Origin of the sequence: Legionella sp. (assembly GCF_047605385.1) — a bacterium.
Classification (GTDB): Bacteria; Pseudomonadota; Gammaproteobacteria; order Legionellales; family Legionellaceae; genus Legionella.
The window spans coordinates 1-41,382 of sequence record NZ_JASGFU010000023.1 but is presented as its reverse complement, the minus strand read 5'-3'; the positions used below and the strand labels follow the sequence as shown (position 1 = coordinate 41,382).

Genomic DNA, 41,382 nt, shown 5'->3' with positions numbered 1-41,382 from the left:
TTCCTTAACTTAATGACAGAGAGAAAGAGGAAATAGCCTTAAGTTGACGCCATTGCGTGAACGGTTACTATAAATTTTGCCCCATATAAAATAATTTTATTTTGTATTATTAATGCAAGTCACAATTTGCTCTAGATCTTCCTCCAAAGCTAATATATGAGCGGAATTGGGCAGCCAGTGAATGGTAACATTCGGTAGATTCAAAAACATATGTTCAACATCGGGTGAGGAAACTACTTTATCTTGCGTTCCCAAAAAGAGATCCACTGGAGTTTGTGGGGCTACCCATCGATGTTCCAATATGAAGCTAAGCATTTCAGTTATGCTGATTAGCGGGATCCTGCGATAAGAGATTTCTGCATGTTCATTGGTGACTAAATTACCTGCTGTACCACGTACTTCTTTAAAGCCTAAACGTATTGCTGTTTTGGCAAATGCGAGGTTCTTACGCTCATCCATGACTAATTTTAATGCAGGTGCTAAAAGAAAAATATGGTTGAATGAAAAATGCTCACTCAGTTTGCAGGTAAGTAATCCTCCTAGAGATAAACCAATAATATCTACCTTATGGTATTTTTTAAATAAATCCTCACAAATTTGCGTTGCATAAAGAAGCCAATCTGTGGCTGTTGTGCGCGAAAAATCCTCTATACTGCTGGCATGTCCCGGTAAATTAGGGCAGATAATGGCATCATAATGCTGCAATTGCGGAATTAAATCGCGATAAACTGCTGCAGAAGATGAAAATCCATGTAAGAGAATGACTGCATGATCAGTTTTTTTTCCATATTTATTTACTGGTTTTAAAAGGGAAAAATCACTGTTATTTAAATCGCGTACATGTTTTCCCCGTAACATGTAGCGAAAGTCGTTTTTATTCATAAGTCATTTTTTGCAAAATTAGTGTAAATTATGTTCATTACCAATGTTCCTAAAGGATAATCTTGATATGCTATTTTAATATATAATATCAGTTGCAATTATATATTTATACAGTAGGTTTTACTGGCTATGATGAGCAGCCATACCACGTACATTATTGGTAATAATGTGCTATCTTTAAAGTAGTAATAGTCGATTATTGAGGTTTGAGTTATGAGTACAACAGAACAAGACGCATCTCCAGAAAAAGGCTCTGATGAAGCTCCTGCCGAGAAAAAAAACACCACTGAGGCGCCAACTCCTAAACCTCAAGAATCAGCTCCTAAAGAGGCAGCACCAAAACCACAAGCCGTAGGTAACTCTGCTGAAAATCCTAAACAAGTGGATAAGAAAGAAGAGAAGAAAGAAGAACCCAAAGCTAATAATGCTCCTATGCCTTCCGGCCCCGGTGATGAGAAAGATGATAAAAAGGGTAAAAAGAAAGCCAGTTATGAGGAGTCAATGCAGGAATTACTTTCTGATCTTGAAGACTTTGTGTATGGGGTTAATAAACAAATCACTGATTTCCTTAAACAGAAAGGAAATGCTGTTTTGGATGCAATTAAAGACACTGGCCCGATGAAAACCTTAAATAAGGAATGGGATAGGGCGAAAAACGATATGGATAAAATGAAAGCTGAGTTTGTTAATGACGTAAAAAACACTGTGAGTGACGCAGCAGGAAAGGTCATGCAAGCCGTCGCTGATAAAGTAGATAAAGTGGAAAAATTTTCGCAAGGCGTACTTGGAGCCGCTTTTGAAAAAGCGGCTAAAGCAGTTGATGAGCTAAAAGCTCCCACCACACCTCAACAATTTCAATCCAAAGAAAGTAATACTGCGGCTCCTGTTGCTGCTTCTGATAACGCTTCCTCTGCAAATAAAGACCAGGCCGCGGAGCTTTCTGCTGCTTCTACTAACGATTCCTCGGAAAAGAAAAACTACGACAAGGACGGGAAGGAGATTGAACCTGTACCATCAACCAGGGAACCGGAACCGATAAAACAATCTGACTCTCCCTCCACATCGGCTACCCCTCCACCTACAGGTTATCCAGATAAAAATGCTACAGATCAAACTTCAGATGCAACTAATGCTGCTTCCTCCCAGCCCACAGCCGATTCTAAGCCAGATGCTCAAGCGCCAATTAATGCTTCTTCATCTCAGTCCACGGCCGATCTTCAGCAAGCTGCTCAAACTCCAAGTCAGGATGCAACTAATGCTTCTGCAACCAAGACCGCAGCCGATAATGCAGGGAATACGCCTTCATCTTCTCCTCAACCTACACCAAGTAATACCAACGTGGGTTTGAATAATGATGGGAGCAAAGGTTACAACGGTGATGCTGAAGCACAAACTGCGAAAATCGCTGGAAATGATGAAGAAGGTCAGAATGCAACCGAAGACACAACCGTTTTAGGTGAAAATATGAATACTGCAGGCAATCAAAATGAAAATTTTTTCGAAAATCCGGCGGCTTCTCAATTAACAGAGCTACAAAAATCGGAGGAACCTGCAGCTGCTCCGACTCAAGATAATGATGTATCTTCTACCGCTGACGTAGCTCCACAGTAAAATATATAATTACCGCTCTAATAATTTATGCGGCAAACTTTCAATCCGTCCTGCTTGAGTCACTACAACGTAATTTAACTTGCGTTGTAGTTCACTTATCGTATCCGCGCCTGCATACGTAAGACCAGAACGTAAACCACCCACGATATCCGCAATAATAGCATCAGGATTGTCTTTGAATGGTACTTCTGTAGCGACGCCTTCCGCAGTTTTCCATTCGTGCATTTCTCCGAGGAAATCTTCTTGTGCTTCTTTGGATGCCATACCCCGGTAGCGTTTTACTTTTACGCCGTCTTCCTTCGTAATCGCTTCCCCTGGAGTGGGAGCTGTACCCGCCAACATGCCGCCAATCATGACAAAATCTGCACCAAAAGCTAACGCTTTAACAATATCCCCAGAGGTTTTAATACCTCCATCAGCAACAATAGAGCGATCTGAGCGCGAGCAATCTTGAATACAAGTCAGCATAGGGACGCCAAAACCGGTTTTAATGCGGGTACTGCATACAGAGCCACCGCCAATACCTGCTTTGATAATGTCTGCACCACAAGAGGCCAGGTAATCAGCACCGGCATAGGTTGCCACATTGCCTGCCATAATGCAGCGGTCTTGTAAGAGTTGACGTAAGTTTTTTAAGGTCTTACCCACGTATTTGGCATGGGCATGAGCCACATCCACACAGAAATAATCCGCGCCTGCATCACGTAAGGCTTCGGCACGCTCTAATTCTGCGGCGGTACAACCAATCGACACAAAGACAATGCCATTGCACTTTTTAAATTCTTTGATATTGTCTTCCACACTCATAAAGCGATGTAAGGCCCCCATAGCGCCCTTGCTGGACATGAAATTCGCCATAGTACTTTCAGTAATGGTATCCATGTTCGAACTGATTACTGGCAGGCTTAAGGTTAATTTGCCGAGTCTATCGGTGCTGGTTGTATCGACGACGCGTCGTGACTCATGATGATTGTATGAAGGGACAAGTAGAACGTCATCAAAAGTGATGGCTTGGAAAGTCATGGTGTATCCTCGTAAAACGCATACTATAAATGTTCTGCGGCATAAAATGCAAGCCTTGAGCGTTCTCCACGAGTTAGACTCATGTGAGCACTGTGTTCCCAATGCTTAAAACGGTCCACAGCAAAGGTTAATCCAGAAGTAGTTTCACTAAGATAAGGAGTATCTATTTGTTTAATATCACCTAGACAAATAATTTTAGTTCCAGGACCAGCGCGGGTTACTAGTGTTTTGATTTGCTTGGGTGTTAGGTTTTGTGCTTCATCAATGATGATGTAGCGGTTTAAAAAGGTACGGCCGCGCATGAAATTTAATGAGCGTATTTTAATTTTGTTTTGCAATAAATCTTGTGTTGCTCCTCGTCCGAAACTGCCGCCAACCTGGGAACTGTGTAACACTTCCAAATTATCCATTAAGGCACCCATCCACGGGGTCATTTTCTCTTCTTCAGTGCCAGGTAAAAAACCGATGTCTTCACCGACGGGAATGGTGACACGGGTCATTAAAATCTCATTATAGCGATTTTGATCCAAAACCTGAGTGAGTCCTGCTGCAATAGTCAATAATGTTTTTCCGGTACCTGCCGGGCCTTGTAAGGTGACAAAATCGATGTCAGGATCTAATAACAGGTTTAAGGAGAAATTTTGTTCGCGGTTTTTGGCATTAATCCCCCAGACAGAGTGTTTTGATTGAGTATAATCACGCACTAATTGAATCACCGCATGATCGTTTTGTAATTTTTTGACAATGGCTTGGAATTGGTTGTCTTCGGTGCTAATGCAGTCATTGGGATTCCATTGGCTTATTAGGGGGCCAGTGACCTTATAGAAGGTTTTACCGCTGTCTTGCCATGATTCCATATCTTTTGCATGGGTATCCCAAAAATTATTGTCTAATATATGCAAACCACGATGTAAAAGATTAACGTCATGGAGCACTTGGTCGTTGTAATAATCTTCTGCCAAAATGCCTAAAATTCCCGCTTTAATACGCAGATTAATGTCTTTAGAGACGATAATTACCTGTTTTTGACCATGATATTTTTTTTGTAATCCTAAAGCAGTGGCAAGAATGGTGTTATCCACTTTATGCCCGGGTAGGGTGGTGGGTACGACCTGGTCAAATTCATCGGTCTGAAAAAAGAGGCGGCCGCTGCTGTTTTTCTTATCGGAATTGAGATAACTAGGAATAGGCAAACCCGAAACAATTTGCTCGTGTGACATGTTCGTCATGAATTCAACCAACATACGATTGGTTTGCCGTACGTTACGCGCCACTTCAGAAGTTCCTGTTTTATGGCTGTCTAATTCTTCAAGCACGACCATTGGAAAATAGATATCATGCTCTTCAAAATGATAAATTGCGGTTGGATCGCTCATTAAAATGTTAGTATCAAGTACGAACAGTTTCTTAGTTGTAGTGCTGGTATCCATGATCCACCTCAATCGTATATCCTAACCGCTAAAAACAGGAAGAAATATCCTGTTGCTTAACTCTCATTGTGCAAAGGCTAAGTACTTGAGTCAAGAGCAATGTCAGGACAAACACATGAATGTTTAAAAAATGCTATCCTTCATCATCAAGCTCCTGTTTTTCAATTCTTAGAAAAATTCGTTCCGCAACAAATAGGAATTTGATTTTATTGGCCCGACCTACTTCTTTATTATTTGATTTATTTGTTTCAAGATTATACTTTGGGGAACTCGCCCCGCGTTGTTGTTAGCTCAATATAAAATATAATGTCAATTTAATGTGTTTATTGTACAATAAACCACTACATATATTTTAAGTAAGATATTTCTTAATGAGGAATAGATAAAGTGCCTAAACAATATAAATCAGAGCATGAGATAGAGTTTGATAATGCAATAGGTCATTATACACACAAACCATTTAATCATCCAAACAATCGATGGATTTGTCACTGTTGCAATATGACGTATAGAGTAACTTATAGAAATAGGCATGTAGAGAGTCAACATTCTGAAGAAAAAAAAATATATCTAAGTGAACGTTTAAGCGGAAAAAATGTTGAGATATGCCGTAAAAATCTATTGAATAAAAAAAATCCTTTAGATAATTCAATCGAAACACAAGAAAAAAACCTAAAAAATTCATCAATAAAAAAGCACGATTTACAAAAAAATGATGATTCTTCAATCACATATAAAAAAAGAACGGTTTCTTCAAATAACAATGATTTAAATAAAAAAAATAGTACTACTGCCTCAGATATAGCAACGCAAAAAATATTTTCACATCATTCATCAATAGTTTTTTCATATAGTTCATCTGATAGTTCATCTGATAGTTCAGATTATTCAGATAGTTCGTCTGATAGTTCAGATAGTTCGTCAGAATATTCAAGGAGCTCCTCGGCAAGATCTCGACCAATTAAATCGAAATATCGATATAGCTCAGCAGCAAGGTGTCGATCAACTTTGTTTATAAAAGAAAAAAATACCACAGTTTCAAGTACCTTAAACAATCCTTGTGTTAAACAAGAAGAGCAATTTGGTTTATAGAGCTAATTTTGCTAATAAATAACAAATGGAATATTATTTGGTCATATGATTTATTGGTAGTTCTCTTGGATAATAAAGATGGATGTTAATTTACAGGGGGCAACATTAGGTCGAAAACCCACTGATGAATTTAAGCACGCTTTTGCAACCATTTCTTGTTGTGCTACCAAAGTTAATTTAGGTTACAATGAGCTTTATCGAAAAACCGGTATTGAGTTAGCGCAAGCTTTTGCGGCATTTCCTCTCTCTGTAACCACAGTAGGGTTAGGAGGTAATCAGTTTTATATAAAAAAAGCTGCTGAGTTAGTACAGGCTTTTGCCGGGCTTCCTGTTTCTGTTACCACAGTTGATTTAAGTGGGAATGAGTTTCATATAAAATCTGGTGTTGAATTAGCGCAAGTTTTTGCGGGATTTCCTGCCTTTGTCACCACAGTTAATTTAAGTCGAAATGGATTTCATGAGAAATCTGGTGCCGAGTTAGCATGCGCTTTTGCCGGACTTCCTGTCTCAGTAACTACAGTTGATTTAAGTGAGAATGGTCTTCATGTGAAATCTGGTGCTGAGTTAGCACTCGCTTTTTCGGGGCTTCCTGCTTCTGTAACTACAGTCAATTTAAGTAATAATTTTTTTGATTTAAAAACTAGTGCTGAGTTAGCACAAGCTTTTGCTGGGCTTCCTGCTTCGATAACTAAAGTGGATTTAAGTTGGAATTACCTTAGTGGGAAAACCGGTGTTGAGTTAGCGCAAATCTTGGCAGCACTTCCTCTCTCTGTAACCACAGTTGATTTAAGGGGAAATGGACTTTATGCGAAGTCTGATATTGAATTAGTAGAAGCCTTTAAAGGACTGCCTGCCTCTGTCATCACAATTGATTTAAGCGAGAATGAGCTTTATCGAAAATCTGCCGCTGAGTTAGCACACGTGTTTGCGGCACTTCCGACTTCTGTCACTACGGTTAATCTAGGGTGCAATAAGCTTTATGAGAAATCTGCTGCTGATTTGGCACAAGCTTTTGCGGCATTTCCATCTTCAGTGACCTCAGTAAATTTGGCGCACAATGAGCTTTTTCGAAAAACTGGCGCCGAATTAGCACGAATTTTTGCAGCACTTCCTCCTTCAGTAACCACAGTTGATTTAAGTGGAAATGGATTTCATGCGAAATCTGGTGCTGAATTAGCAGAAGCGTTTAAAGGGTTTCCTGCTTCAGTAACTACCGTTAATTTAGGCGAGAATAGACTTCATGAGAAATCTGGTACTGAATTAGCACAAGCGTTTAACGGATTTCCTGTCTTAGTAACTACAGTTGATTTAAGTGGGAATGGGCTTCATGAGAAATCTGGTACTGAATTAGCACAAGCGTTTAACGGATTTCCTGCCTCAGTAACTACAGTTGATTTAAGTAAGAATGGACTTTATGAGAAATCTGGTACTGAATTAGCGCAAGCTTTTGCCGGGCTTCCTGCCTCAGTAACTACTGTTAAGTTAAATAGGAATAATCTTCATAAAAAAACTGATACTGAGTTAGAACAAGCTTTTTATAAGTTTCCCTCACATGTGACTACATTAGATTTTAGCAACGATGCATCACTTCAGTGCCTTAGTGCCCATCAGTTAAAAGCGTTTTTATCTGCTATTTCTGATTCAGTGAAACAGATTGATTTAAGAAATAATAATTTTTTTAAAGGCAAATCACCTAAAGAGCGAGATGAGTTTCTGCATACGTTAGGGGAGTTACGTGCCCATGGCCGACTTAATTTAGATGACAATGGTGAGGATGATATGACGCGAATTATGGCTTCATCACTTACTGCTTGCTTGCCACAACATCTTCCCACACAGGTGTCCTCAAAAATTATTTTTCATCTCTTTCCCGGAATTCAGGACCAAATCGAAAGTAAAATTCAACAAGCGCATTCAAAATTGGATTTATTAAAAAGTCGAGAGGAATTAATGAAGTTTATTAAAACCTTATGTAATGATGCTACTTTTTGGCAGTCCAAAATTCGTTTTTCTGCCAGTTCAATGAATAGACAATTCCCTAAGGGTATAAAACTTGTTCAAGATATTATTAAATCATATCCTAAAAACCATACGCAGTGTCTTTGGGAAATACAGAAAAGCATTGTTAAGCATCATGATGAGAAATTTCAGTGGGCTCATCATTTTTTTCGCGGACGTGATCAGCAAACAAATCGGATCTATGACACTTTAAAAAAGATCGATATTCAGGATAAGCTTAGTGTTGACAACGCCCTATTCGCGCTTACAAAAATAAGGCAGGAGGCAGCTACTCTCGTTAGCGAAGGGCACAGGCCACTGTTGTCCCCGCGTGAAGGCATCCATTTCTATGCAGCCAGAGCTAATATTGGAAATGATTTCTCACCTACTAAGATGTTTCTCTTAACGTAAACCCCTTAGACTGATCTTAATGCATTTAATACCGCTTCAACATGGCCTTTGACACTGACTTTACGCCATTCTTTTGCCAACGTTCCTTCTGGATCAATGATAAAAGTACTACGCTCTATACCACGGACTTGTTTGCCATACATGGATTTCATCTTAATCACATCAAATAATTGACATAATTGTTCTTCAGCATCACAAATTAATTCAAAAGGAAAATTTTGTTTGGCTTTAAATTGTTCATGAGATTTTAAACTGTCGCGAGATATGCCAAAGATTTCAGTATTTAATGCCTGAAATTGAGCATAAGCGTCACGAAAATCTTGGCCTTCAGTAGTACAGCCTGGTGTCGCATCCTTTGGGTAAAAGTAAAAGACAAGATATTTTCCTTTATAATCATGCAAATGCTCTTGCACACCACTGGTGGCGCTAAAGAAAAAATCGGGTACTAAATCACCAATATCCATTAATCTCTCCCTGTTTTTTTCATAATCCGTGAGCGATCTCGCTGCCATTCACGATCTTTGATGGTATCGCGTTTATCATGCTCTTTTTTACCTTTGGCAAGAGCAATTTTCAATTTAATCTTATTTTTTTTCCAATACATGGAAAGGGGTACTATGGTATAACCTTGGCGTTCCACACTACCAATTAAGTGATTTAGTTCCTTTCGATTTAATAATAACTTACGAGTACGAATTGGATCTGGAATGGTGTGCGTTGATGCGGTAATTAATGGCTGGATTTGCGCTCCAAGCAAAAAGGCTTCGCCATATTTAATAATGATATGCGCATCGGCAATATTAATTTTTCCTGCACGTAAACTTTTGACTTCCCAACCTTCAAGCGCAAGACCTGCTTCATATTGTTCCTCTATGAAAAAATTAAATCCTGCTTTGCGATTCAGAACGATGGTTGAATCAACTTGTTTTTTGCTCGTCATAAATGCCTGCGCTTATTCCTTGCCATGATCGTGTTTGTAATCTAATGGTAGTTGAGGATAGACGCGCTCAAGATTGCCGTCAACTGCAACACGATTATCGAATACAAAACACTGGCCTTCCCAGAGTGATTTTTCTTTGGGCGTATGCTCAATGTAGTTAAGAATGCCATCATGTAAATGGTACACTTGGGAAAAACCTAAATCCTTTAAATAAGCTGTTGATTTTTCACAGCGGATGCCACCAGTACAAAACATGGCGATTTTTTTATCCTTTTTATCGAGCAATTGCTCTTGCACATATTCAGGAAAGTTTCTAAAGTTTTCCGTATTAGGATTAATGGCGCCTTTAAATGTGCCTAATGAATACTCATAATCATTACGGGTATCAATAATGACTACATCGGGATCTTGAAGCAATTTGTTCCATTCTTCTGGGTTGAGATATGTTCCCGCATTATTTAATGGATCAACATCTTTAATTCCCATGGTAACAATTTCTTTACGTAGTTTCACCTTGGATTTTTCAAAAGGATTTTCTTTATCAAAAGTTTCCTTGAAATTTAAATCTGCTAAACGGGCATCTGCACGAATAATTTGATAAAAATTATTCATATGTTCTCGTGTACCACCAAAACTGCCATTGATGCCTTCGGCAGCAAGTATGATTGTTCCTTTAATCTGATGGGTGATCATTTGTTTTAATAAAGGCTCGCGCATTGCCTCATAGTTGTTCAAGGGAACAAACTTATAGAATGCTGCGATTACAATTTCTTGCGTTGAACTACTCATTTACTACCTAAAATGTAACCAAAATATTCGATAAAACTTACCATTTACTCACAATTTAATCAATAGGAATTAATAAAATGCACATGGTTGTCCTATTTTAATTTAAGCTGATGTTATTCAGTGCTCTCTTCTCCCTTGAAGGCGATGTGTTGCCACGGACAGATATAATACGCCTCTTATTTGCTTAATAAAAGAACGTGTAGTAAAATTTGTCATTTCGAAAAAAATGAGATAAATATGTTTACTTCCTTAAAAATAGCTTTTCTGCAGGAAAAATTTATAGAGTGTTCTAAAAAAAATTACAGATTAGAAAGTAAGAATTTTTTTCATGCAGGTGCACAACTGCTCGAATTGTTAATGTCTACAAATCTTTCTGATAATAAAAAAAATGAAGAAAGAGACATAATTTGTATTGGAACTTTGGCGATTGTTCATATTTGTGATGGTAATGAGGAATTTATTTCAGAATGGAACAATCCATTTCAGCAGGACTGTCTTAAATGCTGGAATGATTTTAAATGCTATATCGAACAGGCGTATCCTGATGTTTCCTCTTTTAAATTACCATTAGATAATAATATTGGGATTGCTACAAAACATGCGATGATTCTCAATATGGGTGCTCAGATTTTGAATGAACAACGTAGATGTTTCGATAAACTAATAGAAAGCACACGTCCCTTTAGCGATGAATTATTAGAAGCTCATAAGCGAAAGAATAATCAACCTAAGAATTATAAATACAAAAGTGTTTATATCGAGCGACAGCAAGATTATGCTGCAATCGAAAGTATTTTTGAAAATGTTTTGAAATTGTTTAAATTAAATACTGGAGGTAAAAAGAAAGAGTTTTGTAAGCTGATCGAAGAGTTAAAAGATAATACACTTAGAGATTTTATTTATCATGAAAAAATGTTTCACTTAGAAAACTGTAAACTTATAGCTAACGAAACACTCTTATTGGCAACAGCAGTTGCATCAGGGACAGTTGAGCAACGCCATTTATCGCAATTTTCACAAAAATTAAATAAGTTTTCCTCCTGTAAATGGTTTGAAGTAATAGCTTATACGATAATAACTTTAGCGATGGCAACTATGGCAGCGGCTGTTGGTGGTGTAACTGGGGGAATACCAGGCTCTGTTATTGGTGCATCGGCTGGAGCACTTGCGGGATATCGTCTCACAATGTGGGCTCATTTGAGTATGCATCCAATTACTAAAATAGCTCAAAGCGCTTATGATGCACAGGTCGACTGTGTTGGTGATTGGTCACCGAGCTAACGTTGCATGGCACCCTCATCTCTAACCCTTCTCTCGCAAAGGAGAAGAGAGTGGCTCCGTAAGCGTTCACGTAATGGCGTCAACTTAAGGATTTTTAAATAGAGTTGTAGGTTGGATCTTGGCCCAACATTGAAGCTGGTATCATCATAACCTATTGTTGGGCCAAGGCCCAACCTACGATTTTCCTTAACTTAATGACAGAGAGAAAGAGGAAATAGCCTTAAGTTGACGCCATTAAGCGTTCACGGGGTATGTAAATTTCCTCATTGGGAAGCTTGTTATATACCTGTCATTCCCGCGAAGGCGGGAATCAATTCAAAAAACTAGCACAGTGATCAATTCCTGAATGGCTCCCCGCCTTCGCGGGGACGACAAAGCTGTAAAATGTTCCTTAATTACATACTCCGTGAACGTTTACGTGGCTCCATACCAACTGAATAACATCAGATTAAATTTAAGATGGGTGATCAGTCACATTGACAAAAACTAATCAGTGCTCATACTGTTAAGTATGGCAGGGTAATTTATAAAAAATGATGACTTTGCTGCAAGGAATTATTTATTAAAATAAATTAATTAGTGCTTTTCTTAGTGATTTAAAGCAGTTTATGGCATAATTCTTGTCTTTTGTCTATTCATCCATAGCACGATTGTGTGAATGAGGAGCAGATTATGTGTGGGATTATTGGAGCCGTTTCTGAAAGGGACATCAGTAAAATTTTATTGGAAGGCTTACGCCGTTTAGAATATCGTGGTTATGATTCAGCAGGTATTGCGGTAATAGATACACAGTCACATTTAAAGCGCGTGCGTATTCAGGGCAAGGTGCAAAATTTGGCAGATGCCATGCAAGAAACCGCCGTGATGGGTAACACGGGTATCGCACATACCCGTTGGGCAACTCATGGTAAGCCTTCAGAACAAAATGCACATCCTCATTTATCACATGATGAAATTGCATTAGTACATAATGGCATTATTGAAAATCATGATCATTTACGCCAGGATTTAATTGCTAAGGGGTATGTGTTTACTTCCGAGACGGATACAGAAGTTGCTGCTCATTTAGTTCATTATTATTACTTACAGTCAGAAAATTTATTAAAAGCAGTGCAAAGCGCAGCTGCGGATATGGAAGGAGCATTTGCTTTTGGGGTGCTGCACCAACAGCGCCCTAAAGAATTAGTTGCTGTACGCAAAGGCAGCCCTTTGGTACTTGGCTTGGGTATTGGTGAACATTTCATTGCTTCTGATGGTTTGGCATTAAAATCATTTGCGCAATCGGTGATGTATCTGGAAGAAGGTGACAGTGCTTATGTCACTGCTAAAGACATTGTGGTTTATAACGCTTCCGGTGTACAGGTACAACGCCCTACTCACTTGCTAAATAATGAATCAGAACCGGTGAGTAAAGATGGATATCGTCACTTTATGCTGAAGGAAATTTTTGAACAATCAAAAGTATTAACCGATACCATTGAAGGACGTGTCAGTAGTGTTGAAGTGTTACGTGCCAGTTTTGGTGAGCGCGCCTCTCATGTATTTCCTTTAGTGAAGCAAGTGCATATTGTTGCTTGTGGAACAAGTTATCATGCAGGGATGATTGCCAAATATTGGTTAGAGTCTTTAGCGGGTTTACCCACACAGGTAGAAATTGCCAGTGAATATCGTTATCGCGATGTGGTTGTACCTAGAGATACTTTATTCATTACTGTGTCTCAATCAGGGGAAACAGCAGATACGCTTGCTGCTTTAAACAAAGCAAAAGTGATGGGTTATTTAGCCAGCTTAGCCATTTGTAATGTGGCAACCAGTACTTTAGTTCGTGAAGCCGATTGTGTGTTTTTAACCCGTGCAGGTACAGAGATTGGTGTCGCATCGACTAAAGCGTTTACCACACAATTAGCTGCCTTTTTAATGTTGGCTACAGCTTTATGTCCTGATGAGCGTGGACAAGAAGTATTACACCAATTACAAGAGTTACCAGCCGGCTGTGAACGTACCTTAAAAATGAATGAAGAAATTGAAGAGTTGGCGGCTTTATTTGTGAATAAGGCGCATGCTTTATTTTTAGGCAGAGGTGTACAATATCCTGTGGCTTTAGAAGGTGCTTTAAAGCTTAAAGAAATTTCGTATATCCATGCGGAGGCTTATCCTTCTGGTGAATTAAAGCATGGCCCTTTGGCTCTGGTTGATGAAAATATGCCAGTAATTGCCGTTGCTCCTAATGATGAATTATTAGATAAATTAAAATCCAATCTTCATGAAGTAAGCGCACGTGGCGGTCAGCTTTTTGTTTTTGTTGATGATGCCCATATGTGGAAGACAAATGGTGCGCGTTTAATTAAAGTTCCATCATGTGGTTCTTGGATTGCGCCTATAGTTTATACTATTCCTTTGCAGTTATTGGCATATCATGTTGCAGTAGCCAAAGGTACTGATGTGGATCAACCACGTAACCTTGCCAAATCGGTAACTGTTGAGTGATAATGTGGCGATTTTTTATTAAGTAATTTCGGGGATGTAAATGACTCAAGAAATGTTGACGTTAGCAGCAATTATTGCGCAAGAGCTTAATGTCAAAGTAGCGCGTGTTGAAACAGCGATTCATTTGCTGGATGAGGGAGCAACAGTACCTTTTATTGCACGTTACCGTAAAGAAGCTACTGAAGGATTAGACGATGAACAATTACGTTTTCTCGCAGAGCGATTGATTTATTTGCGTGAACTGGATGAACGACGAGAAGTGGTGTTGCAATCCATACGCGAACAAGAAAAATTAACTCCAGAATTAGAACAAAGCATACGTGCTGCGGATACTAAAACACGTCTTGAAGATTTATATCTTCCGTTTAGACCCAAGCGCCGCACTAAAGCGCAACTTGCTATTGAAGCGGGTTTAGAGCCTTTAGCACAAGCATTATGGAAGAATCCAACTTTGGATCCAGAAGCGCAAGCTGTAGAATTTATTAATACGGAAGCAGGTGTTGACGACGTTAAAGCCGCTTTAGAAGGGGCACGCCATATATTAATGGAACATTTTGCCGAAGACGCGGACTTAATCAGCGAGTTACGTGAATATTTATGGCAAAATGCTGTTGTGAAATCCGTAGGCAGCTCTAAGAAAAAAGAAGCCGTAAGTAAGTTTTCAGATTATTTTGCTTATTCTGAAGCCATCAAGAAGATTCCTTCTCACCGTGCATTAGCGCTATTTCGTGGGCGCCGTGAAGGAGTATTACAAGTTAATTTAACTTTACAAGAACAAGATCAAGCGTACGGTGAAGGTAAGTTAGCTTCTTATTTCAATATTGCAGATGAGCAACGCGCTGCAGATGCATGGTTAATGGAAACCGTCCGTTTAACATGGAAGGTCAAGTTATTTACCAAGTTAGAATTGGAATTGCTCACACGCTTACGTGAAATGGCGGATGAAGAAGCAATCAAAGTATTTTCCAGAAACTTACGTGACTTATTACTTGCAGCTCCTGCTGGCCTAAAAGTAACTATAGGTTTGGATCCAGGAATTAGGACGGGAGTAAAAGTTGTTGTTGTCGATGCCACTGGCAAGCTTTTAGATACTACAGTGATTTATCCTTTTGCGCCTAATAACGAATGGCATCAGGCCATTACTGATCTGGCAAAATTAGCCGTTAAATATTCTGTGAATTTAATCAGTATTGGGAATGGAACCGGCTCTCGTGAAACCGAGCGTCTTGTAGCGGATTTAATCAAAATGTATCCTGATTTAAAACTCACGAAAGTGGTCGTCAGCGAAGCAGGGGCTTCTGTATATTCAGCATCAGAAATTGCTGCAAAAGAATTTCCTGATCTGGATGTTACTTTGCGCGGTGCGATTTCTATTGCGCGTCGCTTACAAGATCCACTTGCTGAATTAGTGAAAATTGAAGCCAAATCCATTGGAGTTGGCCAATATCAGCATGATGTGAACCAGACTCGTCTTGCGCGTTCTTTAGATGGTGTGGTTGAGGATTGCGTGAACAGGGTAGGCGTTAATGTAAATACGGCATCTTCTGCATTGTTGACGCATATTTCTGGTTTGAACGATACATTGGCAAAAAATATTGTTCTTTATCGCGATGAGCATGGAGCTTTTACTAACCGTATGCAATTGCTGAGTGTAAATCGTATGGGTGAAAAATCATTCCAACAAGCTGCAGGTTTTTTGCGGATTATGAATGGCGAGAATCCTTTAGATGCGTCAGCAGTTCATCCCGAAACTTATTCTTTAGTGGAAAAAATTGTTGCCGATAAAAAGATTGGCATACACGAGCTGATTGGTAATAAAGAAGTATTACATAGTATAAATGCCAGCCAATATGTTGATGATCAATTTGGTTTGCCAACGATTCAAGATGTGTTACGTGAATTAGAGAAGCCAGGTCGCGATCCACGCCCTGAGTTTAAAACAGCACAATTTAAAGAGGGTGTTGAAGACATTGAGCATCTGCATGAAGGGATGATTCTTGAAGGAGTAGTTAGCAACGTCACTAATTTTGGCGCGTTTGTTGATATTGGTGTACATCAAGATGGTTTAGTTCATATTTCTGCGATGACTAATAAATTTATTACTGATCCTCGTACGGTCGTTAAAGCAGGTGATATTGTTACAGTAAAAGTTATTGAGGTGGATAAGGAGCGTAAGCGTATTGGTTTGAGCATGAAGCTTACTGAAGAATCTACTGCACCGGTTGTTCAGAAAAAAGGGAAAGCTCAAGAAATGAAAAGACAACCTGAATTGCAAAAAGTAGAGCGTAAGAAAAAACCTGAGTTTGTTAAAAAAGCAGAACCTGCGAAAAAAACCGTATTTAATACAGCAATGGCAGATGCTTTAGCCAAGTTAAAGCGTAATTAATCTTAGGCGATGAACACTGCTATTAAATTAAGCGCTTCATTGTCCTCTACGCAGGGGGAACTTATTCTTATGTAGGCACAAAGCCACATTGGGAATGGATTCCCGCTTTCGCGAGAAAAACACAATTGTATTGACTGTGGCTTTTTTCTCGCAACAAAAATAAAAACAGGATATAAAATTATGAAAAACTCTCCCAAAGGTGAGTTGAGCATACAAACTTTGGCAATGCCAGCGAATACAAATGCTAACGGTGATATCTTTGGCGGCTGGATTGTTTCACAGATGGACTTGGCTGCCGGAGTTTTAGCAAAAAAAATCGCTGCTGGACGTGCTGCTACGGTGGCAATTCATTCCATGAGTTTTTTAAAACCAGTGCACGTAGGGGATCTTATTAGTTGTTACGTTTCCTTAATTAAAAAGGGTAATACTTCTATGACCATGAATGTGGAAGTGTGGGCTCTTCCTGCAACTCAAGATGAACCCTATCAGGTTACCAATGGAGTTTTTATTTTTGTCGCAATTGATGAGAAAGGGCGACCACGGCAGATACCTAAATAATTATGACCAATGACTCAATAGAATTACAGCATTTGCTCACTGAAATGGCCGCTTTGATTGACCAAAAAGCTGAGCCTGATCCGCAATTGTATGCTTTATTTTTTCAACAACCACAACTGGCCTTTAAGTTAATTGATATTATCAATAATTTGGAAGAGCAGTTGGGTGAAGGGTTACCAGTTTATTCTGCGTGTATTTTTGCTTTAGATATTTGTGTGGCACAGTTGCAAGGTGCGGCAGAAGCGAACAATAAATTAAGTGCTAAGACTTTAAACCAATTGATGGATCATTTGGCAAAACTGATTAACTTTCAGAAACATTCTCTAAGTTTTTGGTTACCGATACTTAATTCTTTCTATGAAGCACATGTGGAGCTTATCGAAGATTTAAAAACTGCATACTTTGATTTAGCCAGCCATGAAGAAGAACTGCTTCCACACAGCAGTGAAAAGTCTCATCTGGATGCAATTCGTGATTTAATTCATGAACTTTCTGATCTTTCAGTGTTTGAGATTGCGGAGAATTTTTTCGCCCAAAGCTATGCTATGCCCGCAGATTTTTTTGCTGATCTGGTAGTGGATTTGTACAATATCGATGAGGGTGCGGATATTGCTTTATTTACCTTATTGCATCCAAAAGCAGAGGTCCGTGAAGTAGTGATCGAAACCTTAAGTTTAGTCATAGACAAAATTACTTTATCGTCTATTTCTTTATCGCGTTTGCAAACCATCATGTATTGGTATCCAGAGCGTGATCATCACATTTTTAAAAGTTGGATTAAAATTCAGCGTAAAAAAGGGGTTGTTTTTGTCCCTGAGGATGAAGGCGCTAAAGCTAAAATTCAAGCCACTGAAGTTGACGGTACTGGTTCACAAGGGTTATTCATTCATGCAAATAAAAAGCGCAAACATCGTTTGTGTGGTTTGTTATTGAAATATGATCAAGGGATTAAAGATGCGTGGATTACTCCTACTATTTCTACAAAAGAAGTAACGGAATATTATCACCAAGCTTTTGATGAAAATGTGACGTTACGTGAAGTGGATTTATCTTATTTTATTTTAATGGTAGAACACTTTTTAGCCATCACTATTGAACACAATGAAATTCCTAATATGCATTTTCTCGAAACTCAAGAATTATTAGGCTTACGCTTACGTCCGCGTAAATTAGATACGGAATATCTTTTTGAACTTTTGAGTGTACAAATTACCCCCTTTACTCAAGAGATTATTACTGAGTCATTACAACGTTCTAAATCGTGGCTAAAGAATAAAGCATTTACCGAGTCTTGGTATTTAGAAAATCCTTTAGTGGATAAATTAGTCAATCATAACAGTAGTTATGTGGATGGGGTCAGAGTGTGTCGTTTAGAGGATGCTATGACCGCAGTGTTTACTGAAGAAATGGAATTACATCGTAATAAATGGCAATTTCATTTTTTATGGGTTGCGCTGTGGATGAAAGCCAAGGCGCGCCCTAATGAGAAAGTATGGCGTGATAGCTTTCTGATCGCTTATATTATTCATGAAGGTATACCTCTAAAAGACATCCCGGTGATGCAAGAAATTTGTCGACAAACAGTGCTCAACAGCATTGAAACCATGCAAGAACGAAGAACGCATTTAAGCCAGGAATAATATGTTCAATGTGAGTGATGGATGCAAGGATATGTCGCACGCAAAACCTAAAGCATATATTGATTATATCAATGGCTTGAGAGCTTTTGCCGTCATCGCTGTTTTATTATTTCACTTGAATAATTCGCTCATTCCTGGTGGTTATGTTGGGGTGGATGTATTTTTTGTCATTAGTGGTTTTTTAATCACTCGCCTCATTATTAAAGAAATTACCCAAACAGGGTATTTTAATTTTATAAATTTTTATTGTCGTCGTGTTAAACGATTATTCCCTGCACTGTTTTTTGTTTTGTTATGTACTTTAATTGCAGGAGTGGTTTTACTTGCGCCTAGTAACCTGCGCTTTTTAGGCCGCTCTTTAGCTGCTGCCGCTTTATCTTTGTCCAATTGCTTATTTTGGCTAGAGAGCGGGTATTTTAACACTACTACAACATCGAAGCCTTTATTGCATACCTGGTCTTTAAGCGTTGAAGAACAATTTTATTTGCTTTGGCCATTCATTTTATTTTTAGTCGCAGTTAAATGGCAGAAGCGATTTTGGCCATGGGCAATTGTTTTTTTGGGAATAGTGAGTTTCAGTTTAAACCTTGCTTTGCAAAAAAGTCATTTAACTGCTTTATATTTTCTCATGCCATTTCGTGTTTTTGAGTTTTGTATTGGCGCGTTAATGGTATGGCTTATTAATCTTCGTCCAAAATCTGATTTTCCTAATGAATGTTTATGCCTGCTTGGCTTAGGCATGATGCTTTATGCGGTATTTTATTTTACTAAAGATACCGTATTTCCTTCTTATAATGCATTGCTGCCAACTATTGGTGCTGCTTTAGTGATTTATGCCGGTGGTGCCCGATATTCAGGAAAACTTTTTTCTAATAAACTGGCTGTTGGCTTAGGACTAATTAGTTACTCTTTGTATTTAGTGCATTGGCCAATTATTGTTTTCTATTCTTATTTTACCGCAGCAGAAATTACTTCTTTTTATATACAGATAATGGTTTGTGTAAGTGCAATTTTAGTTGCATTATTTACCTATCAATTTATTGAAAAGCCATTTAGGTATGCGGACACTTTAGATAAGAGAGCACAAAGAAAATTAATAGTACAATGGGTACCAAGTATTACGGTAACTGTCTGTTGTGGTTTTGCCTTATATATGAGTCATGGTCTTTTGTGGCGTATTCCTGCTCTTGACGGTGCGCAATTTAGCCCAGAACAAATTGCTCTGGATTACCATAAAGCTCATTTTGGCGGCCAAGGTTTTGCTTATCCTTTTGGTTGGACTTATAAAACATCCAGTAAGCGCCCTGACATTGTTTTATTGGGAGACAGCCACGCGCAAATGCTGCAGTATGGTTTAGCGCAAGAGATTGCAAAACCTTATCGTAAATCAATTTATATGGCAGGTTCCAGTTGCCTGGTACTACCAGGACTTTCACGTACAACACCGGGTGATGATTGGGATACTATTTGTCCTCATGTATTGCAGCAAGCATTGGCGCAGCTCAATAAAAAACCTGACTCCGTATTAATTTTATCTGAGTATTGGATTTTTCAAATTTTGATGGTGCATGAGCTAGGAAATCATGAAGCGTGGAATATTGATTTAACCAGTGTTAAGAAAAGCGATTATCAGCCATTATTTACAAAGCTGGCTAAACTACGCCAATTAATTGGGGATCATACTTTAATCATTATCGGTGATGTGCCCGGAGCGGGTATTAAAGACCCCTTTGCCTGTTTAACACGCCCTGTGATTTCGAAAACGCAGTGTATTGATAAGATTAATACTTTGGCACAGGCAAATACTAAAGCAATTAATGTGAATAGAGTACTTAAATCGTTTGCTAAAAATAACAGAAATACTTATTTCTTTGATCCCTATCGAGTATTTTGTACGGATACAATTTGCCATTCATTGAGTACACAAGGAGAGCCATATTACAGTGATGATAATCATTTATCGGAAGCGGGTTCGGCGTATTTTATCAGCCAAGTAAAAACAGAACTGTTACCGTTTTTTTATCATCAAAAATCGTAAGCGAGCACAAGTAGTTCCCTTGCGGTTTGTAGCACAAGGGACTACTTTAATCGATACACTTATGAGTATGGTTTAAGAAATAACGCAGGTACTTTGATTTGGCATCGACTCTTCTTTCTTTTGAGGTGCGGCAAGAAATCCATGGTTGTTTAATGCCTCTGCAATAGATTGTTGTTGAACCGCAACCGGCATATCCAGGGTTAAATTGCCTTCCAGAATTTTTTTACCATCTCCATCTTCAACAAAAATTTCAAGAGTTTCGCCCGGTTTGCATCTCTGGGCGTTAAGTTTGGCTAATTGTCCGCAATGATCAATAGTTATGTCGTAGGTATCTTGATTAGTTTGGTTATCTGTGCTGATTATCGTAAATGTCGATTTGAAAAGACTTCTCGCTGCAGCCCAATTTTTCATTACTTGGGGATCTTTCAATGCATTCATAAAATCAGCATTATTTGTTTCAATAATTTCACTGTTGAACGTTGTTGCCACCCTACGCATTAAATTATCTGTTCGAATATTGTAGCTAAATACAGTGAATTTATTTTTTGCTTTTAGATTTGGTTCTTGATCCATAGACGTCAATTGATTGATTAAACAAGAGGTAAACGTTTCTTGGTTGTTGTCATCACCGTCCGTAAATAATAAAATATTATTATGTGCTTTTGATTTTTGCACCAGTTCAATTAAATCACAGGTTGTTTCGTAGAGAGGAGTACCACCAGCAGCCTGGATGCCATTAACATGAGAGACTAATCTTTCTAAATCTGATTGGTTAAAAATGTCTAACTTATTTATGTTACTAGGAAAAGTAAGGATTCTAATGCGGGCATTGGGCTGAAAATCAAATAATTGTGTCGCCAGTGCAATGACACTGTTTTGCAAATTCTTTAAAGAGGAGCTCATGCTACCACTAGCATCCAATACAAAATGATAGTTTGGAGGCGTTGTTGATGCGGGAACAAAGAAAAATGGCTGTACTTGTGAACTCCCATCATCAAAGGGATCGATGGCATAAAATATTCTGTTTTCCAAAGCAGAGCTATTCAAAAATATAAAAGGGGCTTCGTCGGGGTTTATATTTTCAATGTGGATTATTTTTTCGGGGTAGTTTTTTAAATACTCTTTTATATCAAGAGTCGCTTTTCCATCGTTAGAAAATTTAAGGTTTGGATAAGTCAATAGATTGAACAGCGGCAGATACGCAGGATTTGGAAATTTGATTTCTAATGTTCCTGAATCTTGTGAAAAATGGACATTAACCCCTGTTTTTTTAAGGATTTCAAGTATAGCTGTACAGGAAGTGCGATTTAGTTCATCACTACATACAGCATTGGCTATTTCATCTGTCAATATCTTAGTAAATGAAAGTTGCTTTATGGTTTCTTGTTGTTCATTACCCTCAAACGCTTTTTGCAATTGTACAGCAAAGTCATTTGCCTGAGCTTTATCCTTACTGTTAAAGCAAAATAATCCTTCAATACTTGAAATATGAATATCTTCGGTTTGGATATGCATTGTCCGTAAAAATTCTTGCATGGTGTTTTGTCGTAGGATGTCATTACTTAAGCGTGGCATTAGAACTCCAACTATGTAGTTAAAAAACAGATACCAACCCGAATCATTGAAACCAGGAAGTATGAATGTTTGCTATCCTAGCATATTGATATAATTAATATCTACTATGTTTTAAATTGATCTCTATGGTTTTTTTGTGGCTTTCGTCTAAATTTTGTAACCAGTTCTTCGCATCCTTAAAACTAATTGTACGGGTTAGTTACGTCACAGCCAATTTAAAATATGCTATTATGGCTGAAATTTATGGTATTTTTTATGTTCAGGAGAATGAATGTTTACTGGAATAATAGAAACGACAGGCACGGTATTGAGTAATGAGCATCTCAATGGTGCTAATCGCTTAGTTATTTCTTGTAACTGTGAGCATTTACAAATAGGCGAAAGTATTGCCGTTAACGGTGTGTGTTTAACTTTACTTTCTTCACCAATGAATACGTTAAGTTTTGATGTTTCTCCTGAGACTTTACAATGCACCACTTTAGGCAGCTTAGCTGCCGGTGCTACAGCCAATCTAGAGCGGGCTATGCTGGCATCCACACGTTTTGGCGGGCATTATGTTAGTGGCCATGTTGATGCCATGGCAGAAGTCCATGCCATTAAAGAAATAAATGACTATATTGAGTTTGAGTTAAGTGGTTTTACTGCTCAGGCAATGTTATACCTCATTCCTAAAGGCAGTATTACGGTTGAAGGGGTGAGCCTTACCATTAATGAGGTGGATAACCAACAAATTAAACTGATGTTGGTTCCACATACTTTAGTAAAAACAACCTTGGGTCATTTAACTCCAGGGCAAAAAGTTAACATTGAATTTGATTATTTAACACGCATTATTGCTCATCAATTGGAAATAGCGGGTAAATTGAGGAAGGCTGAATGAATGTTTTGGTAACAGGAGCCGCAGGTTTTATTGGTTTTCATGTGGCACAAAAATTATGTGCTCGTGGCGATGAAGTGGTGGGCATCGATAATCTGAATGATTATTATGATGTCAGCCTCAAAATGGCACGTCTACAGCAATTAACGGTGTTTAAGAATTTTAAATTTATCCGTATGGAATTGGCCTCCCGTGAACAAATTGCACAATTATTTGCACAGTACCCATTTCAACATGTTATTCATCTTGCCGCCCAAGCTGGAGTTCGCTATTCATTACAAAATCCTCATGCTTATGTAGATAGCAATTTAGTTGGTTTTATAAATATCCTTGAAGGATGTCGCCATCACCAAATTGAACACTTAACCTATGCGTCATCAAGCTCTGTGTATGGGGCTAATAAAACCATGCCTTTTTCGGTGCATGATAATGTGGATCATCCTTTAAGTTTGTATGCAGCGACTAAAAAAGCCAATGAATTAATGGCACATACTTACAGTCATCTCTATCAATTACCCACTACCGGCTTACGTTTTTTTACTGTATACGGGCCTTGGGGTAGGCCAGATATGGCAATTTTTAATTTTACGCGTAAAATTTTAAGTGGTGAAGCCATCGATGTGTTTAATTTTGGTAATCATCGTCGTGACTTTACCTATGTTTATGATATTGTTGAAGGCATATTGCGCGTTCATGATCAAGTTGCTAAGCCTAATCTCAAATGGTCTGGTGAATTACCTGATCCAGGCACAAGTGCCGCACCATGGCGAATCTATAATATTGGTAACAATAATCCGGTACAATTACTACATTATATTGAGGTACTGGAAGAATGCCTTGGCAAAAAGGCGAAGATGAATTTATTGCCCCTACAACCTGGCGATGTGCCTGATACCTATGCTGATGTGGATGCATTAAAAAATGATGTAGGCTATCAGCCAAGCACCCCTGTTGAAGTTGGTGTAAAACATTTTGTAGAGTGGTACCTTGATTATTACGCAGTGCATAAAACTCAGAATGAAAATCAACAGGCTAACTTATAAGAGTGAGAAAGTGTAAATATGGAAGGCGGGGTTTCAGTATTAACATCAATTGATGAAAGAAAGCTGGCTATTATTGGATTAGGCTATGTTGGACTTCCTCTAGCAGTTGAGTTTGGTAAAGTTCGTTTGGTAATGGGTTTTGATATTAATGTGAATCGTGTTGATAAATTAAAAAAAGGCCATGATACCACTTTGGAAGTAAGCCAAACGCAATTGCAGGAAGCCAAGCATCTTTATTTAACGGCTGATCTTAAAGAAATTGCATTTTGTGATACGTATATTATTACAGTTCCTACACCTATAGATGAATATAAACGCCCAGATTTTACCCCTCTTATCAAAGCCAGTGAAATCGTAGGTAGTATGCTCAAGCCCGGAGATATTGTGGTTTATGAATCCACTGTTTACCCTGGGGCTGTTGAAGAAGTTTGTGTTCCTGTACTAGAACGTGTGTCTGGCTTGCACTTTAACAAGAATTTCTTTGCTGGATACAGTCCAGAACGAGTTAGTCCTGGCGATAAACAACATCGTGTCACTTCAATTATGAAGGTGACCTCCGGTTCGACACCTGAAGTTGCGGATGTAGTCGATGGTCTTTACCAGCAAATTATTACTGCCGGTACTCATAAGGTAAAATCTATTAAAATTGCAGAAGCAGCTAAAGTGATTGAAAATACGCAACGTGATTTAAATATAGCGCTTATCAATGAGCTGGCGATTATTTTTAATAAATTAGGTATTGATACCGAAGCGGTACTCAAAGCTGCAGAAACCAAATGGAATTTTTTGCCTTTTCGTCCTGGTTTGGTTGGTGGACATTGTATTGGAGTAGATCCTTATTACTTAACCCATAAAGCGCAGGCAATTGGTTATCATCCAGAAATCATTCTTGCCGGTCGGCGGCTTAATGATGGCATGGGCACTTATGTTGTTTCACAGTTGATTAAAGCGATGATTAAAGAGCGTATTCATGTACAAGGTTCACGAGTGTTGGTGATGGGATTGACCTTTAAAGAAAATTGCCCAGACATTCGCAATACGCGGGTAATCGATATTATTCATGAACTAAAAGAATATAATATAGAGGTAGATATTTGTGATCCATGGGCGTCTGCTGAAGATGTAGCCCATGAATATGGATTCAATTTGATTGAGCATCCAGCAAAAGAAGCCTATGATGGTATTGTTATTGCTGTAGCGCATCAACAATTTAAAGAGATGGGTATTGAGACGATTCGTTCTTTTGGCAAGATGCAGCATGTGCTCTATGATTTAAAATACTTGTTTGCTGCAGAAGCTAGCGATTTGCGCTTATAGGAGAAAAATGAATAACCGACGATTGTTGTTCATAGTCAATGACCCTGCGTTTTTTATCTCTCATCGTTTGCCATTGGCTATTGCTGCGAAAGCTAATGGCTTTGACGTGCATGTTGCCACACCTGAGGCTAAAGCCAGTGAAAAAATTAAGAAATCGGGTTTTATTTTTCATGCTATTCCTTTGTCACGTAGTGGTAAAAATCCGTTTAAGGAACTCTTAAGTTTGATGGCTTTATATCGCTTAATGCGTGAGGTAAAACCCGATTTAGTCCATTTAGTAACTATTAAGCCTATTTTGTATGGCGGCATTGCTGCACGGTTAGTGAACGTTCCCGCGGTAATTGCTGCTGTATCCGGATTAGGCTATGTTTTTACTTCTCCTGCACCCAGTGCTAAATTTTGGCGGTTGTTAATCAGCCGCTTATATCGATTAGCTTTAGGTCATACTCATCTTAAAGTGATTTTTCAAAATCCTGATGATCGGCAATTATTTTTGGAAAACAAAGCATGCTCTGCTGCCCAAACGGTGATGATTCGTGGTTCAGGGGTTGATTTAATGACCTATAACGCATTGCCCGAACAAACGGAAATACCGGTGGTGGTAATGATTGCTCGTCTATTGCGAGATAAAGGGGTATTGGAATATGTAAATGCAGCAAAAATTCTTAAAGCTGAGGGCATGCACGCACGTTTTTTACTTATTGGTGAGCCTGATGCTGGTAATCCAGCGTGTATTGCCCCCGCTTTATTAACACAATGGGAGCAAGAGAAAATAGTTGAGCTACTTGGTTTTCGTGAAGATATTGCCAAATTAATTGAACAAGCTAATTTGGTGGTATTACCTTCATATCGCGAAGGATTGCCCAAAATTTTAGTTGAAGCTGCTGCTTGCGGACGTGCAGTGATTACCACTGATGTTCCAGGTTGTCGCGATGCTATTGAACCTAATCAGACAGGTTTATTAGTCCCTGTGCGTAATGTAGATGCACTGGCTTTAGCAATTAAACAATTAATTGATGATCCAAGTTATCGTCAACAATTAGGCAAAGCAGGTCGCGCGCTTGCTGAGCGTGAATTTGCAATAGAGCGTATCGTTGCCAAACATTTGGATGTGTATCAGGAATTAGGTGCTTTAACGCAGGGGTATGCTCAATGATTTGGGATTTGCCTAATGTGCTAGTGTGCTTATCGGTTATCTTTGCAGCATACTTATTGGGCAAAATTAAAGGAACGCATGCGCTTGGTTTATCTCTGATTAGCTTTGTGCCTTTTTGTTTGAATAATGTTTTGTTTAATCCGATGTATATGCCAGATCAATTCACCTACTGGCATATGCTGCATGCCATTAGGGATTTTGATTATACTCCCTATATGTATAACACGCGAGTAACCGAAGCCTCGGTGATGTATGCTTTTCTGCCGCTGCCCTTTGTTGAAACAATCAATAGTGTTGGGTTTTTTAATAAATTTTTATTAATCGTTGTCTTTATCTGGGCCTCTTCTGTTTTAAAATTACGCGGTTGGATCCTGTGGTTTTTATTGCTGTATCCCAGTCTGCTTCTATACAGTTCTTTAAGTTTGCGGGAAATGTTGATTTGCACGGTCATGCTATTGTCTTTGTGGACTTTAATGCGTGGATGGTATGTACTCACTTTCATTTGTATCGGATTATTGTTTGAAATCAAAATGCAAAATGCGCTTTTAGTTACCATGTTTTCTTTGCTTTATCTTGCTAAGCGGTTTACTAATATTCAACTTACATACAAGAAAACGATTATTTTTCTGGGGGTATTGCTGGTTTTATTCTACTTTGCGTTTCCATTTTTACTCAGTAAAATTGAGTACTACAGGGTACGGATGTATTTAGAAGATGGTGGTGTGTTTGCTGAGTATCGCCCAATTAGCGGTTTCATTGATTTTATCCAAAAAGCAGCATTTGGTATTTTTCGTGCTTTATTTTATCCTTTGCCATGGGCTTGTAATAGCAAATTCCAACTAATCCAATCGCTTGAAAATATTGGTGTTGCATTATTACTTATCTGCTTTTCCTGGAATAATTATCGCGTTATTCCCAGACAAACCGTTTTTTGGTTATTCTTTCTGTTTGCCGGTTTATTGATGTATGGTTTGGTAGTAAATAATGTAGGAACTATAGTGCGTTATAAATTACCATTTGTCGTCGTTTATTTTATTTTTCTAAGCTATGAGCGCGTTCGATACAACCAAGGGATAGTTCGTGCTTCGTCTTATGCACTGAACAATGAATAGGAATGGAGATAACTGGGAGCACGATGGTGGTTAATAACCCACATAAAGTCATACATATTATTACTGGTCTTGATGTTGGTGGTGCAGAACAAATGCTAAAGCGTTTATTGCTTTCTGATCCTGAATCCAAAGCTCATGTTTTAATTATTTCTTTAACGGGGATTGGCACAATTGGTAAACATTTAGAAGCATCAGGTTATCAGGTACATGGCCTGGAGTTTCGCCGTCTGGCTTCTCTAGCGACAAATTTTTTTGCCTTAATGAAACTGATTCGAGCAAATAAACCCGCAACCGTGCAAACCTGGATGTATCATGCCGATTTTTTTGGTGGTTTAGCGGCACGGATGGCTGGTTGTCACAATGTGATTTGGGGCATTCGTAATACCTTTGTGCCTCTTGGTAGTAAACAGACTTATGTGCTCATGCGCTTATGCGCCATGCTTTCTTATGTCGTTCCGAAAAAAATTATTTGTGTTGCTGAAACGGCTAAGAACAAGCATATTGCTTACGGTTATCAGTCTAAGAAAATGCAAGTTATTCCCAATGGCTTTGATTTTGCCAGTTTTGATGGGGACAAAATTGATAAAAAGCGGATACGTAAGGAATTGGGGCTTGATGATGCAGCGTTTGTTATTGGCTGTGTGGGGCGCTTTCATCCTGATAAAGGACAAGACATTTTTGTTATGGCAGTAGCCTTATTGGAAAAAATACATGATAAGCACATTCATTTTCTTCTCATTGGGCGTGATTGTGATAAAAAAAATGAAGAATTAACCAATAGAATCGATTCATTTGGGTTAAATTCTTCTTTTATTTTATTAGGGGAACGCCATGATATTCCTGAATGCCTGGCTGCGATGGATGTATTTTGCATGCCTTCGCGTACAGAAGGATTTCCCAATGGCTTGGGTGAGGCTATGGCTATGGGCCTAGCCTGTGTGGCTACCCATGTGGGTGATACTAAATTATTAACCGGTGATGCGGCGATTATTGTTCCGGCCGATGATGCCATGGCGTTAGCTGCTGGTTTAACCAAAGTGATTTGCATGCCAGAAATAGAGCGTAAAGCCTTAGGGCAGCAAGCAGCAGCGCGTGTGCGTGAACAATTTTCTATCGATAATGCTCGCGAGCGCTTTTATACTGTATATCAGGAATTGACGGAGTAATCTTATTAATGTGCGGTTTTTCAGGTGTCTTGTCTCAAGTTGATTGGTCCTTTATGGCCGAGCAACTGTTGTCTTCAATGAGTCATACGATTGCACATCGCGGACCAGATGATTGGGGAATATGGTTTGATCCTCAAACAGGGATTGGGTTAACACATACCCGTTTAGCCATTGTTGATTTATCTCCGGCAGGGCATCAACCCATGATTTCTGCAAGTGGTCGTTATATCATTGCATTTAATGGTGAGATTTATAATCACCAAAAATTAAGAGCAGAATTAAACAACAGCAATTGGCGTGGTCATTCCGATACTGAAACTTTGTTAGCCGGTTTTGACGCTTGGGGTATTGAAGCGACTATTGATCGCACTGTGGGCATGTTTGCTTTTGCATTGTGGGATAAGCAGTCACAGATCTTAACCCTGGGACGCGACCGTGTTGGCGAAAAACCTTTATATTATGGCTGGCAAGGTGAGGTTTTTCTTTTTGGTTCTGAGTTAAAAGCATTAAAAATTCATCCGGCTTTTAAAAGTGAATTAAATAACGAAGCCTTGGCCTTATTTTTGCGCCATAATTATGTTCCAGCGCCTCACTCAATCTACAAGAATATTTATAAGTTATTACCAGGGACTTTATTACAACTTTCTTTAAAAAATCCACAGCCAGTAATTAAGAGTTATTGGTCTGTGGCGCAAGCCGCTATTCGTGGTTCTACAGCCCTTTTTAAGGGAGATGAGGTAGAAATGGTGGATGAGTTAGAGCGCCTTGGCAAAGAAGCGATTGCCCAGCAAATGATTGCTGATGTCCCTTTGGGTGCATTTCTTTCTGGGGGTGTTGATTCATCCACTGTGGTGGCTTTGATGCAAGCACAATCATCGTCTCCCGTACGGACGTTTTCTATTGGTTTTCATGAAGAGCAATATAATGAGGCAAAATACGCCAAGGCGGTGGCCCAGCATTTAGGGACGCAGCATACGGAACTTTATATTACAACCAAAGATGCTTTAAGTGTTATTCCTAAATTATCAACTTTATATGATGAGCCTTTTTCTGATTCATCACAGATCCCCACCTTTTTAGTTTCCGAATTAGCTAAAAAAGAGGTCACTGTTGCCTTAAGCGGTGATGCAGGAGACGAGTTATTTTGTGGATACAATCGCTATATCATGACCGCTAAATTATGGGGGACAATTAATAAGGTCCCTTTAGCCTTGCGTAGAGGCACTGCCAAAATGATGCGTCAAGTCTCGCCACGAGCATGGGAGCGTCTGGCTTTTGTAGTACCGGTATTAAAACGCTATTCGCAACTGGGTAATAAAGTACATAAAGGGGCTTATGTTCTTGCAAGTGCTTCTGCGAATGAGGCTTATCGGCGCCTGGTATCTCATCATGACAATCCGTATTCTTTACTGGCTATGGATGGTAGAGAACCCTCTACCTTTGTAGAGCAGCATAGCGAACAGTTGACTTCTTTGTGCAGTATCAGCCGGATGATGATCATGGATTTCATGTCTTATCTTCCAGATGATATTTTAGTGAAAGTCGATAGAGCTGCTATGGGTGTTTCGTTAGAAACACGAGTTCCATTTCTTGATCATCGTTTAATTCAATTTGCCTGGAGTATTCCCTTGGCGATGAAATTGCATACGGGCACGAGTAAATGGCCTCTGCGGCAATTGCTATATCGTTATATCCCTTCGCAATTGATTGAACGTCCGAAAATGGGATTTGCTATTCCTTTGCATGAATGGCTGCGAGGCCCTTTACAATCTTGGGCTGAGGTTTTGTTAGAGGAACAGCGTTTACGCCAAGAAGAAATCTTTAATCCATCAGCGATCCGTAGTTTGTGGGAGCAGCATTTAAAAGGTAAGGGGAATTTCTCCGCTTTATTATGGAATGTTTTAATGTTCCAAGCTTGGTGGGAAACGCAATAATTTAAAGGCTGACAGTCTCTCAGGCGATTTCATCAAAGATTAAAATCCAACCAAATAAAGGAAAGAAATAGAGAGGAGATGTTAAAAAGAGGTAGCGTAAAGAGCTAAAAGATTTTAGAAATCAGGCGCCTACGCTAAGGAGCGTAGATTATAAAAATCTTAAGAAGGAGCCTGATTGTGGAAAGTCCGCGTAAAATTGGAAAAAATCAATATTTGTTTCATTGTTTTTTATCAATCAAGGATCCTCGAGTTATTAACCTGATTTAGCTAATTTTTAAGGGTAAGGGCAATAAGTAAAGAAAATTCCCGTTTAATTTAATGGTAAAATTATTTTAATTGATAATGTGCGTCAATTGTACTAACATATAATGAGTAGAGATTATTTTGAGAGAAATATCATGACCAATGCTAGAAGGGTGGATAATACCAAAACACCTACGGCTAAAGACCCAAGCAGGGTGAACAGATCGCAATCAAGGACTGTACGTGCTAAAACTTCACGATTAGGTTTTCGTGCATCTGAATCGCAAGCCAAAATAATCCGGATGGCCTCGGATATAAGTCATAAGTCATTAACTGAATTTATAACGGATAGTGCGTATCAAGCTGCTGAAAAAATTATTTTAGATCAGAGACTTTTTATGGTTTCTGGCGATATCTTTAACCAATTTTCCGATATTCTAGATCGCCCAGAGCAAGATAATGAAGGGCTAAAGGATTTATTTTCTTCATCATCTCCATGGGATTTAAATGACGTTAAAAAAACCTGAACCTTTAAATAAAGATCATAATTTAATTGATTTTAATAGTAATTACCTAGAATTAGATGAATGGTTAAAAAAATATGCTTTTCAAGCAAAAACGTCTGGTTCTGCCAATACTTTCATAGTTGCTGATAATAATCTTGTGGTTGGTTTCTATAGTCTTACAGTAGGGCAAGTCGATGTTGATGAAGCATCTGAACGCATAAAAAAGGGAATGGGCAAATATCCAATTCCTGTGGTCATATTAGCAAGATTAGCTGTTCTTCATACATATCAAGGTAAGGGTATTGGAAAAGCACTACTTAAAGATGCAATATTAAAAACCTTGCAAATTGCAGAACAAGGAGGTGTAAGAGCTTTATTGGTTCATGCGATAGATGAAAAAGCGGAAACCTTTTATAAACGATTTGGCTTTGAACCATCTCCAATAAGAGAGAATCAACTCTTACTTCTTTTAAAAGACGCTAAAAAAGTAATATCTGAACACCGGTGACCTAAATTTCACGCCATCCTGCCCGGAGAAATAAACTTATCTTAATAATTTCTTAACAATTATCAGTTAAGATTGTTTATCATCTAACTAAAGAGATAATTGATTCTATGATTTATATAAGCATTCCTAACAACTGGGTCTTTGATAATACTACTTACAACTTTGATGCATTGGTGGATGGCTCTAAAGAAACTCCTAAGATTATTAATTTGCAAGAGCTGGTAAAAGAATGGTTACGCACTAAAAAAAGGCATGTAAGTTTGTTTACTTTTGATCTACAACAAACTCATAATGAAGTTATCACTGTATATTGTAAACGCCCACCAGATACAGAAGATATTTTTATTCAATATTTCCCTAATCAAAATGGGAAACAAAAATCAACACATGCGCTTGAAGTTAAGGGAAAAGATGTTCAAGGTACAAAACCAGTTCATGTAGTTGGTTCATTGTGGCATCAGATTCCAGAAAATCTAAGTGCGGTATCTTTGGAACGCCTTGACGAGGTACGAAGAAGATCTACAGAGCAAAAATATAATAGACAACATATAGGGAATTGTCCTTCTGCTACTTAAATAGAGGTATTCGCGAGTTATGGCATGGCATATTCATGCCGATTTATTGATGATGGCTCTTGATTTAATAAGCATTAAATTAAGGGAAACTGCCATTGCTGAGATAAATCCAATTTGCAGTATCAGATTCAATTTATTGGTGCTGAGAGTGAAGCAATAACACAAAGCAAAAACAGATAGAGTTGATAAGAGCACAATGGGTAATAAATCAATAAATAACCAACGCATATGGAATTGTTTGATGAAGCGATGATGGATAAAGGCGCTCCAAATGCTGAAAAAACTGATATTGGCTACAAACCACACCCAGGCCGCACCGTTCATGCCATAATGACTGGTTGCCCAGATAATGGCAGGGATGAGTAAAGCGGCAAAACAGGTATTACCGATGAGATGTAATTTCATCGTGCCATGGGCGTATTGGATGTAATATGGAAAAGTTGTAAACGCCAAGGCGGCATTTCCCAAGGCATATAAACGCAGTACCAAGGCCGTTTTTTGGGAAACAACAAGGTTATTAGTCCACAACCACAGTATTTGTTCTGGAAATAACGCCAAGACAAGGCTTGCAGGTATGGTGATGGAGGCAACAAACCGAGTGGCTTGCCTATATAATTTTAGCATTTCTTGTTCATTGTTTTCTGCATTCATTTTTGCCATGCGCGGCATCAGGACCATACTAAAAGGGGCGCTAAAGAGCATCACGCCACTTGCGGCAAGTACACCTAAAGTAAAATAACCATACTCAGTGAGTGAAAGCAGTTTGGAGAGAATTAATTTATCGGTTTGGGTGATGACAATCCAAATGGATGAAGTAATCGAGATACTTAGAGCAAAGGGAAGAATGGGTTTGATGCTGCTAATGAGCGCTTTAAGGTTATATTTTGGTGATTCATTTTTAGGACATATTGGAACGTTCTTAATTGCTTTGATAGCCAGAAATGCTAATTCAAAAAAAGAGACAAGGATTTGATAGAAAAAAAAGATAAAAGGTGTTGTGCCAACATAGATTAAAACAAGCAATACCCCAAGATATCTTAAGGTAGTAAAGATTCCTGTATAATAACCAAGCCAGACAAATTGCTCAGCACCAATAATAGTTGCGCGATAGATACTGCACATCCAACGCAGGCCAACGCTCACAGCCATTAATTGTACGGCAGTTTGTATTTCATGCACGCCAAGTTGTTGTGCATTAAGCCAGGAGTGAGCAACATAAGGAGCAATCATCAATAAAAAGCCTGCGCCAAGAATCATAATCAATAGAAAAAGTAATTGCAGAGCGTGCAGTAATGCACGGTAATCGTGAACATTAATTGCTCCGGCACGCATGCGTGCTGTTTCGCGTGAGATGCTTGGGCTTAAGCCAAAATCAAGTATATTAAACCAACTTTGTAAGGCAGTAAAAAACCCTACTAAACCATAGGCCTCAGCACCCATGTATTTTAAATACAAAGGTAAAATAAGCACCCCTGCCAAAGTCATGTAAATTTGACTGGTATAGTTCACAATAAGATTTTTTTTAAAACTCACATATATCCTGGATGGCAAGTGCTTAAGGTATGGTATTAGATGAAGACAATACGTAATTTTTTTTTGTCTGTCAATTAACAGGGATGTATGAAATAGGGGTTCCTTCCCCTTAAATAGCTACGGCTGTCAGCTGTTAGAACGCTGGTTCATTTTATATAAAAACAGTAAGTTATACTCAATTTTCGTATAGATCTCTCTGGTTTACAACCCACTATGCGTAGGTCTTGACGTGTGAAAAGATGCTAATTATTTTTTGACAAAAATAAGGTTCCTATTTAGTATCCATCATCAATTAATGGAACTTTTACAAGGGGTGCATATGGATCACTTAGATCTCCAGGCGCGAATCAGTTTATTTGGTTTGCTACATGAATTATATCGAAATAAAACGTTGCTGTTGCTAAGCTCCTTGTTAGGGTTAGTGATTGGTTTTGCGGTGATTTTTTTTAGTGAGCCCGTTTATGAGGCAAAAATTAGAATCAACGCACCGAATGAAGGAGGTATTGCTCCTCTAAATATAGGACGAACAGGGAAAGACCCAGTTTTAAAGCCAATACTCTTGGCGGATGCTTATTATATTTTTCGAAATGCTTTACTTTCTGACGCGGTGAAAACAGAATTTTTTAAGCGATTTTATCAACTTGATTTCCAGAAAATGCAAAACAAACCTTTATCGGTTGAACAACTGCGTGCTTCTTTGGCGCATAATCTGGCGGTAGTGGAAAATCCTCAAGCGCTGGGGGATAAGTATATTCATTATACGGTAGCAATTCGTGGGCATAATCCCAAGCAGGTTGCGCAATGGTTAGCGGAATATATTAATTTGGCACAGAAGCATGCTTTGCAAGCAGTGCTTAAAATGACCAGGCAGCAAACAGCGGTGCTGCTGGCACATACTCAGCAAAAAATTAACATTGCACGCACTCAAGCAAAGCAACAGCGTTTAGATAGGATTGTACAGTTAAAAGAAAAAATACATCTTGCGCAGTGGGAAGACATGAATGATGATTTAATGATGGATAATGAGCCTTATCCTGATAATCCGGCGCGTTTACGTGCAGAAATTAAAAATCTCAGTGAACGTAAATCCGATGATGCGTTTATTCCTGGTTTACGTTTCATGCAAGCGCAAGTGCAGTTTTATAATTCGCTGAAGATAAATACTAATAATGTTAGGCTCTATCGTTTAGATGGCATGATTGAAATCCCAGACTATCCTATCGCACCGAGGAAACGCTTAATACTGATGGTCTATCTAGCAATAGGCTTTTTAGTAGGTGTATTAGGAGTAATGTTTCAAATCGCTTTAAAAACTTCATCATCTTGATGATTGCTTAATATTGTACTTTACCGCGTAAATCAGTTAACACTCGACTGCCAGTACAAAACATAGCTACTTTAAGCTCATATTCAATTGTAAGCATTCTAGTAAGCACTTGCTCTGCAGATACCAAAGCTGCTTCCAACATTGGTTTTGCATAACCTACAGTACTGGCACCTAAAGCAAAAAGTTTGGCCGCATTAAGCCCATGAGTTACGCCGCCTGAGCCCCAAATTTCATAGTTGGGTTTTATTTCAGCTGTTTGCCGTACTGCAGTTGCGGTATCAATACCCCAATCTTTAAAAGTCATGGCTGCTTGATGGCGAATAGGATCTTTAGTTGCCGCTCTATGCCCTTCAATACGTCCCCAGTGTGTACCACCTAAACCACCAATATCAACAGCTGCAATGCCTATATTATTTAATCGCATCATGGTTGCTCGTGAAAAACCACAACCGGTTTCTTTGACAATAATTGGTATTTTAAGTTGTTTTACGGCATGTTCTAATGCATGCCATGAACCTTTATATTGGGTGGTTCCTTCTGGTTGTATACATTCTTGTAACGGGTTGCAATGAATAATTAGTGCATCTGCTTGCAATGCGTCAGTTAAGCACTGGATCTCCGCAATTGGAGTAGTGATCAGTTGTGCGATTCCTAAATTGCTATACAAGCTGACATTAGGAAAATCACGACGCAGAGGCTGCCATTCAAATGCCGCTTTAGGATCGGTGAGTTCACGTCGTTGTGAACCAACACCCATAGCCCAACCGCTTTGTGCACATGCTTCAATTAAGTGGTGATTAATATGTTTCGCACGACGATGACCAGCAGTCATTGAACTGACGACGAATGGCTTAGCCACCGTTTTACCAAATCGTAAACCCTCAATGACAAGTTCATCAAAATCAAGATCGGGCAGGGCATCATGTATTAATTGGATACTGTCTAAAGTACTTAATGCAGTGGTTTGATTTTCAGGCATCAAAGACAGTTTGATGTGATCTTGCTTTCGTTGTTCAAACTGTTCGTATTCGTTACTCATGGATCTTGCACCTATTTTACTACGATAATTGATTCAATAATTGGTGCATGGAAATGGCTGCATTGGCAAGTTCAGTACCTTTGTGGCCATGCTTGCCACCTATTCTATCCCAGGCTTGTTCCTTATTTTCGGTGGTTAAGATGCCAAAAATTACTGGGAGATTGTATTCTAGGGAAATTTGCATACAACCTTGGCTTACCATCGTACATACTAGATCATAATGAGTGGTTTCACCACGAATCACTGAACCCAAGGTAATGATTGATTGCACTGTTCCAGATATTGCCAAACGTTTGGCCACTAAAGGGATTTCTATTGCACCAGGTACCTCATAAACCCGAATATGTTCTTGAGAAAAACCTCGTTTTAATAATTGAGTAATAGTTCCTTCTTGCAATGCTTGGGTAATTTCACGATTGAACACGCCAACGATGATGGCAACAGGAAATGGTGTTACTGGTGTTGTATTTTCTGTTGTCAATGTTGTGTTTTGCATTATTCCTCACTTATTCATCTGCGCCTTGGTATTGATACCCATGCAATTTACCTGTTTATCCTGCTATTTTCCACTTATTTGGGTAGATGCATGGCCTTTAGTGCGTTATTTTTATTTATGTGGAATAATTATACTGTTTTTTATACTGAGAAACTGCAATTGTATTAAATTGACACAGTCAAGAGGAACTAATTAGATGAGTACATCCCGAATCGTTGTTGGAATTAGTGGTGCATCAGGAATAATTTACGGGATTCGCCTTTTAGAAATGTTACGTAAGGCTTCTATTGAAACTCATTTGATTGTTAGTAAATCAGCACAACTCACCTTAAGATATGAAACTGATTTATCGTTAACAAATCTTAAGGATTTAGCCGATACTTATCACTCCTGGAATGATGTGGGAGCAAGCATTGCCAGTGGTTCTTTTCAAACGAGGGGCATGATCATTGCGCCTTGTTCTATGAAAGCCTTAGCTGAAATTGCTCATGGTATTGGCGCTAATTTGATTGGGCGCGCGGCAGATGTTACCTTAAAAGAGCGACGCAAACTTGTAATTATGCCGCGTGAATCTCCTTTGCATTTAGGTCATTTGCAAAATATGGTTGCTGTAACTCAGCAAGGAGGTATTATTTGTCCGGCGATGCCAGCCTTTTATACGAAACCCAAAACCATAGATGATCTCGTTGAGTACAGTGTGGGGCGAATTCTTGACATCTTTGGTATTGAGAGTGGCATTCAACGTTGGGAAGGTTAACGCGTTGTAGTTAGCCACGGTACCAATACTCTTAACTTTATGGTAATGAGCACTGTGCTCATAAATCATTTTGAATTCAACATCACCCAATTGGCATAAGCTTCCATGAAATGGCATATGAATTTTTTGGTATCTTCGCTAGCAATATCACCTTGTTCATTGAACAAACTACCTGCTTGCCCTATATAGGCTTCCGGTTGTTGCAACACGGGAATATCTAGAAACACAAAGGTTTGACGTAAATGTTGGTTAGCGCCAAAGCCACCAATTGCTCCTGGAGAAACGCTAATTACCGCACCTGGCTTTTTGCCCCAAATGCTTTGACCGTAAGGACGTGATCCCACATCAATCGCATTTTTCAAGACACCGGGAATAGAACGATTATATTCTGGGGTAACAAAAATGACGCCATCACATGCTTTAACTTGTTTGCGAAAATGACTCCAAGCGTCAGGTATGCGTCCTTCATCATCTAAATCCTGATTGTATAAAGGTAACTCGCTAATTTCAATGATTTGTAGGTTTAAAGAGGAAGGGGCTAATTTCATTAGAGTATGAGCCATTTTTCGATTGAATGACTCTTTACGCAAACTTCCAACGATCACTGCGATTTTTTTGCTCATAATACTAAGTCCTTGTATCGGAATGAGAATTAATTATTGTACCGATTATTTAAGTGTGTGCAACTTGATAGTATAGGAGGGCATACGAAGAGATAATAAAAAAATACCCTGTTCAACCCAGAACATTACATTCCATTTTGAACAAGGTATTAAATAAGTTAATTATACCACTTCAACTTCTTCAGCTTGAGGCCCTTTCTGGCTTTCACTTGCTTTGAACATAACAGTAGCACCTTCAGCAAGGGTCTTAAAGCCATTGCCTTGAATTGCACTAAAATGCACAAAATAATCTTTTCCACCGCTTTCTAAGAAGCCGAAACCTTTAGACTCGTTGAACCACTTTACTGTACCGCGAATTTTTTCTGACATGTTAATTTCCTAAATTGTTACCACACCATTGTAGCATTATTTTATTACTTGTGCTGTTTTTTTATTAAATATTTTTATTTTTTTTCGATTTAAGGCCAAAACGCGCATCATGCAGGTGCATCATAGATGATTTTTTCTTAAATTTCTAATGATTCTTAGACTCTATAATTTGAGATTTAACTAATTCCTCGCCATCTTCTTTTTTTAGATTAAGAAAAATTATTCCCGAAATTAGAGTGAGTACGCCCAGCATAAAAAAAGTTTCGTGGAATGTTTTGAGGTTTAAAAAATGATGTGAGGAAAAGAAACTAATAAAAATGGCCGAGATGGCAACCCCAAAACTTTGCGTTAATTGTTGAATAGTGCTCATAATGCTGGTTGCAGCACTCATATCTTTTTCTTCTATATTGGCATAGGCTAAAGAATTCATGGCGGTATATTGCAACGCGATTAAAAAACCATAAGAAAAAGTTAAAAGGCCAATTTCATAAATCGTAGAGGAGGCGTTAATCGAGCAAAAAGACCATAAGGCAATGCTAACTAATAGGGTATTTAAAATAAGTAAGCGTTTATATCCTAAGAAGCGCAATATATAAACAGACATTGGTTTTACCAAAAACACACCAAGAGCTATAGGCGCGAGTAAGAAACCAGAGAGTTGCGAATTGTAATTTAAGCCAATTTGCAGCATGAGTGGTAATAAGAAGGGGGTACCACCAAAGCTTAGACGGCCAAATAAATTACTGACAACGGAAATGCAAAAAGTGCGAGTGTGTAATAGTTCCATTTTAATGATGGGATAATGCTTTTTGCGCGAATGTTGAGCATAAACGATGAGTAATAAAAGAGAAAGGATAAATAAGGTAACCGCATGGCTGCTATTGACATTAGTCTCGCTAAACATCGACAAACTAAAAGTTAGCGTTGCTAAGCCACTACCAAAAAGAATAAAACCTGATTTATCTAAAGTGTGAACTTTTCTTGGAGGCATGGAAGGCAATAACTTGATTGATAATAAGATAGCAACTAGGCCTAAGGGAATATTAACCCAAAAAATCCAGCGCCAAGAAAAATTATGGGTGATCACACCACCAAGCAAGGGGCCAAGTAGCATCCCTAAAGAAGCAACCATGACCACAAGACTCATTTTGGCGATTAATTCATGCCGTTCACAGGTGCGTAAAATAATAAGCCGCCCTACTGGCATGGTGAGTGATCCGCCCAAACCTTGTACTACACGAGCGATGATCAATTCCCATAAATTATTAGTAAATCCACACCACATAGAACTTAAAGTAAAGATGGCTATTGCAGAGATAAATACTTTTTTTATACCAAATTTATCCGCAATCCAGCCGCTGACTGGAATGAAAATGGCAAGGCTCAATAGATAACTGATCAATGCCAATTTAAGATCAATAGGATTAACGTTTAAGCTACGAGCCATCACTGGAATCGCAGTGTTGATAATGGTGGTATCAACCGCTTCCATGAGCATGGCAAAAGAAACGATGAGTAACGTTATGTTTTTTTTCATTAATTCAGTATATCAGTCACTTACTGATGAATTCTATGCTCTATGAGGAATTTTATATCGCAATAGGTTTATTGTTTAAAACTTGAAATGTACGGCAATTAGCCGTAATTAAGACGATTAGCAATTGATGAACGAATACAAAGACAAGGATTTGGTGAACTGTTGCTAGTAGATGCATTAAAAAGAGCCGGTAAATTAAGTAGTGAATTAGGCTCAATAGCAATGATCGTAGAGGCCTTGAATAGTAATGCTGTATTTTTTATGAACAATTTGGTTTTCAAAAGTTTTTAGATAAAATGGATCAACTATTTTTAACTATGGATGTTATTAAGAAAATTTAAATTATAAATGAATTGATTAAATGAGTAGTAAAATTTGTATCACGGTTAATTTATAAGCTATGCTGTAACTTTCCCTTTCATAAAGAGTTTTTTATGCCATCAATGTCACAATTTATTATAATTACTAAGGACGCAGAAATTCATTATCATCATGGGGATTTTTCTACAATGGCGTTGCCAGTGAAAATAACGGGTCTTTATGCTTATATTGCTTACAAAACGGAGGAAGATCAAATTTTTGTTGCATGCCCTTTTAAAGACTATAAAAGTATGCATTCAGGGATTGCCTTAGTATTTAATTCAGCAAAAAATAAACACTTATCATTTTTTATTCTTGCCGCTCAAGAACGAATAAAGAAATTTATGCATCAGGGACCTTCTTATGGAGGAGAGGTTTTATTTGAAGACGGAAACGTGCTTTTTTGGAATTTTAAAAGTAAAGCTTATTCTGCAAGAAATTTCGATTATAATGATTTTAATCCTGAACTGAATAAAGTAATTGCATCCTCTATATTTCCAGCAAACTCTTTTATGAAAATCAAAGATGCAGATGTCTTTGCAGAGCGCTACCTGAATAAGAATTTTTTTGAACAAGATGGCCAATATGGAACACCACAACAAATTGAAAATAAAGAAAAGATAAAGGATTTTTTAGCAACAATATTTTTAACAACTGATGATATTGCCAACGAAGCAAAAAGTGAACTGACTTTGGCAAATCAATCATCTGATGATATTGCCAACGAAGCAAAAAGTGAACTGACTTTGGCAAATCAATCATC

General features: G+C 38.5%; 35 protein-coding genes. 22 read left to right on the top strand and 13 right to left on the bottom strand.

Annotated elements, in window-relative coordinates:
* Positions 1-96 precede the first annotated feature (96 nt).
* Positions 97-882 (bottom strand): alpha/beta hydrolase, encoded by a 786-nt coding sequence (locus QM652_RS07340; RefSeq protein WP_415074340.1) that lies wholly within the window; start codon positions 880-882, stop codon positions 97-99.
* A 213-nt stretch (positions 883-1,095) separates the two neighbouring features.
* Between QM652_RS07340 and QM652_RS07335 the strand changes: the two genes are divergently transcribed.
* On the top strand, positions 1,096-2,493 hold the full coding sequence (locus QM652_RS07335; protein WP_415074338.1) for a hypothetical protein: 1,398 nt from the start codon (positions 1,096-1,098) through the stop codon (positions 2,491-2,493).
* Positions 2,494-2,502: 9 nt separating this feature from the next.
* On the opposite strand, the gene QM652_RS07330 is transcribed toward QM652_RS07335, so the two are convergent.
* Complete coding sequence (locus QM652_RS07330) at positions 2,503-3,516, bottom strand: guanosine monophosphate reductase (protein ID WP_415074336.1); 1,014 nt, start codon at positions 3,514-3,516, stop codon at positions 2,503-2,505.
* A gap of 23 nt (positions 3,517-3,539) precedes the next feature.
* Positions 3,540-4,946: a PhoH family protein gene (locus QM652_RS07325; protein WP_415074334.1), complete on the bottom strand. Its 1,407-nt coding sequence runs from the start codon at positions 4,944-4,946 to the stop codon at positions 3,540-3,542.
* Between the two features lie 387 nt (positions 4,947-5,333).
* Between QM652_RS07325 and QM652_RS07320 the strand changes: the two genes are divergently transcribed.
* The gene (locus tag QM652_RS07320; RefSeq protein WP_415074332.1) at positions 5,334-6,038 is read left to right on the top strand and encodes a hypothetical protein; all 705 of its coding nucleotides are present in this window, start codon (positions 5,334-5,336) and stop codon (positions 6,036-6,038) included.
* A gap of 78 nt (positions 6,039-6,116) precedes the next feature.
* The gene (locus QM652_RS07315) at positions 6,117-8,447 is read left to right on the top strand and encodes a hypothetical protein (RefSeq protein WP_415074330.1); all 2,331 of its coding nucleotides are present in this window, start codon (positions 6,117-6,119) and stop codon (positions 8,445-8,447) included.
* Positions 8,448-8,452: 5 nt separating this feature from the next.
* Here QM652_RS07315 and QM652_RS07310 read toward each other — a convergent pair whose 3' ends face one another.
* From QM652_RS07310 to QM652_RS07300, 3 genes are read right to left on the bottom strand one after another with little or no spacing between them, the layout of a single operon-like run.
* Complete coding sequence (locus tag QM652_RS07310) at positions 8,453-8,911, bottom strand: peroxiredoxin (RefSeq protein ID WP_415074328.1); 459 nt, start codon at positions 8,909-8,911, stop codon at positions 8,453-8,455.
* On the bottom strand, positions 8,911-9,387 hold the full coding sequence (gene smpB / locus QM652_RS07305) for an SsrA-binding protein SmpB (RefSeq protein ID WP_415074326.1): 477 nt from the start codon (positions 9,385-9,387) through the stop codon (positions 8,911-8,913). The genes QM652_RS07310 and smpB overlap by 1 nt, the downstream gene beginning before the upstream one ends.
* A 12-nt stretch (positions 9,388-9,399) precedes the next feature.
* On the bottom strand, positions 9,400-10,176 hold the full coding sequence (locus tag QM652_RS07300; protein ID WP_415074324.1) for a rhodanese-related sulfurtransferase: 777 nt from the start codon (positions 10,174-10,176) through the stop codon (positions 9,400-9,402).
* 237 nt (positions 10,177-10,413) lie between these two features.
* On the opposite strand from QM652_RS07300, the gene QM652_RS07295 reads away from it, so the two are divergent.
* The 6 genes from QM652_RS07295 to QM652_RS07270 all read left to right on the top strand — a co-directional run bounded on the left by QM652_RS07295 (position 10,414) and on the right by QM652_RS07270 (position 20,566).
* Positions 10,414-11,457 carry a hypothetical protein gene (locus tag QM652_RS07295; protein ID WP_415074322.1) on the top strand — a complete coding sequence of 348 codons (1,044 nt, stop codon included), beginning with the start codon at positions 10,414-10,416 and terminating at the stop codon, positions 11,455-11,457.
* A gap of 672 nt (positions 11,458-12,129) precedes the next feature.
* Positions 12,130-13,944: a glutamine--fructose-6-phosphate transaminase (isomerizing) gene (gene glmS / locus QM652_RS07290; protein WP_415074320.1), complete on the top strand. Its 1,815-nt coding sequence runs from the start codon at positions 12,130-12,132 to the stop codon at positions 13,942-13,944.
* A 40-nt stretch (positions 13,945-13,984) separates the two neighbouring features.
* The gene (locus QM652_RS07285) at positions 13,985-16,330 is read left to right on the top strand and encodes a Tex-like N-terminal domain-containing protein (RefSeq protein WP_415074318.1); all 2,346 of its coding nucleotides are present in this window, start codon (positions 13,985-13,987) and stop codon (positions 16,328-16,330) included.
* Between the two features lie 180 nt (positions 16,331-16,510).
* The gene (locus QM652_RS07280; RefSeq protein ID WP_415074316.1) at positions 16,511-16,888 is read left to right on the top strand and encodes an acyl-CoA thioesterase; all 378 of its coding nucleotides are present in this window, start codon (positions 16,511-16,513) and stop codon (positions 16,886-16,888) included.
* Between the two features lie 2 nt (positions 16,889-16,890).
* Positions 16,891-18,528: a hypothetical protein gene (locus QM652_RS07275; RefSeq protein WP_415074314.1), complete on the top strand. Its 1,638-nt coding sequence runs from the start codon at positions 16,891-16,893 to the stop codon at positions 18,526-18,528.
* 31 nt (positions 18,529-18,559) lie between these two features.
* Positions 18,560-20,566 (top strand): acyltransferase family protein, encoded by a 2,007-nt coding sequence (locus QM652_RS07270; protein WP_415074312.1) that lies wholly within the window; start codon positions 18,560-18,562, stop codon positions 20,564-20,566.
* A gap of 72 nt (positions 20,567-20,638) precedes the next feature.
* On the opposite strand, the gene QM652_RS07265 is transcribed toward QM652_RS07270, so the two are convergent.
* A complete protein-coding gene (locus tag QM652_RS07265; protein WP_415074310.1) occupies positions 20,639-22,102 on the bottom strand; it encodes a VWA domain-containing protein in 1,464 nt (487 codons plus the stop codon).
* Between the two features lie 310 nt (positions 22,103-22,412).
* Between QM652_RS07265 and ribE the strand changes: the two genes are divergently transcribed.
* The 10 genes from ribE (at position 22,413) to QM652_RS07215 (ending at position 32,578) form a co-directional block, all read left to right on the top strand.
* Entirely contained in the window at positions 22,413-23,021 is a 609-nt protein-coding gene (gene ribE / locus QM652_RS07260; protein ID WP_415074308.1) for a riboflavin synthase, read from the top strand.
* Positions 23,018-24,061 carry an NAD-dependent epimerase gene (locus QM652_RS07255; protein WP_415074306.1) on the top strand — a complete coding sequence of 348 codons (1,044 nt, stop codon included), beginning with the start codon at positions 23,018-23,020 and terminating at the stop codon, positions 24,059-24,061. The genes ribE and QM652_RS07255 overlap by 4 nt, the downstream gene beginning before the upstream one ends.
* A gap of 18 nt (positions 24,062-24,079) precedes the next feature.
* Positions 24,080-25,378 (top strand): Vi polysaccharide biosynthesis UDP-N-acetylglucosamine C-6 dehydrogenase TviB, encoded by a 1,299-nt coding sequence (gene tviB / locus QM652_RS07250; RefSeq protein ID WP_415074304.1) that lies wholly within the window; start codon positions 24,080-24,082, stop codon positions 25,376-25,378.
* A 7-nt stretch (positions 25,379-25,385) separates the two neighbouring features.
* On the top strand, positions 25,386-26,534 hold the full coding sequence (locus QM652_RS07245; protein WP_415074302.1) for a glycosyltransferase family 4 protein: 1,149 nt from the start codon (positions 25,386-25,388) through the stop codon (positions 26,532-26,534).
* On the top strand, positions 26,531-27,646 hold the full coding sequence (locus QM652_RS07240; protein WP_415074300.1) for a hypothetical protein: 1,116 nt from the start codon (positions 26,531-26,533) through the stop codon (positions 27,644-27,646). The genes QM652_RS07245 and QM652_RS07240 overlap by 4 nt, the downstream gene beginning before the upstream one ends.
* 2 nt (positions 27,647-27,648) lie before the next feature.
* A complete protein-coding gene (locus QM652_RS07235; protein ID WP_415074298.1) occupies positions 27,649-28,812 on the top strand; it encodes a glycosyltransferase family 4 protein in 1,164 nt (387 codons plus the stop codon).
* Between the two features lie 8 nt (positions 28,813-28,820).
* Positions 28,821-30,746 carry an asparagine synthase (glutamine-hydrolyzing) gene (asnB, locus tag QM652_RS07230; RefSeq protein WP_415074296.1) on the top strand — a complete coding sequence of 642 codons (1,926 nt, stop codon included), beginning with the start codon at positions 28,821-28,823 and terminating at the stop codon, positions 30,744-30,746.
* A 398-nt stretch (positions 30,747-31,144) separates the two neighbouring features.
* The gene (locus tag QM652_RS07225; RefSeq protein WP_415074294.1) at positions 31,145-31,516 is read left to right on the top strand and encodes a DUF1778 domain-containing protein; all 372 of its coding nucleotides are present in this window, start codon (positions 31,145-31,147) and stop codon (positions 31,514-31,516) included.
* Positions 31,497-32,003 carry a GNAT family N-acetyltransferase gene (locus QM652_RS07220; protein ID WP_415074292.1) on the top strand — a complete coding sequence of 169 codons (507 nt, stop codon included), beginning with the start codon at positions 31,497-31,499 and terminating at the stop codon, positions 32,001-32,003. Before QM652_RS07225 ends, QM652_RS07220 begins: the two co-directional genes overlap by 20 nt.
* A gap of 107 nt (positions 32,004-32,110) precedes the next feature.
* Entirely contained in the window at positions 32,111-32,578 is a 468-nt protein-coding gene (locus QM652_RS07215) for a hypothetical protein (protein WP_415074290.1), read from the top strand.
* Positions 32,579-32,611: 33 nt separating this feature from the next.
* Here QM652_RS07215 and QM652_RS07210 read toward each other — a convergent pair whose 3' ends face one another.
* A complete protein-coding gene (locus tag QM652_RS07210; protein ID WP_415074288.1) occupies positions 32,612-34,111 on the bottom strand; it encodes an oligosaccharide flippase family protein in 1,500 nt (499 codons plus the stop codon).
* Between the two features lie 319 nt (positions 34,112-34,430).
* Here QM652_RS07210 and QM652_RS07205 point away from each other — a divergent pair, with 319 nt between their 5' ends.
* Positions 34,431-35,438 carry a Wzz/FepE/Etk N-terminal domain-containing protein gene (locus QM652_RS07205; protein ID WP_415074286.1) on the top strand — a complete coding sequence of 336 codons (1,008 nt, stop codon included), beginning with the start codon at positions 34,431-34,433 and terminating at the stop codon, positions 35,436-35,438.
* Between the two features lie 7 nt (positions 35,439-35,445).
* Here QM652_RS07205 and fni read toward each other — a convergent pair whose 3' ends face one another.
* Complete coding sequence (gene fni / locus QM652_RS07200; protein ID WP_415074284.1) at positions 35,446-36,477, bottom strand: type 2 isopentenyl-diphosphate Delta-isomerase; 1,032 nt, start codon at positions 36,475-36,477, stop codon at positions 35,446-35,448.
* Positions 36,478-36,496: 19 nt separating this feature from the next.
* A complete protein-coding gene (ribH, locus tag QM652_RS07195; RefSeq protein ID WP_415074282.1) occupies positions 36,497-36,973 on the bottom strand; it encodes a 6,7-dimethyl-8-ribityllumazine synthase in 477 nt (158 codons plus the stop codon).
* A gap of 196 nt (positions 36,974-37,169) precedes the next feature.
* Between ribH and QM652_RS07190 the strand changes: the two genes are divergently transcribed.
* Positions 37,170-37,730 carry a UbiX family flavin prenyltransferase gene (locus tag QM652_RS07190; RefSeq protein WP_415074280.1) on the top strand — a complete coding sequence of 187 codons (561 nt, stop codon included), beginning with the start codon at positions 37,170-37,172 and terminating at the stop codon, positions 37,728-37,730.
* A 65-nt stretch (positions 37,731-37,795) separates the two neighbouring features.
* Here QM652_RS07190 and QM652_RS07185 read toward each other — a convergent pair whose 3' ends face one another.
* From QM652_RS07185 to QM652_RS07175, 3 genes are all read right to left on the bottom strand, one after another.
* Entirely contained in the window at positions 37,796-38,353 is a 558-nt protein-coding gene (locus tag QM652_RS07185) for an NADPH-dependent FMN reductase (RefSeq protein ID WP_415074278.1), read from the bottom strand.
* 162 nt (positions 38,354-38,515) lie between these two features.
* On the bottom strand, positions 38,516-38,722 hold the full coding sequence (locus QM652_RS07180; protein ID WP_415074276.1) for a cold-shock protein: 207 nt from the start codon (positions 38,720-38,722) through the stop codon (positions 38,516-38,518).
* A gap of 145 nt (positions 38,723-38,867) precedes the next feature.
* The gene (locus tag QM652_RS07175) at positions 38,868-40,259 is read right to left on the bottom strand and encodes a DHA2 family efflux MFS transporter permease subunit (protein WP_415074274.1); all 1,392 of its coding nucleotides are present in this window, start codon (positions 40,257-40,259) and stop codon (positions 38,868-38,870) included.
* 434 nt (positions 40,260-40,693) lie between these two features.
* Here QM652_RS07175 and QM652_RS07170 point away from each other — a divergent pair.
* On the top strand, positions 40,694-41,382 hold a 689-nt coding region (locus QM652_RS07170), incomplete at its 3' end, for a hypothetical protein (RefSeq protein ID WP_415074272.1).

Excerpts from the sequence above, each read along its gene's own strand:
- QM652_RS07340 (WP_415074340.1), bottom strand. The coding sequence starts at position 882 with ATGAATAAAAACGACTTTCGCTACATGTTACGGGGAAAACATGTACGC.
- QM652_RS07335 (WP_415074338.1), top strand. The coding sequence starts at position 1,096 with ATGAGTACAACAGAACAAGACGCATCTCCAGAAAAAGGCTCTGATGAA.
- QM652_RS07330 (WP_415074336.1), bottom strand. The coding sequence starts at position 3,516 with ATGACTTTCCAAGCCATCACTTTTGATGACGTTCTACTTGTCCCTTCA.
- QM652_RS07325 (WP_415074334.1), bottom strand. The coding sequence starts at position 4,946 with ATGGATACCAGCACTACAACTAAGAAACTGTTCGTACTTGATACTAAC.
- QM652_RS07315 (WP_415074330.1), top strand. The coding sequence starts at position 6,117 with ATGGATGTTAATTTACAGGGGGCAACATTAGGTCGAAAACCCACTGAT.
- QM652_RS07310 (WP_415074328.1), bottom strand. The coding sequence starts at position 8,911 with ATGGATATTGGTGATTTAGTACCCGATTTTTTCTTTAGCGCCACCAGT.
- smpB (WP_415074326.1), bottom strand. The coding sequence starts at position 9,387 with ATGACGAGCAAAAAACAAGTTGATTCAACCATCGTTCTGAATCGCAAA.
- QM652_RS07300 (WP_415074324.1), bottom strand. The coding sequence starts at position 10,176 with ATGAGTAGTTCAACGCAAGAAATTGTAATCGCAGCATTCTATAAGTTT.
- QM652_RS07295 (WP_415074322.1), top strand. The coding sequence starts at position 10,414 with ATGTTTACTTCCTTAAAAATAGCTTTTCTGCAGGAAAAATTTATAGAG.
- glmS (WP_415074320.1), top strand. The coding sequence starts at position 12,130 with ATGTGTGGGATTATTGGAGCCGTTTCTGAAAGGGACATCAGTAAAATT.
- QM652_RS07285 (WP_415074318.1), top strand. The coding sequence starts at position 13,985 with ATGACTCAAGAAATGTTGACGTTAGCAGCAATTATTGCGCAAGAGCTT.
- QM652_RS07280 (WP_415074316.1), top strand. The coding sequence starts at position 16,511 with ATGAAAAACTCTCCCAAAGGTGAGTTGAGCATACAAACTTTGGCAATG.
- QM652_RS07275 (WP_415074314.1), top strand. The coding sequence starts at position 16,891 with ATGACCAATGACTCAATAGAATTACAGCATTTGCTCACTGAAATGGCC.
- QM652_RS07270 (WP_415074312.1), top strand. The coding sequence starts at position 18,560 with ATGTCGCACGCAAAACCTAAAGCATATATTGATTATATCAATGGCTTG.
- QM652_RS07265 (WP_415074310.1), bottom strand. The coding sequence starts at position 22,102 with ATGCAAGAATTTTTACGGACAATGCATATCCAAACCGAAGATATTCAT.
- ribE (WP_415074308.1), top strand. The coding sequence starts at position 22,413 with ATGTTTACTGGAATAATAGAAACGACAGGCACGGTATTGAGTAATGAG.
- QM652_RS07255 (WP_415074306.1), top strand. The coding sequence starts at position 23,018 with ATGAATGTTTTGGTAACAGGAGCCGCAGGTTTTATTGGTTTTCATGTG.
- tviB (WP_415074304.1), top strand. The coding sequence starts at position 24,080 with ATGGAAGGCGGGGTTTCAGTATTAACATCAATTGATGAAAGAAAGCTG.
- QM652_RS07245 (WP_415074302.1), top strand. The coding sequence starts at position 25,386 with ATGAATAACCGACGATTGTTGTTCATAGTCAATGACCCTGCGTTTTTT.
- QM652_RS07240 (WP_415074300.1), top strand. The coding sequence starts at position 26,531 with ATGATTTGGGATTTGCCTAATGTGCTAGTGTGCTTATCGGTTATCTTT.
- QM652_RS07235 (WP_415074298.1), top strand. The coding sequence starts at position 27,649 with ATGGAGATAACTGGGAGCACGATGGTGGTTAATAACCCACATAAAGTC.
- asnB (WP_415074296.1), top strand. The coding sequence starts at position 28,821 with ATGTGCGGTTTTTCAGGTGTCTTGTCTCAAGTTGATTGGTCCTTTATG.
- QM652_RS07225 (WP_415074294.1), top strand. The coding sequence starts at position 31,145 with ATGACCAATGCTAGAAGGGTGGATAATACCAAAACACCTACGGCTAAA.
- QM652_RS07220 (WP_415074292.1), top strand. The coding sequence starts at position 31,497 with ATGACGTTAAAAAAACCTGAACCTTTAAATAAAGATCATAATTTAATT.
- QM652_RS07215 (WP_415074290.1), top strand. The coding sequence starts at position 32,111 with ATGATTTATATAAGCATTCCTAACAACTGGGTCTTTGATAATACTACT.
- QM652_RS07205 (WP_415074286.1), top strand. The coding sequence starts at position 34,431 with ATGGATCACTTAGATCTCCAGGCGCGAATCAGTTTATTTGGTTTGCTA.
- fni (WP_415074284.1), bottom strand. The coding sequence starts at position 36,477 with ATGAGTAACGAATACGAACAGTTTGAACAACGAAAGCAAGATCACATC.
- ribH (WP_415074282.1), bottom strand. The coding sequence starts at position 36,973 with ATGCAAAACACAACATTGACAACAGAAAATACAACACCAGTAACACCA.
- QM652_RS07190 (WP_415074280.1), top strand. The coding sequence starts at position 37,170 with ATGAGTACATCCCGAATCGTTGTTGGAATTAGTGGTGCATCAGGAATA.
- QM652_RS07185 (WP_415074278.1), bottom strand. The coding sequence starts at position 38,353 with ATGAGCAAAAAAATCGCAGTGATCGTTGGAAGTTTGCGTAAAGAGTCA.
- QM652_RS07180 (WP_415074276.1), bottom strand. The coding sequence starts at position 38,722 with ATGTCAGAAAAAATTCGCGGTACAGTAAAGTGGTTCAACGAGTCTAAA.
- QM652_RS07175 (WP_415074274.1), bottom strand. The coding sequence starts at position 40,259 with ATGAAAAAAAACATAACGTTACTCATCGTTTCTTTTGCCATGCTCATG.